The 55212-nt window shown below is 67.1% G+C and carries 60 protein-coding genes (2 of these 60 only partly in view); 36 read left to right on the plus strand and 24 right to left on the minus strand.

Annotated features, from left to right (window positions below; genetic code table 11):
* From SB751_RS15940 to SB751_RS15965, 6 genes are all read right to left on the minus strand, one after another.
* A protein-coding gene (locus tag SB751_RS15940; RefSeq protein WP_144199030.1) for an NAD(P)H-dependent flavin oxidoreductase crosses the window boundary here: on the minus strand, positions 1 to 513 show its 5' portion. 465 nt of this gene lie to the left of the window's left edge; only the first 513 of its 978 coding nucleotides appear in the window; its start codon is at positions 511 to 513; its stop codon lies off the left edge, out of view.
* Between the two features lie 313 nt (positions 514 to 826).
* Positions 827 to 2020, minus strand: coding sequence for a class I SAM-dependent rRNA methyltransferase (locus SB751_RS15945; RefSeq protein ID WP_144199028.1), 1194 nt, complete (start codon positions 2018 to 2020; stop codon positions 827 to 829).
* A gap of 4 nt (positions 2021 to 2024) precedes the next feature.
* Positions 2025 to 2330 carry a YbeD family protein gene (locus SB751_RS15950; protein ID WP_211944080.1) on the minus strand — a complete coding sequence of 102 codons (306 nt, stop codon included), beginning with the start codon at positions 2328 to 2330 and terminating at the stop codon, positions 2025 to 2027.
* 25 nt (positions 2331 to 2355) lie between these two features.
* Positions 2356 to 3549: a D-alanyl-D-alanine carboxypeptidase family protein gene (locus SB751_RS15955; RefSeq protein WP_144199024.1), complete on the minus strand. Its 1194-nt coding sequence runs from the start codon at positions 3547 to 3549 to the stop codon at positions 2356 to 2358.
* A gap of 43 nt (positions 3550 to 3592) precedes the next feature.
* Positions 3593 to 4237 carry an alpha/beta hydrolase gene (locus tag SB751_RS15960; RefSeq protein ID WP_144199022.1) on the minus strand — a complete coding sequence of 215 codons (645 nt, stop codon included), beginning with the start codon at positions 4235 to 4237 and terminating at the stop codon, positions 3593 to 3595.
* A gap of 98 nt (positions 4238 to 4335) precedes the next feature.
* Entirely contained in the window at positions 4336 to 4656 is a 321-nt protein-coding gene (locus SB751_RS15965) for a (2Fe-2S) ferredoxin domain-containing protein (RefSeq protein WP_144199020.1), read from the minus strand.
* 422 nt (positions 4657 to 5078) lie between these two features.
* Here SB751_RS15965 and SB751_RS15970 point away from each other — a divergent pair, with 422 nt between their 5' ends.
* The 4 genes from SB751_RS15970 to cmdF are packed head-to-tail and all read left to right on the plus strand — an operon-like array spanning position 5079 to position 11442.
* A complete protein-coding gene (locus tag SB751_RS15970; RefSeq protein ID WP_250025017.1) occupies positions 5079 to 6365 on the plus strand; it encodes a dicarboxylate/amino acid:cation symporter in 1287 nt (428 codons plus the stop codon).
* Between the two features lie 49 nt (positions 6366 to 6414).
* Positions 6415 to 8418, plus strand: a complete 2004-nt coding sequence (locus SB751_RS15975) for a sensor histidine kinase (RefSeq protein ID WP_144199016.1) — start codon at positions 6415 to 6417, stop codon at positions 8416 to 8418.
* A gap of 27 nt (positions 8419 to 8445) precedes the next feature.
* Positions 8446 to 9765 carry a sigma-54-dependent transcriptional regulator gene (locus tag SB751_RS15980; protein WP_186296883.1) on the plus strand — a complete coding sequence of 440 codons (1320 nt, stop codon included), beginning with the start codon at positions 8446 to 8448 and terminating at the stop codon, positions 9763 to 9765.
* Between the two features lie 60 nt (positions 9766 to 9825).
* Entirely contained in the window at positions 9826 to 11442 is a 1617-nt protein-coding gene (gene cmdF, locus SB751_RS15985) for a tyrosine 2,3-aminomutase (protein ID WP_144199012.1), read from the plus strand.
* A gap of 25 nt (positions 11443 to 11467) precedes the next feature.
* On the opposite strand, the gene SB751_RS15990 is transcribed toward cmdF, so the two are convergent.
* The 5 genes from SB751_RS15990 to SB751_RS16010 form a co-directional block, all read right to left on the minus strand.
* Positions 11468 to 13564, minus strand: coding sequence for an ATP-dependent helicase (locus SB751_RS15990; RefSeq protein WP_186296877.1), 2097 nt, complete (start codon positions 13562 to 13564; stop codon positions 11468 to 11470).
* 135 nt (positions 13565 to 13699) lie between these two features.
* Positions 13700 to 14020, minus strand: coding sequence for a helix-turn-helix domain-containing protein (locus SB751_RS15995; protein WP_092291574.1), 321 nt, complete (start codon positions 14018 to 14020; stop codon positions 13700 to 13702).
* Entirely contained in the window at positions 14017 to 14262 is a 246-nt protein-coding gene (locus SB751_RS16000; protein WP_244845075.1) for a type II toxin-antitoxin system RelE/ParE family toxin, read from the minus strand. The genes SB751_RS15995 and SB751_RS16000 overlap by 4 nt, the downstream gene beginning before the upstream one ends.
* A 283-nt stretch (positions 14263 to 14545) precedes the next feature.
* On the minus strand, positions 14546 to 15085 hold the full coding sequence (locus SB751_RS16005; protein ID WP_144199008.1) for a TlpA disulfide reductase family protein: 540 nt from the start codon (positions 15083 to 15085) through the stop codon (positions 14546 to 14548).
* A gap of 66 nt (positions 15086 to 15151) precedes the next feature.
* Positions 15152 to 15625, minus strand: coding sequence for a thioredoxin fold domain-containing protein (locus tag SB751_RS16010; RefSeq protein ID WP_144199006.1), 474 nt, complete (start codon positions 15623 to 15625; stop codon positions 15152 to 15154).
* A gap of 156 nt (positions 15626 to 15781) precedes the next feature.
* Here SB751_RS16010 and SB751_RS16015 point away from each other — a divergent pair, with 156 nt between their 5' ends.
* The 3 genes from SB751_RS16015 to SB751_RS16025 all read left to right on the plus strand — a co-directional run bounded on the left by SB751_RS16015 (position 15782) and on the right by SB751_RS16025 (position 17325).
* Positions 15782 to 16384, plus strand: a complete 603-nt coding sequence (locus tag SB751_RS16015; RefSeq protein ID WP_149136824.1) for a hypothetical protein — start codon at positions 15782 to 15784, stop codon at positions 16382 to 16384.
* A gap of 40 nt (positions 16385 to 16424) precedes the next feature.
* Entirely contained in the window at positions 16425 to 17084 is a 660-nt protein-coding gene (locus tag SB751_RS16020; RefSeq protein ID WP_144199002.1) for a LysE family transporter, read from the plus strand.
* A gap of 88 nt (positions 17085 to 17172) precedes the next feature.
* Positions 17173 to 17325 carry a hypothetical protein gene (locus SB751_RS16025; RefSeq protein ID WP_186296876.1) on the plus strand — a complete coding sequence of 51 codons (153 nt, stop codon included), beginning with the start codon at positions 17173 to 17175 and terminating at the stop codon, positions 17323 to 17325.
* On the opposite strand, the gene SB751_RS16030 is transcribed toward SB751_RS16025, so the two are convergent.
* Together SB751_RS16030 and SB751_RS16035 are read right to left on the minus strand one after the other, a co-directional pair.
* A complete protein-coding gene (locus SB751_RS16030; RefSeq protein ID WP_144198999.1) occupies positions 17322 to 18869 on the minus strand; it encodes a YifB family Mg chelatase-like AAA ATPase in 1548 nt (515 codons plus the stop codon). The two genes, SB751_RS16025 and SB751_RS16030, sit on opposite strands and share 4 nt — an antisense overlap.
* 103 nt (positions 18870 to 18972) lie before the next feature.
* Positions 18973 to 19251: an accessory factor UbiK family protein gene (locus tag SB751_RS16035; protein ID WP_144198997.1), complete on the minus strand. Its 279-nt coding sequence runs from the start codon at positions 19249 to 19251 to the stop codon at positions 18973 to 18975.
* Between the two features lie 545 nt (positions 19252 to 19796).
* Between SB751_RS16035 and SB751_RS16040 the strand changes: the two genes are divergently transcribed.
* From SB751_RS16040 to bfr, 10 genes are all read left to right on the plus strand, one after another.
* Complete coding sequence (locus SB751_RS16040; protein WP_144198995.1) at positions 19797 to 20594, plus strand: TorF family putative porin; 798 nt, start codon at positions 19797 to 19799, stop codon at positions 20592 to 20594.
* A 55-nt stretch (positions 20595 to 20649) separates the two neighbouring features.
* Complete coding sequence (locus SB751_RS16045) at positions 20650 to 20988, plus strand: P-II family nitrogen regulator (protein WP_092291590.1); 339 nt, start codon at positions 20650 to 20652, stop codon at positions 20986 to 20988.
* 36 nt (positions 20989 to 21024) lie between these two features.
* Positions 21025 to 22563 (plus strand): ammonium transporter, encoded by a 1539-nt coding sequence (locus SB751_RS16050; RefSeq protein ID WP_144198993.1) that lies wholly within the window; start codon positions 21025 to 21027, stop codon positions 22561 to 22563.
* A 423-nt stretch (positions 22564 to 22986) separates the two neighbouring features.
* Positions 22987 to 24282: a glutamate--cysteine ligase gene (gene gshA / locus SB751_RS16055; RefSeq protein ID WP_144198991.1), complete on the plus strand. Its 1296-nt coding sequence runs from the start codon at positions 22987 to 22989 to the stop codon at positions 24280 to 24282.
* Between the two features lie 21 nt (positions 24283 to 24303).
* Positions 24304 to 25251, plus strand: a complete 948-nt coding sequence (gene gshB, locus SB751_RS16060; RefSeq protein WP_144198989.1) for a glutathione synthase — start codon at positions 24304 to 24306, stop codon at positions 25249 to 25251.
* Positions 25252 to 25360: 109 nt separating this feature from the next.
* Positions 25361 to 25816 carry a PTS sugar transporter subunit IIA gene (locus tag SB751_RS16065; protein ID WP_144198987.1) on the plus strand — a complete coding sequence of 152 codons (456 nt, stop codon included), beginning with the start codon at positions 25361 to 25363 and terminating at the stop codon, positions 25814 to 25816.
* Positions 25785 to 26054, plus strand: a complete 270-nt coding sequence (locus SB751_RS16070) for an HPr family phosphocarrier protein (RefSeq protein ID WP_144198985.1) — start codon at positions 25785 to 25787, stop codon at positions 26052 to 26054. The genes SB751_RS16065 and SB751_RS16070 overlap by 32 nt, the downstream gene beginning before the upstream one ends.
* A gap of 49 nt (positions 26055 to 26103) precedes the next feature.
* A complete protein-coding gene (gene ptsP, locus SB751_RS16075) occupies positions 26104 to 27861 on the plus strand; it encodes a phosphoenolpyruvate--protein phosphotransferase (protein ID WP_144198983.1) in 1758 nt (585 codons plus the stop codon).
* A gap of 239 nt (positions 27862 to 28100) precedes the next feature.
* Positions 28101 to 28406 (plus strand): bacterioferritin-associated ferredoxin, encoded by a 306-nt coding sequence (locus SB751_RS16080; RefSeq protein WP_144198981.1) that lies wholly within the window; start codon positions 28101 to 28103, stop codon positions 28404 to 28406.
* A gap of 98 nt (positions 28407 to 28504) precedes the next feature.
* Positions 28505 to 28984, plus strand: a complete 480-nt coding sequence (bfr, locus tag SB751_RS16085; RefSeq protein ID WP_011296489.1) for a bacterioferritin — start codon at positions 28505 to 28507, stop codon at positions 28982 to 28984.
* Between the two features lie 186 nt (positions 28985 to 29170).
* On the opposite strand, the gene SB751_RS16090 is transcribed toward bfr, so the two are convergent.
* From SB751_RS16090 to gpmA, 3 genes are all read right to left on the minus strand, one after another.
* Complete coding sequence (locus tag SB751_RS16090) at positions 29171 to 29923, minus strand: HesA/MoeB/ThiF family protein (RefSeq protein WP_144198979.1); 753 nt, start codon at positions 29921 to 29923, stop codon at positions 29171 to 29173.
* A gap of 106 nt (positions 29924 to 30029) precedes the next feature.
* The gene (locus SB751_RS16095) at positions 30030 to 31658 is read right to left on the minus strand and encodes a S41 family peptidase (RefSeq protein ID WP_144198977.1); all 1629 of its coding nucleotides are present in this window, start codon (positions 31656 to 31658) and stop codon (positions 30030 to 30032) included.
* 219 nt (positions 31659 to 31877) lie between these two features.
* Positions 31878 to 32624, minus strand: coding sequence for a 2,3-diphosphoglycerate-dependent phosphoglycerate mutase (gene gpmA / locus SB751_RS16100; protein ID WP_144198975.1), 747 nt, complete (start codon positions 32622 to 32624; stop codon positions 31878 to 31880).
* A gap of 109 nt (positions 32625 to 32733) precedes the next feature.
* Here gpmA and SB751_RS16105 point away from each other — a divergent pair, with 109 nt between their 5' ends.
* From SB751_RS16105 to SB751_RS16125, 5 genes are all read left to right on the plus strand, one after another.
* The gene (locus SB751_RS16105; protein WP_144198973.1) at positions 32734 to 33147 is read left to right on the plus strand and encodes a rhodanese-like domain-containing protein; all 414 of its coding nucleotides are present in this window, start codon (positions 32734 to 32736) and stop codon (positions 33145 to 33147) included.
* A gap of 90 nt (positions 33148 to 33237) precedes the next feature.
* Positions 33238 to 33495 (plus strand): glutaredoxin 3, encoded by a 258-nt coding sequence (gene grxC, locus SB751_RS16110; RefSeq protein WP_144198971.1) that lies wholly within the window; start codon positions 33238 to 33240, stop codon positions 33493 to 33495.
* A gap of 174 nt (positions 33496 to 33669) precedes the next feature.
* Positions 33670 to 34188: a protein-export chaperone SecB gene (gene secB / locus SB751_RS16115; protein WP_092291614.1), complete on the plus strand. Its 519-nt coding sequence runs from the start codon at positions 33670 to 33672 to the stop codon at positions 34186 to 34188.
* Positions 34189 to 34397: 209 nt separating this feature from the next.
* Positions 34398 to 35426: an NAD(P)H-dependent glycerol-3-phosphate dehydrogenase gene (locus tag SB751_RS16120; protein WP_144198969.1), complete on the plus strand. Its 1029-nt coding sequence runs from the start codon at positions 34398 to 34400 to the stop codon at positions 35424 to 35426.
* An 11-nt stretch (positions 35427 to 35437) separates the two neighbouring features.
* On the plus strand, positions 35438 to 36424 hold the full coding sequence (locus tag SB751_RS16125) for a Bug family tripartite tricarboxylate transporter substrate binding protein (RefSeq protein WP_144198967.1): 987 nt from the start codon (positions 35438 to 35440) through the stop codon (positions 36422 to 36424).
* Between the two features lie 34 nt (positions 36425 to 36458).
* On the opposite strand, the gene trmL is transcribed toward SB751_RS16125, so the two are convergent.
* Complete coding sequence (gene trmL / locus SB751_RS16130) at positions 36459 to 36929, minus strand: tRNA (uridine(34)/cytosine(34)/5-carboxymethylaminomethyluridine(34)-2'-O)-methyltransferase TrmL (RefSeq protein ID WP_149136802.1); 471 nt, start codon at positions 36927 to 36929, stop codon at positions 36459 to 36461.
* A gap of 67 nt (positions 36930 to 36996) precedes the next feature.
* Positions 36997 to 37611, minus strand: a complete 615-nt coding sequence (locus SB751_RS16135) for a ComF family protein (RefSeq protein ID WP_244844952.1) — start codon at positions 37609 to 37611, stop codon at positions 36997 to 36999.
* 141 nt (positions 37612 to 37752) lie between these two features.
* Here SB751_RS16135 and SB751_RS16140 point away from each other — a divergent pair, with 141 nt between their 5' ends.
* From SB751_RS16140 to SB751_RS16175, 8 genes are all read left to right on the plus strand, one after another.
* Positions 37753 to 38691, plus strand: coding sequence for a methyltransferase domain-containing protein (locus SB751_RS16140; RefSeq protein ID WP_144198963.1), 939 nt, complete (start codon positions 37753 to 37755; stop codon positions 38689 to 38691).
* A gap of 273 nt (positions 38692 to 38964) precedes the next feature.
* Entirely contained in the window at positions 38965 to 39480 is a 516-nt protein-coding gene (locus tag SB751_RS16145; protein WP_092291622.1) for a DUF2244 domain-containing protein, read from the plus strand.
* A gap of 61 nt (positions 39481 to 39541) precedes the next feature.
* Positions 39542 to 40822 carry a cytochrome c oxidase subunit II gene (coxB, locus tag SB751_RS16150; RefSeq protein ID WP_144198961.1) on the plus strand — a complete coding sequence of 427 codons (1281 nt, stop codon included), beginning with the start codon at positions 39542 to 39544 and terminating at the stop codon, positions 40820 to 40822.
* Positions 40823 to 40863: 41 nt separating this feature from the next.
* A complete protein-coding gene (gene ctaD, locus SB751_RS16155) occupies positions 40864 to 42498 on the plus strand; it encodes a cytochrome c oxidase subunit I (RefSeq protein WP_144198959.1) in 1635 nt (544 codons plus the stop codon).
* A gap of 12 nt (positions 42499 to 42510) precedes the next feature.
* A complete protein-coding gene (locus tag SB751_RS16160; RefSeq protein ID WP_211943794.1) occupies positions 42511 to 42660 on the plus strand; it encodes a cytochrome oxidase small assembly protein in 150 nt (49 codons plus the stop codon).
* A 12-nt stretch (positions 42661 to 42672) separates the two neighbouring features.
* A complete protein-coding gene (locus SB751_RS16165; RefSeq protein ID WP_313818211.1) occupies positions 42673 to 43269 on the plus strand; it encodes a cytochrome c oxidase assembly protein in 597 nt (198 codons plus the stop codon).
* 1 nt (position 43270) lies between these two features.
* Positions 43271 to 43492 carry a DUF2970 domain-containing protein gene (locus SB751_RS16170; protein WP_144198955.1) on the plus strand — a complete coding sequence of 74 codons (222 nt, stop codon included), beginning with the start codon at positions 43271 to 43273 and terminating at the stop codon, positions 43490 to 43492.
* A 108-nt stretch (positions 43493 to 43600) separates the two neighbouring features.
* Complete coding sequence (locus SB751_RS16175; RefSeq protein ID WP_144198953.1) at positions 43601 to 44461, plus strand: cytochrome c oxidase subunit 3; 861 nt, start codon at positions 43601 to 43603, stop codon at positions 44459 to 44461.
* 100 nt (positions 44462 to 44561) lie between these two features.
* On the opposite strand, the gene SB751_RS16180 is transcribed toward SB751_RS16175, so the two are convergent.
* Entirely contained in the window at positions 44562 to 44771 is a 210-nt protein-coding gene (locus tag SB751_RS16180) for a twin transmembrane helix small protein (protein WP_144198951.1), read from the minus strand.
* A gap of 69 nt (positions 44772 to 44840) precedes the next feature.
* Here SB751_RS16180 and SB751_RS16185 point away from each other — a divergent pair, with 69 nt between their 5' ends.
* The 5 genes from SB751_RS16185 (at position 44841) to SB751_RS16205 (ending at position 49042) form a co-directional block, all read left to right on the plus strand.
* Entirely contained in the window at positions 44841 to 45611 is a 771-nt protein-coding gene (locus SB751_RS16185; protein WP_144198949.1) for an SURF1 family protein, read from the plus strand.
* A gap of 7 nt (positions 45612 to 45618) precedes the next feature.
* Positions 45619 to 46275 (plus strand): SCO family protein, encoded by a 657-nt coding sequence (locus SB751_RS16190; RefSeq protein ID WP_144198947.1) that lies wholly within the window; start codon positions 45619 to 45621, stop codon positions 46273 to 46275.
* Between the two features lie 6 nt (positions 46276 to 46281).
* Complete coding sequence (locus SB751_RS16195; protein WP_144198945.1) at positions 46282 to 47394, plus strand: COX15/CtaA family protein; 1113 nt, start codon at positions 46282 to 46284, stop codon at positions 47392 to 47394.
* Complete coding sequence (cyoE, locus tag SB751_RS16200) at positions 47391 to 48329, plus strand: heme o synthase (protein ID WP_410748223.1); 939 nt, start codon at positions 47391 to 47393, stop codon at positions 48327 to 48329. Before SB751_RS16195 ends, cyoE begins: the two co-directional genes overlap by 4 nt.
* Before the next feature lie 95 nt (positions 48330 to 48424).
* On the plus strand, positions 48425 to 49042 hold the full coding sequence (locus SB751_RS16205) for an SCO family protein (protein ID WP_144198941.1): 618 nt from the start codon (positions 48425 to 48427) through the stop codon (positions 49040 to 49042).
* A 68-nt stretch (positions 49043 to 49110) separates the two neighbouring features.
* On the opposite strand, the gene rpoH is transcribed toward SB751_RS16205, so the two are convergent.
* Positions 49111 to 50013: an RNA polymerase sigma factor RpoH gene (gene rpoH / locus SB751_RS16210; protein ID WP_244844960.1), complete on the minus strand. Its 903-nt coding sequence runs from the start codon at positions 50011 to 50013 to the stop codon at positions 49111 to 49113.
* A gap of 410 nt (positions 50014 to 50423) precedes the next feature.
* Here rpoH and SB751_RS16215 point away from each other — a divergent pair, with 410 nt between their 5' ends.
* The gene (locus SB751_RS16215; protein ID WP_144198937.1) at positions 50424 to 51299 is read left to right on the plus strand and encodes a pirin family protein; all 876 of its coding nucleotides are present in this window, start codon (positions 50424 to 50426) and stop codon (positions 51297 to 51299) included.
* A 16-nt stretch (positions 51300 to 51315) separates the two neighbouring features.
* On the opposite strand, the gene ybiB is transcribed toward SB751_RS16215, so the two are convergent.
* The 4 genes from ybiB to SB751_RS16235 form a co-directional block, all read right to left on the minus strand.
* Complete coding sequence (ybiB, locus tag SB751_RS16220) at positions 51316 to 52311, minus strand: DNA-binding protein YbiB (protein ID WP_144198935.1); 996 nt, start codon at positions 52309 to 52311, stop codon at positions 51316 to 51318.
* 95 nt (positions 52312 to 52406) lie between these two features.
* Positions 52407 to 53210, minus strand: coding sequence for an ABC transporter ATP-binding protein (locus tag SB751_RS16225; protein WP_250025023.1), 804 nt, complete (start codon positions 53208 to 53210; stop codon positions 52407 to 52409).
* Positions 53211 to 53234: 24 nt separating this feature from the next.
* Positions 53235 to 54146: a nitrate ABC transporter permease gene (gene ntrB, locus SB751_RS16230; protein ID WP_244844953.1), complete on the minus strand. Its 912-nt coding sequence runs from the start codon at positions 54144 to 54146 to the stop codon at positions 53235 to 53237.
* A gap of 48 nt (positions 54147 to 54194) precedes the next feature.
* Positions 54195 to 55212: the 3' portion of a CmpA/NrtA family ABC transporter substrate-binding protein gene (locus SB751_RS16235; protein WP_144198931.1), read on the minus strand. 290 nt of this gene lie beyond the right edge of the window; the window shows 1018 of its 1308 coding nt (coding positions 291–1308); its start codon lies beyond the right edge, outside the window; it ends in the stop codon at positions 54195 to 54197.

Raw genomic sequence — 55212 nt, forward strand, 5'->3', positions numbered from 1 at the left:
CAGCGCGAACGGCGACAGCATGCCGGCATGGCCGCCGGCGCCGGCCGCCACGAGGATCAGGCCGTCCACGCCCGCCTCGATGGCTTTCTCGGCGTGGCGCAGGCTGATCACGTCATGCAGCACGATGCCGCCATAGCTGTGCACGGCATCGATCATTTCCTTGACCGGCGCGCGCAGCGACGTGATGAAGATGGGCACCTTGTGGTCCACGCAGACCTTCACGTCGTGCTCCAGCCGCGCGTTGGAGGCATGGACGATCTGGTTCACGGCGATCGGGCCCACCCGCTTGCCCGGGTTCGCCGCCTGGAACGCGGCCAGGTCCTCCTGCATCTGCGTGAGCCACTCGTCGAGCAGCTCCGCCGGGCGCGCGTTCAGCGCGGGGAAGGAGCCGACGATGCCGGCCTTGCACTGCGCCAGCACCAGTTCCGGATAGCTGACGATGAACATCGGCGAGGCGATGACGGGCAGGGCCAGGTTCTGCAGGATGGGCGGCAAGGTCTTGGCGGCGGGCATGAGATCTCCTCTGATCGGGTCGCGAATTGAACGATCGTTCGATTATAGGGACTTTCAGTCCGGATGCGATCCCCGGCGCCGCCGCCGGCCTAGAGGCACGCTTCGATTCCGATCAGGCATCCATCGGGCGTCCATCGGACAAAAAAATGCCCCGCCGGGTAGGCGGGGCAATTACCACGAAGACTGATAAGAAGAGGCAGTGAGACACCTGCCAATGCCCCACCGCGAGACGAAGCATAGACGGTGAATATGACCGTCAGAAGTCAAAACCGAGGGTTTATACCGGGGTGTCCCGGCGTCCCTCAGACCTTCCTTACACCTTCTCCAGCAGCAGGCCCTTCAGGTATTCCCCTTCCGGGAACGCCGCCGACATTGGATGGTCGGTGCCCGCCGAAAGCCGGCGCAGGATGCGCGCGTCGCTGCGGGCATCGGTGACGGCGCCGGCCACGATCTTCTGGAACAGTTCCATGCTGATGGCGCCCGAGCACGAGTACGTGAACAGCAGGCCGCCCGGCCGCAGCAACTGCATGCCGACCAGGTTGATTTCCTTGTAGGCACGCGCCGCGCGGTCGATGTGCTGCGCCGACGGGGCGAACTTGGGCGGGTCCAGCACGATCAGGTCGAACTGGCGGCCCTCGGCGCGGAATTCGCGCAGCGTCTTGAACACGTCGGCGTCGAGCCAGGTGGCCCGTTCGGCGTCGAAGCCGTTCAGCGTGACGTTGTTCGCGGCGATCTTGAGCGCATCGCCCGACGAATCGATCGACGTGACCGCCGTGGCGCCGCCCCGCAGCGCGGCCAGCGAGAAGCCGCCCGTGTAGCAGAAGCAGTTCAGCACCTCGCGGCCTGCGGCCAGGTCGCCCACCAGCTTGCGGTTGTCGCGCTGGTCGACGTAGAAGCCGGTCTTGTGGCCGTGGCGCACGTCCACGTAGTAGCGCACGCCGTGCTCGGTCACTGACAGTTCGGGGTCTGGCTCGGCCCCGGCCAGCACGCCGGTCACCAGCGGCAGGCCCTCGCGCTGGCGCACGGCGGCGTCGGAGCGTTCGTAGACGTTCGGGCAGCCGGTCTCCTTGACCAGCGCCTGCACCAGCGCGTCCTTCCACTGCTCCACGCCGGCCGAATTGAACTGGCAGACCAGTTGGCCCTTGTCGCCGTTGCCGTAATAGTCGACCACCAGCCCGGGCAGGCGGTCCGCCTCGCCGAAGATCAGCCGTACCGCGTCGGTATCGCGCACCCACTGGCGCCGATGGGCCAGCGCGGCGGCCACGCGGCGCTTGAACAGCGCGTGATCGACCGGCTCGTTCTCGTCGAAGGTCCACACCCGTGCGCGGATCTGCGACTCGGGGCTGTAGGCGCCGCGCGCCAGGAAACGGCCGTCCGCGGCGCGGATGACCACCGTGGCGCCGGCCTCCAGCCGGCCCTCGGTGGAGGCGATGCCGGTGGCGTACACCCAGGGGTGGCGGCGGAGCAGGGACTTTTCCTTGCCCGGTTTGAGCGTGATGACGTTCATGCGCTTACAGCACCACCTTCACCATCGGATGCGACGTCAGCGCGCGGTACAAATCGTCCAGCTGCTCGCGGCTGGTCACCCAGACCGTCACGGTCAGGCCCAGGTAGTTGCCGTTGCGCGACGGACGCATCTCCATCTTGCCGGCATGGAAGTTCGGGTCGAAGTCCTGCACCAGGGTCACGATCGCCTCGGCAAAGCCGTCCTGCATCGCGCCCATGACCTTGATGGGGAAGTCGCTCGGATACTCGATCAGCGAGGCCTGCGGCGGAATGCCGCCGGGCTGCTGACCATCGTTCGATTCGGTCGTCATGTTCGTGCTTTCGCGTGTGTGCGGATTACTTGCGCTTGAACCAGAGGCGGATGGTGTCCCACAGGCGGCCGAAGAAGCCGGCCTCGGGCACGTCCTCGAGTGCCACCACCGGGAACTCGCCCACCTTGGTGGTGCCGTCCATCAGCTTGACCGTGCCGACCTGCTGGCCGGCCGTGATCGGGGCCAGCAGCAGTTCCTGGCGCTCCAGCACCGGCTTCAGGCGGCTGCCCGTGCCCTTGGGCACCGTGACGAAGGTCTCGTTGGACACGCCGATCTTGACCGTGCCGGCGGCGCCCTTGTAGATCTCGGGCGTGGCCAGGACCTGGCCCTTGTCGTACAGTCGCAGGGTGTCGAAGAACTGGAAGCCGTAGTTCAGGATCTTCAGGCTTTCCTGCGTGCGCACCTGCTCGCTGGTGGTGCCGATCACGATCGACACCAGGCGGCGGTTGCCGTTCGGCACGTTGGTCAGCGGGCGCTGCGCCGACGAGATCAGGCAGTAGCCGGCCGACTTGGTGTGGCCCGTCTTCACGCCGTCCACGGTGGGGTCGATGTACAGCAGGCGGTTGCGGTTCGGCTGCTTGATCTTGTTATAGGTGAACTCCTTTTGCGAGTACATGCCGTAGTACTCGGGGAAGTCCTTGATCAGGCGCGTGGTCAGCGTGGCCAGGTCCACCGCCGTGGTGTAGTGCTCCGGGTCGGGAATGCCGTCCGTGTTCGTGAAGTGCGTGCCCTTGAGGCCCATGCGCTGGGCCTCGCGGTTCATCATCGCCACGAAGCCTTCCTCGGAACCGCCCACGGCCTCGGCCAGCGCCAGCGCGGCGTCGTTGCCGGACTGGACGATCAGGCCCATCAGCAGGTCCTGCACGCTGACCGGCTTGTTCGGCTCGATGAACATGCGCGATTCGTCGCTTTTCACCTTCAGCACGACGTTGGTCGGCACCACGGTCTGGTCCAGCGTCAGGCGCTTTTCCTTGATCGCCTGGAAGGCCAGGTAGGCCGTCATGATCTTGGTCAGCGAGGCCGGCTCGATGCGCAGGTCCGCGTTCTGCGAGGCCAGCGCCTGGCCGCTCGTCACGTCGTACAGCATCCAGGACTTGGCGGCGACCTGCGGGGTCGGCACGCCCTGCGCCAGCACGGCGGCAGGAGCGGCGAGCGCGACAGTAACGGCAATAGCGACGGGGGCAAGGGCGGACGCGAAGCGCGGCGTGGCTCTGTTCATAGGTGCGAATTCCAACGGATGAGGGTTGCGCGGACGGGACGGATCACCGGTCCCACGCGTTGACGACAAGCTGCTTGATCAGGTGCAGCTTGCGATGAAAAAAATGGTCGGCGCCGGGAATGACGATGACCGGGAGCTCCTGCGGGCGGACCCAGTCCAGCACGCTGGCCAGCGGCACGGTCTCGTCCTGCTCGCCATGGATGACGATGGTGTCGGCCGGCACCGGCGCCACGTCCCAGCGGCTGGTGGCGGTTCCCACCAGCACCAGGCGCTGCGCCGGCGTGCCGGCTTCGGCCAGCCGCCGCGCCACGTGCGTCTGCACGAAGCTGCCGAACGAGAACCCGCCCAGCGCCAGCGGCAGCGTGGCGACGTCCGGTGACCACGCGGTCTGGGTGCGCATCCAGTCCACCACGGCCAGCAGGTCGTCCTGCTCGCCAATGCCCTTGTCATGCTCGCCCGCCGAGTTGCCCACGCCGCGGAAGTTCGGCCGCACCGTGGCGTAGCCGAGGGCGACGAAGGTGCGCGCCAGCGTCTGTGCCACCTTGTTGTCCTTGGTGCCGGAGAACAGCGGGTGCGGGTGGGCCACCAGCGCCAGGCCGCGCACGGGCACGCCCTGCGGCAGGTCGATTGAGATATCGATGGCGCCGACGGGGCCGGGAATCGTGGTGACCTGGGTATGCGCGTTCATGGTGGCAGGGGCAGGGGTGCGGAGCGGGACGAAGACAGCAGACGAAGACAGCGGGCAACAAAAAAACCGGGCGGACCCGGCGGGCACGGCGAGGCGGATCAGCGGTCGAGCATCAGGCGTTCGACCGGCTTGCCGTTCACCAGATGGCTGTCGATGATCTCGTCGATGTCCTGCTCGTCGACGAAGGTGTACCAGACGGCCTCGGGGTAGACCACCAGCACCGGCCCGAGTTCACACCGGTTCAGGCAGCCCGCCTTGTTGATCCGGACGCGGCCCTCGCCACCGGCAATGCCAAGCTGCTTGCAACGCTTCTTCGCGTATTCCTGCATGGCCTGGGCGTTGTGGTCGGTGCAGCAGGCTTTGCCGTCGTCGCGCGTGTTCAGGCAAAAGAAGACGTGGTGTTGGTAGTAGCTGCTCATGCTCGGGCGCGCTCGCGCGGGGCGCGATGCGTCGATGGCGTTGGGGAAGCACGGAATTATACGTTGTCAGACTCCGCGTTCCGCCATGCGGGGCTGCCCGGATATCCGGAATCTGGCGGGCGATGGGGCGGTGCCGGGCCGCACCATTCGGCTAAATGTGATGTGATATGCGCTTATAAAGCGCTCCTTTCGCCGCATCGCCTTCCGGAAACCCGGAGCGGGTCAGTCCGGATTTCTGGAAAGCCAGACGGAGCTATCGTCCGAAAAATCAAAAATCCTTCCAAATCAACGATTTGAAGGTGACTGCCTCGGTGGCATGCCTGTTGCAAATAGTTACCTTCAGACGCGCCGCAATCCGCCAGGCGTGCAAAGCGGGCGCCCCGAGCGCCCGGCACCGGTCAAAAAACACCGAGGAAGACATCATGAGGAAACCCTTCTACAAGATCCTGTACGTGCAGGTGCTGTTCGCGATTGCCGTGGGCATCCTGCTGGGCCATGTCTGGCCCGACACAGGCGTGGAGATGAAGCCGCTGGGCGACGCCTTCATCAAGCTGATCAAGATGATCATCGGCCCGATCATCTTCTGTACCGTGGTGTCCGGCATCGCCGGCATGCGCGACATGAAGAAGGTGGGCCGGGTGGGCGGCAAGGCGCTGCTGTATTTCGAGATCGTCTCGACCTTCGCGCTGCTGATCGGCCTGGTGGCCTCGCACGTGCTCAAGCCGGGCGTGGGCTTCAACATCGATCCGGCCACGCTGGATACCAAGTCGATCTCGCAATACGTGTCCAAGGCCCACGGCCAGAGCACGACCGAGTTCTTCATGCACATCATCCCGGACACGGTCTTCAGCGCGTTCGCCAATGGCGACATCCTGCAGATCCTGCTGGTCTCGCTGTTCTTCGGCTCGGCCCTGGCCGTGCTGGGCGACCGCGCCAAGATCGTGCATGACATGGTGGACCAGGTCTCGAAGGTGTTCTTCCACATCGTCCACGTGATCACCAAGGTGGCCCCGATCGGCGCCTTCGGCGCCATGGCGTTCACCATCGGCAAGTACGGCCTGGGCTCGCTGGTGCCGCTGCTGAAGCTGATCGGCACGTTCTACTTCACGGCCATCGTGTTCGTGCTGGTGGTGCTGGGCACCGTGGCCAAGTTCACGGGCTTCTCGATCATCCGCTTCGTCGCCTATATCAAGGAAGAACTGCTGATCGTGCTGGGCACCAGCTCCTCCGAGGCCGCGCTGCCGCACCTGATGGAGAAGATGGAGCGCCTGGGCTGCTCGAAGTCGGTGGTGGGGCTGGTGGTGCCCACGGGCTACTCGTTCAACCTGGACGGCACCAATATCTATATGACGATGGCGGTGATCTTCATCGCCCAGGCTACCGGCATCGAACTGACGCTGCTCCAGCAGCTGACGATCCTGGCTGTGGCCATGGTGACGTCCAAGGGGGCCAGCGGCGTGACCGGCTCGGGCTTCATCACGCTGGCGGCCACGCTGGCCGTGGTGCCGACCATCCCGGTGGCCGGCATGGTACTGATCCTTGGCATCGACCGCTTCATGAGCGAATGCCGCGCGCTGACCAACATCATCGGCAACGGCGTGGCCACCGTGGTGGTCTCGGCCTGGGAAAAGGAACTGGACCGTGCCCGCCTGAACCGCGTGCTGCGTGGCGACGATGACGCCGTCGGACTGGCCGACGCGGCCCGCTGACATTTCCCGGCAACGGGTATCATCGGCGCGAGACCCTTCGTGCGCGCCGATGCCTCATTCCGACGATTTTCTAGCCGTACATGACCCCGCGGCGCCGGGTTCCGTGCATGCGCCCGGGCCCGGCCCGCGCTGGTATGGCTTTGCCGGCGCCCTGCTGGCCGGCCTGCTGCTGCTCTGCGGGCTGACCTGGCTGCTGTCGGTGCAGCGCGGGCTGGCCGCGCTGCAGCAATCCACGGCCATGCGCGCCGAGCGCTACGCCGCCACGCTCGAGTCCACGCTCGACCGCTACGAATTCCTCCCCGCGCTGGTTTCCCTGCACCCCTCGGTGCGCGGGCTGCTGGCCGCTCCCCAGGACCCGGCACGGATTGCCGCGGTCAATGACTATCTTGTCGATGTGAACCGGCGCGCGCGCGCCTCCGCCACCTATGTCATTGCCGCCAACGGCATGGCGCTGGCCGCCAGCAACCATGGCGAGCCGGGCAGCTTCGTCGGCACCGACTACCGTTTCCGGCCGTACTTCCAGCGCGCGGCGCGGGGCGAGGTGGGCCGTTTCTACGCCATCGGCATCACCAGCGACGAACCGGGCTACTACATCGCCCAGCCGATCGAGTCGGGCGGCAAGGTCATCGGCGTGACCGTGGTCAAGCTGAACCTGGAGTGGTTCCAGCGCGCCGGCGCGGGCCGGGCGGAGCCGCTGATGGTGGCCGATGACCACGGCGTGATCTTCCTCTCGTCCGTGCCGGCCTGGCAGTACCGCACGCTGCGCCCGCTGCCGCCCGAACTCCAGGCGGAGTTGCACAACACCCGCCAGTACCACGACCAGGCGGTCACGCCGCTGCCGCTGCTGGCGCTGGATTCGCCGGTCACGCGCTGGCTCGGCGACACCGTGCTGGGCGAGAACACCCGGCTGGTGCGCGTGGGCGCCGATGGCGAGCCCGGCAGCCCGGGCGGCGGCATCGGGCTCACGGCAGACCGGGGCGACCGCTACCTGGAGATCAGCCGCCCGGTCGGTCCGGCCGGCTGGACCATGCAGGTCATGGCGCCGCTGGACCCCGTGCTGGCCAGCGCGCGCGGCGCCACCGTGGGGGCGGCGCTGGCCTATGCCTGCATCGGCCTGCTGCTGGTGAACCTGCGCCAGCGCCGCCAGCGCGCGCGCGACATGCAATACAGCCGCCGCATGCTCGAAGCCGCCTATGACGAACTCGAGCGCCGCGTGGAGGCCCGCACGGCCGACCTGATGGCGATCAACGAACAACTCGAGGCCGAGGTGGCCGAGCGCACCCGCACCGAGGGCGAGCTGCGCGCCACGCAGGACGAACTCGTGCAGGCCAGCAAGCTCGCCGCGCTGGGGCAGATGGCCGCCGGCATCACGCACGAGCTGAACCAGCCGCTGGCCGCACTGCGCACGTTCTCGGACAACACGCGCGTGCTGCTGGAACGCGGCCAGCTGGACGCCGCCACGGGCAATCTCAGCGCCATCGCCGACCTCACCGCCCGCATGGGCAAGATCACCGGCCAGCTCAAGCTGTTCGCCGGCAAGGCGCGGCCCCGGCGCCACGCGGTGCGCGTGCGCGCCGCCATCGACCATGTGCTGCAACTGATGGCGCCGCGCCTGGCCGGCGTGGCGTTGACGGTGCGCGGGCTGGATAGCGAGGAGGTGGAAGGCGCCGAAATCGCGGTCTGGGCGGACGAACTGAAGCTGGAGCAGGTGCTGCTGAACCTGGTCGGCAACGCGCTGGACGCGATTGCCGGGGAGGGGCGGGAGGCACGCCAGGCCGGCCACATCGACATCACCGTGCACGTCGCCCCCGAGGCGGTGAGCGTGTCCGTGCGCGACAATGGCCCCGGGATTCCGCCCGATGTGCTGCCGCGCCTGTTCGAGCCGTTCTTCACCACCAAGGAGATCGGCCAGGGGCTCGGGCTGGGGCTGGCGATTTCCACGTCGATCGTGCGCGAGTTCGGCGGCCAGCTGACGGCGCAGAACGCGGAAGGCGGCGGCGCCGAATTCGTGGTGACTTTGCGGCGGGCGCACCAGCCCGCCACTACGGCCTGACAAGGCAAGCAGGAATAAGGGATGGCGATACAAGACGGATTGCGCGTGCTGTTTGTGGAGGATGAGCCGCTGGTGCGGCAGGCCACGGCGCAGAGCCTGGAACTGGCCGGGTTCGCGGTGCTGGCGCTGCCCTCGGCGGAGGCGGCCATGCCGCACCTGTCCGCCGACTTCCCCGGCGTGCTGGTCACCGATGTGCGGCTGGGCGGCGCGAGCGGGCTCGATCTGCTCCACCACTGCCGCAACGCCGCGCCCGGCGTGCCGGTGATCCTGGTCACCGGCCACGGCGACATCACGATGGCCGTGCAGGCCATGCGCGAAGGCGCCTATGACTTCATCGAGAAGCCGTTCGGGGCGGACCGCCTGACCGACACGGTGCGCCGCGCCCTGGAGCGCCGCGCGCTGGAGCTGGAGAACGTGGCCCTGCGGCGCGAGCTGGCGGGCCCGGCGGCGGGCACGCGCATCATCGGCCGCTCGGCGGCGATGGCGCGCGTGCGCGACCTGATCGCCAACGTGGCGCCCACCGATGTGCCGGTGATGATCAACGGCGAAACCGGCACAGGCAAGGAACTGGTGGCGCGCAGCCTTCACGCGCTGTCCACCCGGCGCGACGCGCCCTTCATCGCCCTGAACTGCGGCGCGGTGCCCGAGGCGATCTTCGAGAGCGAGATGTTCGGCCACGAGGCCGGCGCCTTCACCGGCGCGGGCAAGCGCCGCGTGGGCAAGCTGGAGCACGCGTCGGGCGGCACGCTGTTCCTCGACGAGATCGAGAGCATGCCGCTGGCGCTCCAGGTGAAGCTGCTCCGGGTGTTGCAGGAAGGTACGCTGGAGCGGCTGGGGTCGAATACCTCGGTGCCGATCGACGTGCGCATCGTGGCGGCGGCCAAGGGCGACATGGAGGGGCTGGTGGCGCAGGGCGCCTTCCGCCAGGATCTGCTCTACCGGCTCAACGTGGTGACGATTCCGCTGCCGCCGCTGCGCGACCGCCGCGAGGACATCGTGCCGCTGTTCGAGCACTTCATGCTGGTGGCGGCCGTGCGCTACCAGCGCCCCGCGCCGATCCTCTCGGAGATGCAGCGCCAGTCACTGATGCAGCGCCCGTGGCCCGGCAATGTGCGCGAGCTGCGCAACGCGGCGGACCGGCTGGTGCTGGGCGTGCCCGAGGGCGTGAGCGGCAAGCCGGACGTCGCGGACGACTCCACCCCGCTGCGCGAGCGCATGGAGCACTACGAGCGCGCCGTCATCGCCGATACGCTGGCGCGCACCGGCGGCGCGGTGAGCCAGGCGGCGGATCTGCTGCAGGTCGGCAAGGCCACGTTGTACGACAAGATCAAGCGCTACGGACTGTAACGGGCTTGGTACACTCGGGGCCCTTCGCCTCGTGCGCCCCTGTGATTGCTGATCCGCCCCATGTCCGAAGTCACCCGCTCCGCCTTGCCTGCCGCCGACATCGACGGCCATCAACTTACCGCGCCTGCTGTTGTCGATGTGGCGCGTGGCCGCCGCGCCGCGCGGGTGCCGGGCGCCGTGCTCGACAAGGTGGGCGAAGCCCGCGCGCGCTTCGAGCAGGTGGCCTCGGCCAATGTGCCGATCTACGGCGTCTCCACCGGCTTCGGCGAGCTGGTTCATAACTGGGTCGATATCGAACACGGCCGCGCGCTCCAGGAGAATCTGCTGCGCAGCCACTGCGCCGGCGTCGGCCCGCTGTTCTCGCGCGACGAAGTGCGGGCGATGATGGTGGCGCGCGCCAACGCGCTCTCGCGCGGCTACTCGGCCGTGCGCCCGCTGGTCATCGAACAGTTGTTGAAGTATCTGGACGCCGGCATCACGCCGGCCGTGCCGCAGGTGGGCTCGCTGGGTGCCAGCGGCGACCTCGCGCCGCTCTCCCACGTGGCCATCACGCTGATCGGCGAAGGCAAGGTCCTGACCGCCGATGGCGGCACCGCGCCCACCGCCGGGGTGCTGCGCGAGCACGGCATCGCCCCCATCGCGCTGGCCTACAAGGAGGGGCTGGCGCTGATCAACGGCACCTCGGCCATGACGGGCGTGTCCTGCCTGCTGCTGGAGACGCTGCGCGCCCAGATCACGCAGGCCGAGATCATCGCCGCGCTGGCGCTGGAGGGGCTGTCCGCCTCCGCCGATGCCTTCATGGCCCACGGCCACGACATCGCCAAGCCGCACCCGGGCCAGATCCGCTCCGCCGCCAACCTGCGCGCGCTGCTGGCCGATTCCGACCGCCTGGCCGGTCATGGCGAGCTGTCCGCCGAGATGAAGACGCGCGCCGGCGACGAGAAGAACACCGGCACCGGCGTCTTTATCCAGAAGGCCTACACGCTGCGCTGCATCCCGCAGGTGCTGGGCGCCGTGCGTGACACGCTGGACCATTGCGCCACGGTGGTCGAGCGCGAACTCAATTCGTCGAACGACAACCCGCTGTTCTTCGATGATGGCGCGCTGTTCCACGGCGGCAACTTCCACGGCCAGCAGGTGGCGTTTGCGATGGACTTCCTCGCCATCGCCGCGACGCAGCTTGGCGTGGTGTCCGAGCGCCGCCTGAACCGGCTGCTGAGCCCGCACCTGAACAACCGCCTGCCGGCCTTCCTGGCGGCCGCCAACGAGGGGCTGTCGTGCGGGTTTGCCGGCGCGCAGTACCCGGCCACGGCGCTGATCGCCGAGAACCGGACGATCTGCAGCCCGGCCAGCATCCAGAGCGTGCCGTCCAACGGCGACAACCAGGACGTGGTGAGCATGGGGCTGATTGCGGCCCGCAACGCGCGCCGCATCCTCGACAACAACCAGTACATCCTGGCCATCGAACTGCTGGCTGCCTGCCAGGCCGCCGAACTGGCCGGCGCGGTGGAGCAGCTGGCGCCGGCGGGCCGCGCCGTGTTCCACTTCGTGCGCGCACGCGTGCCGTTCCTGGCGATGGATCGCTACATGACCGATGACATCGAGGCCGTGGCCGCGCTGCTGCGCGACGGCGCCTTGCTGGATGTGGTGCGGCAGGCCGGCGTCGAACTCCTCTGATTGGATTTTCAGCCGGCTTCCCGGCCTACTTCCACATATCGCGCATGCGGCTGGCCAGGTCCACCTGGGGCAGGGGAGCCTTGGCCGGCGCGTCGCCGGGCATCGGCGGGGGCGGCCAGGACCGGCTGTAGAAGTTCGGCATCACCCGGTTCGGCAGGAAGCGCGTGCGCGACGCGTACACGTGGCGGTCGCCAAATCCCACCTGCTGATGGACGTAGAAGCGCTGCGGCACCACGATGTCGAGGTGGTCCTTGGCGCGCGTCATCGCCACATAGAGCAGCCGGCGTTCTTCCTCGATCTCTTCCGTGGTGCCCGTGGCGAGGTCGGACGGCATGCAGCCATCCACCGCATTGAGCACGTAGACCGCCTTCCACTCCTGGCCCTTGGCCGAATGGATCGTAGACAGGATCAGGTAGTCCTCGTCGCGCGAGGGCACGCCGGATTCATCGCTGGACGCGCTCGGCGGATCGAGCGTCAGTTCGGTCAGGAAGCGCTCGCGCGAGGCATAGGTGGCCGCGATCCGCTCGATCTGCTGGAGATCGGCCTGCCGCGCGGCGGCATCGTCGTGAATGCGCTCCAGATGCGGCAGGTACCACGCCACCACCTGCTCGAACTCCGACGGCCACGGCGAGGTGGGCGCCATCAGCCCGCGCGCCAGGGCGATCAGCTCGGCCCAGGCCGGCGCGGCGGCGGGCGGGGGCTCGAAGGCTTCCAGCGCCAGCAGCGGTTCGGTGGCCGCTTCCAGCCCCTCCAGCACGCGCGCGGCGGTCTTCGGGCCCACGCCGGGCAGCAGTTGCAGGGTGCGGAAGCCGGCCATGCGGTCGCGCGGATTCTCCAGCCAGCGCACCACGGCCATCACGTCCTTGACGTGGGTTGATTCCAAAAATTTCAGGCCGCCGAACTTCACGAACGGGATGTTGCGGCGGGCCAGTTCGATCTCGACCTGCGCGCTGTGGTCGGCGGCGCGGAACAGCACGGCCTGCGCCATCAGCGTCAGCCCGGCCTCGCGCCGCGCCAGCACCTGCTCCACCACGAAGCGCGCCTGATCGGCTTCATCGTTGACCACCACCACGCCCGGCTTCTCGGCCGACTCGCGCAGCGACCACAAATCCTTGGTGAATCGCTCGGCAGCCAGCCCGATCACCGCGTTGGCGGCGGCCAGGATCGGCTGGGTGGAACGATAGTTCTGCGCCAGCGTCACCTGATGGGCGGGCGGCGAGAAGTGCTGCGGAAAATCGAGGATGTTGCGGACCGTGGCGCCCCGGAACGCGTAGATCGACTGGGCGTCGTCGCCCACCACGGTCAGGCCGCGCCCGTCCGGCTTCAGCGCGAGCAGGATCGATGCCTGCAAGGCATTGGTGTCCTGGTATTCGTCCACCAGCACGTGGTCGAAGCGCGCGCCCATGTCCTGCGCCAGCGACGGCTCGGTCAGCGCCTGCGCCCAGTAGAGCAGCAGGTCGTCGTAGTCGAGCACCTGCTGCTTCTGCTTGGCGGCCACGTAGCCGGCGAACAGGGCCTTGAGCGCGTCCGCCCACATCGCATAGCGTGGAAATTGTGTTTTTAGGATCACTTCCAGCGGGAGCTGGGTGTTGACCACGCGCGAATAGATGGCGAGGCAGGTTTCCTTGCGCGGGAAGCGCGAGGTCTGCTCGGAGAGGCCGAGGTCGTGCCGCACCACGTGCATCAGGTCGGCCGAATCGCCCCGGTCGCTGATGGTGAAGGTGGGCGCCAGCCCCAGCGTTTCGGCGTACTCGCGCAGCAGCCGTGCGCCAATGGCGTGGAAGGTGCCCGACCATTGCAGCGCCGCCCGGCCCGCGCCGGTGCTGGTGCCCAGCGCCTGATCGACGATGCGCTCCACGCGGCGGCCCATCTCGGCGGCGGCGCGGCGCGAGAATGTGAGCAGCAGGATGCGGCGCGGATCGGCCCCACCCAGCACGAGGTGCGCCACGCGGTGCGCCAGCGTGTTGGTCTTGCCCGAACCGGCGCCGGCAATGATCAGCAGCGGCGCATCCCCGGCGTGCGACGCCGCCGCGCGCTGCTCCGGGTTCAGGCGGGACAGGTAGGCAGGGACGTCAGCAGGGACGTCGGGGGCGTCGGCTTCGAGAACAGGATCCGGGGACACGGGCAGGGGCAGGGGCGGCTGAGAAAATTCTGGCGCTCACTGTATATCCATACAGCCTGGGGAGGCAAGCGGGTCGTGAGGGCCCCACAACACAAGAGTGCGGTGCTGGGCGCAATTCGCCGGCGCCCTGGGGAATCAGCCCTTGATCGCCTTGCGTTGCCGCTTGAATGCCTTCAGATCCGCTACGGAAAATAACTGGCTACGGCCGACCGTTGCATGCGAAGTCAGCTTCCCATCGCGCACGAAGCGGCGGAAGGTGGCCATCGAGATCTCAAGATATTCCGCCGCTTCGGCTGCCGTGAAGTCGTCCTCTGCCAGGTGGCCGAAGACCTCCTCGTGGCTCAGATTCTCGTCGCGGAACGCACGTTGACCGACCATGGCGAAAAACTTCAGCCGCTCCTGCGCAGGCATCTCGCCAAGATGCCTCATCAGTTCTTCTGCGGTTGCAATATTCACGATTTCCTCTCTGCTTTCAGATACATCTTCAACTCGGCGTAGAAATTCTCGTGCGAGCCCACTTGGTAAAAATCAATCAGCAACAGTTCAATGTCGATGCCGGCAGCTTTCTGCGCTTCAGTGGGCGGCCGGTAGGCCATCAAGTATTCCTGGCGGTTGAACTTGAACTTATGGACCCAGATCCCCGCCAGATCCGCCACTTTCGCTTGGCCGACTTCCGGGTTGTTGCAAACGACTTCCACTTCATCCTCGAATGGTCAGTTGAAGTGGCTTATGCGCCTTTTTTACAAACTGGCTGAAAGGCTTCTTGTAGTTCGGCGTCATGACCCTTTATTTGATCAGAATTGATTCTATAACGAATCAACCGTGGTTGGTGACCGCCCGCGACGGCGAGGGCATCAGCTTGACCAAACTGGAGTGAATCCGACTTGAGCGGGCGCAGCCGATCGCAAAAAAAGAAAGGCACCCACATGGGGTGCCTTCTGTCAGTCAGCGATGTCCGCCGACGGCGGACGTTTGGGCGCTTCAGGCCGCGCTGGCCAGCGCACCGTCGAGCAGCTTGTGGAGCGATTCCCATTCGGGCTCGCCGACGTAGCGCTTGAGAATCTTCCCGTTCTTGTCGACCACGAAGGTCGTCGGGGTGAGTTGCACGTCACCGAAGGCCTTGGCGGCGGTGCCGTCGGAGTCCATCGCCACCTTGAACGGCAGTTCGCGGGTCTTGGCGAAGTTGGCCACGTACATCGGCGGGTCGTAGTGCATCGCCACGGCCACGAAGTCCAGGCCCTTGTCCTTGAACTGCTGGTAGGTCTTGATCATGTCGGGCATTTCCTTGACGCACGTGGTGCAGCTGGTGGCCCAGAAATTGATCAGGTAGACCTTGCCCTTGAGGTCGGCGGTGCTGACCTTCTCGCCCGAGAGCAGTGTGAAGGTGGCGGCGGGAACGGTGCCGGACGGCGCCAGCGCGCGGTAGCCGAAGACGCCAAGCAAGGCGAGGATGACCACGGCGACGGCGATCGGCACGATCGGGCGGCGCTTCGGGGCGGTGGAGACGGTGGAATCAGACATGGGAGGCAGTCCCGTGAGATGGATCGGCGGAAAATCGTCGAGAAATCGACCAAACGCGTCGCTATTCTACTTCCGGGCGATCTTGGCGCGCGCGGTGTCCAGCGCCTGCTCCAGGTAGGCGCCGTAGAAATCGCCCTGCAAGCCCAGCAGCGCGTTGGCCACCGGCTGGCCGTTGGCGTCGAGGAACAGCACGGTCGGCGCCACGGATACATTGTGGGCGCGCGCCCACTTCTTGGCGGTGGTCATGGTGCCGTCGATGTCGCGGATCGGCGTGTCGGCGGTCATGTCCACTTCCCGTGCGGCGATCTCGCCGGCGGCCACCTGCGGCGCCAGGTAGTTGCGGCGCACGGTCTCGCAGTAGCTGCAACCGGGCAGGCTGACCAGCACCACCAGCGGCTCGCCGGCCTTGGTGGCGGCGGCGGTCTGGGCGGCCACGTCGGTCACGGCGGGCAGGTGGCCCGCCGCGTGGGCGGCGCCGCTGGCCAGCAGCAGGGCCGCGAGCCAGGGCAGGGCACGAAGGGTGGACAGGCGTGGACGCATGGCGGGGGGCAAGACTCGGGTGCGAAACTCGCAGAAAATCGATGCGGCGACGAGCGGTCGCGCGCGGCTTCCCGGATAATACCGGCTTGCGCCAGCGGGCGTGCGAGTGGCCGAAGGCGCACCCGCCACCGCGGTTGCCTAATAAGAATGCTCTCCATGCTCCGCCAACCCCGCCGACCGCTCCGTTCGCTTCCCCACGCCATCCTGCCGTCGCTGGTCCTCGTGCTGCTGGCGGCGCTGGCCGGCTGCTCGCCGCGCTATGACTGGCGCACCATCCTGTCTGACGAAGGCCAGTACGCCGCGCTCTACCCCGGCAAGCCGACCAGCGCCGCGCGCGACGTGGCGATTGCCGGGCGCAAGCTGCCGATGACCATGGAGGCGTCCCGCATCGACGACACGCTGTTCGCCGTGGGCGTGGTCACGCTGCCCGCCGACGACGCGGCGCTGCGCCGCGAGGCGCTGGCGTCGATGCAGGCCGGCCTCGTGGCCAACCTCGGCGCCCATCCCGAGGCCCCGGCGCGCACGCGCGCGATCACGGTGACATCGGCGGCCAAGCCGCCCGTGGCGCTGGAGGGCGTGGAATTGACGGTGACCGGCGTCTCGCCGCAGGACAAATCGCCGCGCCGGCTCACCGCGCGGCTGGTGGCGTCCGGCACGCGCGCGTACCAGGCCGTGGTGCTGGAGGCGGGCGACGCCGCCCGCGATGCGCGGCAGGCCGAGCAGGTAGAGCAGTTCCTGACCGGATTCCATCCGTTCTAACAGATTTTTGTGATGTAACTGACGTTCCAGGGAGAACAAGATGCGTTGGGAAGTGTGGCTGGCGTATTTCGCCGCGTGCTGGGTGATCGCGATTTCGCCGGGGTCGGGCGCCGTGCTGTCGATGAGCCACGGGCTCTCGTACGGGCTGAAGAAGACCACGACGACGATCATGGGCCTGCAACTGGGCCTGGTGATCATCCTGCTGATCGCCGGCGGCGGGCTGGGCGCGCTGCTGCTGGCCTCCGAGGAGGCCTTCGTGGTGGTCAAGACCATCGGCGCGGCCTACCTGATCTACCTAGGCATCCAGCAATGGCGGGCGAAGGTCGAGTCGCAGGGGGATGGGGAGGGCGATGCCGAAGGCGCCCCGGGCCGCGTGCGGGTGGCCGTGATGAGCCGCCGCCGCCGGTTTGCCACCGGCCTGCTGACCAATGTGACGAACCCCAAGGGCATCATCTTCATGGTGGCCGTGCTGCCGCAGTTCATCGATCCAACCCATCCGCTCGGGCCGCAGCTCGCCATCCTGGCCGCGACGATGTGCGGCGTGGATCTGGTCGTCATGCACGGCTACGCGCTGCTGGCGTCGCGCATGCAGGGGCTGTTCCGCAACGCCCGCGCCGTGCGCTGGCAGAACCGCTTCTTCGGCGGTGTGCTGGTGGCCGTGGGCACCGCGCTGTTCTTCGTACGCCGGCATCCGGCCTGAACCTCCGGGCAGAAGATAGTCACGATCCGGCTGGCGCCTGCCGGCCGGGTTTGCTTCAATGGGGAGAGACCGTTGCCGGAGACTCCCCATGCCTGCTGTACTGCGCTCTGCCCTGACCGCCCCGACTGTCCTGACCGCCGCGCACCGGGAGCCGCCTCCCGAGCCCCCGCCGCCCGGCCACCCGCCTGACCTCCCGCCGATCGAGGAGCCGCCGCCCCCGCCGGTGGAACCCCCGGTCTAACCCGCCCGCAACGCGCGCCGGTACTGGATGGCCTCCGCCACATGCGCGGCGGTCAGTACGGCCGCATCCTCCAGATCCGCAATCGTCCGGGCCACCTTCAGCACCCGGAAGTACGCCCGCGCCGACCAGCCCAGCTTCTGCATCGCCCCGCGCAGCAACGCCTGCGCGTCGGCCGCCAGCGGGCAGTGATCGTCGATGGCACGCCCGGACAACTCCCCATTCGGCATGCCCTGCCGGCCCAGTTGCCGCGCCCGCGCCGCCACGGCTCGCGCGCGTACCGCCGCGCTGGCCTCGCCGGGCGGCCCATCGAAAATCTCCTGCTGGCTTTGCGCCGGCACCTCGATCTGCAGGTCCACGCGGTCCAGCAGGGGCCCGGACACCTTCGACTGATAGCGCTGGATCTGGTCCGGCGTGCAGCGGCACGGCCGCGACGGGTGGCCGAGGTAGCCGCACGGGCACGGGTTCATCGCCGCCACGAACTGGAAGCGCGCGGGGAAGTCCGACTGGCCTGCCGCGCGGGAGATGGTGATGTGTCCGGTCTCCAGCGGCTCGCGCAGGACCTCGAGCACGCGGCGCTCGAACTCTGGCAATTCGTCGAGAAACAGCACGCCGTGATGGGCCAGCGAGATCTCTCCAGGGCGCGGATTGCCGCCGCCGCCGACCAGCGCCGGCGCGCTGGCCGTGTGGTGCGGGCTGCGGAACGGGCGCCGGCCCCATTGCGCCGGCTGGAAGCCCCCTGGCGTCAGGCTCAGCACGGCGGCGGCCTCGAGCGCCTCGGCAGCCGTCATCGGCGGTAGCAACCCGGCGAATCGTTGCGCGAGCATCGACTTGCCGGTGCCGGGCGGCCCCACCAGCAGGGCGGAATGCTGGCCCGCCGCCGCGATCTCCATCGCACGCCGCGCCTGTAGCTGGCCGCGCACGTCGCACATGTCCGGGCCGACGTTGGCGCTATCCGGCCAGGTAGCCAGTCCCGGCGGCTCGGCGCGCGGCAGGCGCCGGTCGGGCAGGGGGCCGAGGTGGTCGCAGACATCGCGCAGCGTGGCGCCGGCGTGGACGGTCAGGCCATCGACCAGCGCGGCCTCCGGGCCGTTGCCGTCGGCCACGATAAAGGCGCGCGCCGGCTGGCCCTGGGCGGTGCGGCGGGCGTTGTCGCGGGCCAGCCCCATCGCCATGACCAGCGCGCCGCGCACCGGGCGCAGGTCGCCGGCCAGCGACAGCTCGCCGGCAAACTCGAAGGCATCGAGCCCATCCCCTGGCAACTGGCCACTCGCCACGAGGATGCCAAGCGCGATGGCCAGGTCGAAGCGGCCGGACTCCTTGGGCAGGTCCGCCGGGGCGAGGTTGACGGTGATGCGCCGGGCCGGGAACTCGTAGGCGCTGTTGAGCAGGGCGGCACGCACGCGCTCGCGGCTCTCGCGCACCTCGGTGTCGGCCAGCCCGACGATATTGAACGCGGGCAGGCCGTTGGCGATGTGGATCTCCACGGCCACCGGCGGGGCCTCCACCCCGGTCAGCGCCCGGCTGCGCAGCACGGCGAGACTCATGGTGCGGGCCGCTCCAGATTTGCGAAAGTGTTAACGAAAAAGGCCGCCGGAGTCCGGCGGCCTTCCTGGCCTTCAGGTGTGGCGCGGGGTCGGCGCCTGGGCGTCATACCCCTGCCGTCGGCGCGCCGCCCTGGGGCGCTGCCCCCGGCGTGGCGCGGCGCTCAAGCTCGGCCACGCGGGCTTCCAGTTCCTCGAGCCGGGCGCGCGTGCGGGCCAGCACCTGCGACTGCACGTCGAATTCCTCGCGCGTGACCAGGTCCAGGCGCGCAAAGCCCTGCGTCATCATGCTGCGCACGTTTTTCTCGATGTCCTTGGCCGGCGAGTTGCGCAGCGCTTCACTGACCTTCTGCTGCAGGTCGTTGAACAGATCGGTCGGTTTCATGGTGGAACTCCTCGTGGTGACCAATGCAATGGATTCGGGGTCCGCTGCGCTGCTATCCGCACTCCCGCACCGGAATGGTGCCGGCCGGCCCGGCGGGCGCCGGGATCGACGCATGCCGGTGCACCTGACTGGGGCGCGGTGCGCCATGGCACCCGTCTTGTGTCCGTCATGCGTCCGCCGGCGCCTTCGCGCCCGGGGGATCGCGCCAAGCGCGCAGCACTTGACCCTGCATGGGCGGATTATGACCCCTCGGCGCCCGCCATGAAAGCGCCGGCAAGGCTCGGACACATCTTTTAACGGATTTGGCGAGTGGGAAATGCCGCGTTCGATCGTCGGCAAAGTGGTGCGTCGGGCGCCCACGGGCGATTCGCAGGCCCTCTTGGCGGACGCATCGCCGGCGGGGAATCGGGCTGGCACGGCTGTTGCAGTAATCGGCTCAGGAGCGTCAATGCCCGAGGCAGCGGAAAAAGCCGCCCGGGCACCAACAAAGGTAGCAAACACCTCAATCGAGCCCGCGAAGACCACAAGGAAAAGGAGAAACCCCGATGAAGACGTTCAGCCTCGCAGTCAGCGCCAGCGCCGCCGCACTTCTGCTGGCGGCAGCCCCGGTCATGGCGCAGACCGCCCCGGCCGAGCCGGCCCCGGCCGCAGCCCCCGCCGAGGAAGCATCGCCGCATACCTTCACGGCGAACGTCTCGCTGGTCAGCGACTACCGCTATCGCGGTATCAGCCAGACCAATCGCCGCCCGGCCATTCAGGGTGGGTTCGACTACGCGCATTCGAGCGGCTTCTACGTCGGCAACTGGAACTCAAGCATCAGCTGGCTCGAGGACGCCGACTCGTCGGTCTCGGCGCCGGTGGAAATGGACTTCTACGGTGGCTTCAAGAACACCTTCAGCGCCGGCGGCGCCGAGTTCAACTATGACGTGGGCGTGCTCGAGTACTACTACCCGGGCGGCTACACCACCACGCGTCCCTACACGACCGAGCTGTATGCCGGCATCGGCTGGGGCCCGGTGTTCCTGAAGTACTCGCACTCGCTGACCAACCTGTTCGGGTTCGACGATTCGAAGAACAGCTACTACATCGACCTGACGGCCAACGTGCCGCTGAACTTCTGGGACCTGACCTTCAACGCCCATGTGGGCTACCAGGGCGTAAAGAACTTCAGCGATGCGTCGTACACCGACTGGAAGGTCGGCCTGACCAAGGACCTGGGCAAGGGCTTCTCGCTGGCGATTGCGTACGTGGACACCAATGCCGACAAGGCCGTCTACACCAATACGCGCGGCCGCTACCTGGGCAAGTCGACGTTCTGGGCGTCGCTCACCAAGACTTTCTAATTTGTGCATCGAGGTGGGCGGCCTGCCAGACCGGGTCGCCCCGAGGAGAAATGGGATGAAACTCATCATTGCAGTCATCAAGCCGTTCAAGCTGGACGAGGTGCGCGAGGCGCTCTCGGACGTCGGCGTGTCCGGTATCACCGTGACCGAAGTCAAGGGGTTTGGCCGCCAGAAGGGCCATACCGAGCTGTACCGGGGCGCCGAGTACATCGTGGACTTCCTGCCCAAGGTGAAGATCGAGGTGGCGGTGCCGGACGACGTGGTGGAACGCGCCATCGAGGCCATCGAGAAGTCGGCCCGCACCGGCAAGATTGGCGACGGCAAGATCTTTATCGCGCCGATCGAACAAGTCATTCGCATCCGCACCGGCGAGACCGGCGGCGACGCGCTCTGACACGAGACAAAAGACACGAGACAAGAGGTTAAGCTCATGACAACCTGGTTCAAGCGAATCCTGACCGCCGGCGCGATGTCGCTGGCGCTCGGCACGGCCGGCCTCGGCCTGTCCACCCATGCCGTGGCGCAGGACAAGCCCGCCGCCGAGGCTTCGGCCCCGGCAGCGGCCACCGCCGCCGCCCCCGCTGCGGCCGCGCCGGCTGCCGCGGCCCCTGCCGCCGCCGCTGCTGCGCCGGCCGAAGCTGCCCCCGCCGCCGCACCCGTGCCGAACAAGGGCGATACCGCCTGGCTGCTGGTCTGCACGGCCTTCGTCATCCTGATGACGCTGCCCGGCCTGGCCCTGTTCTACGGCGGCCTGGTCCGCTCCAAGAACATGCTCTCGGTGCTGATGCAGTGTCTGGTGATCTTCTCGGTGGTGTCGATCCTGTGGGCCATCTACGGCTACAGCTTCGCCTTCACTGAAGGCAACGCCTTCTTCGGCGGCACTGACCGGCTGTTCATGAAGGGCCTGACGGTGGACGCCGTGGCCGCCACGTTCAGCAAGGGCGTGGTCGTGCCGGAACTGGTGTTCTTCGCCTTCCAGTGCGCCTTCGCCGCCATCACCTGCAGCCTGATCATCGGCGCCTTCGCCGAGCGCGCCAAGTTCTCGGCCGTGCTGGTGTTCGTGGTGCTCTGGTTCACCTTCGCCTACATCCCGATGGCCCACATGGTCTGGTTCTGGCCGGGTCCGGACGCCTACACCGACGCCGCTGCCGGCACCGCCGCCACGGCCAAGTCGGGCTGGCTGTTCCAGAAGGGCGCGCTGGACTACGCCGGCGGTACCGTGGTGCACATCAACGCCGCTGTGGCGGGCCTGGTGGGTGCCTTCATGTACGGCAAGCGCATCGGCTTCGGCCGCGAGGCGATCCGTCCGCACAGCCTGACCTTCACCATGGTCGGTGCCTCGCTGCTGTGGTTCGGCTGGTTCGGCTTCAACGCCGGCTCGGGCCTGGAAGCCAACGGCGGCGCCGCCCTGGCCTTCGTCAACACGCTGCTGGCTACCGCCGCCGCCGTGCTGTCGTGGACCTTCGGCGAGTGGATCGGCAAGGGCAAGCCGTCGATGCTGGGTGGTGCCTCGGGCGCCGTGGCCGGCCTCGTGGCGATCACCCCGGCAGCCGGCTTCGTCGGCCCGATGGGCGCCATCGTGATCGGCCTGCTGGCTGGCCTGCTGTGCCTGTGGGGTGTGACCGGCCTGAAGCGCCTGCTTGGCATGGACGACTCGCTGGACGTCTTCGGCGTGCACGGCGTGGGCGGCATCCTGGGTGCGCTGCTGACCGGCGTGTTCGCCGCACCGAGCCTGGGCGGCACGGGCATCTATGACTACGTGGCCAACAAGGTGGCGGACGATTATTCGATCGCCGGCCAGGTCTGGATCCAGTTCGAAGGCGTGCTGACCACCATCGTGTGGTCGGGCATCGTGGCCCTGGTGGCCTACAAGCTGGTCGACATGCTGATTGGCCTGCGCGTTCCGGAAGAGGAAGAGCGCGAAGGCCTGGACATCACCTCCCACGGCGAAACCGCCTACGAGGTCTGATATCCGCGACAGAGTTGTGCTGGAGAGCTGATTGGGAATCTTCTCTCAGGAGTTTCGCCCGGCCTCGTGCCGGGCTTTTTTCTGCCCGAAAGCCGCCCGAGCGGGCGCGGGGCCAGTACCGGCAAGGCCCCGCGGGGTATTCGCAGAGTGCTTAAATCGGATCTTAAAAAGTCTCAATTGTCTTTAAGGGGAGCCGCACATACAGTGCGAGTGAGGCAGTTTCCTCCACCTGCAGAACGCTCCCCGTATCTGTCAGGCCATTTGAAAGCGCGGCACACGCCGCGCTTTTTTTTTGCCCGGCCGCCCCCACATCCCAGATTATTATGCTGGCCGCTGCATATGGTTATGCGGCGGGCGCCAGCAGCCTATTGGCCGTTCCTCTACAATCGGGGCGGACAATAAAGACGATCAATTAGGATGGATATGGTCCCGCATCTCATCACCGCGCTGAACGGTCCGCTGCTCGAACTCGAAAAGAAGATCCTGGACGCGACCCCGTCCATCGAGCGCTGGTTCAGGCTGGAATGGCAGGAGCATACCCCGCCGTTCTACTGCTCCGTGGACCTGCGCAATGCCGGGTTCAAGCTGGCGCCGGTGGATACCAACCTGTTCCCGGGTGGGTTCAACAACCTCGCCCCTGAAATGCTGCCGCTGGCCGTCCAGGCCGCCATGGCCGCGATCGAGAAGATCTGCCCGGACGCCAAGAACCTGCTGCTGATCCCCGAGCGGCACACCCGCAACATGTTCTATCTGCAGAACGTGGCGCGGCTGTCGCTGATCATGCGCCAGGCCGGCCTCAATGTGCGGCTCGGGTCGCTGTCCGAAGACATTACCGAACCCACCCCGATCGAGCTGCCCGACGGCCAGACGCTGGTGGTGGAGCCGCTCGCGCGGCTGGGCACCAAGGGCCGCCGGCTGGGGCTGAAGGATTTCGACCCCTGTTCGATCCTGCTCAACAACGACCTCTCGGCCGGCATCCCGCCCATCCTCGAGAACATCAACGAACAGTACCTGCTGCCGCCGCTGCATGCGGGCTGGTCCACGCGCCGCAAGAGCAGCCACTTCGCTGCCTATGACGAGGTGGCGAAGAAGTTCGCCAAGCTGATCGATATCGACCCGTGGATGGTCAATCCCTACTTCGCCCGCACCACTGGCGTGGATTTCCACGAGCGCGTGGGCGAGGAAGAACTGGCCGATGCCGTGGAAGGCGTGCTGAAGAAGATCGCCAAGAAATACCGCGAGTACGGCATCAAGGAAACGCCGTACGTGGTGGTGAAGGCCGATGCTGGTACCTATGGCATGGGTATCATGACCGTGCGCGACCCGTCCGAGGTCAAGGGCCTGAACCGCAAGGAACGCAACAAGATGAGCGTGGTGAAGGAGGGGCTGGAAGTCTCCGACGTCATCATCCAGGAAGGCGTGCACACCTTCGAGAAGGTGAACGAGGCAGTGGCCGAGCCGGTGGTCTATATGATCGACCGCTACGTGGTGGGCGGCTTCTACCGCGTGCACACGGGCCGCGGCAACGACGAGAACCTGAACGCGCCGGGCATGCATTTCGTGCCGCTGGCGTTTGCCCCGAACGGCATTCCGGACAGCCACGCCAAGCCCGGCGCGGCCGTGCCGAACCGCTTCTATATGTATGGCGTGGTGGCGCGGCTGGCGCTGCTGGCGGCCTCGCTGGAACTCGAGAAGACCGATCCGAACCCGATCATCTGAGCCAGGAACCCAGATCCCACCATGCGCATCCTGTTCATTACCGATCCGCTGGAGACCTTCAAGACGTACAAGGACTCCACCTACGCCATGATGAAGGAAGCGGCGGCGCGCGGGCACGAACTGTCGTTCTGCCTTCAGTCGCGACTGTCGCTGGACAATAACGTGGTGGAGGCGGTGACGCAGCCGCTGCGCGTCACAGACGATGCGACCGACTGGTTCCGCCTCGGCGACCCGGTGCTGGCGCCGCTGGCCACGTTCGACGCGGTGCTGATGCGCAAGGACCCGCCGTTCGACATGGAATATGTGACGAGTACGTGGCTTCTGGAGCTGGCCGAGGCGCAGGGCGCCCGCATCTTCAACAAGCCGCAGGCGATTCGCGACCACTCGGAGAAGCTGGCCATCGCCCGCTATCCGCAGTTCGTCACGCCGACCCTGGTCACGCGCGATGCGGACCGCATCCGCGCCTTCCATGCCGAGCACCAGGACATCATCGTCAAGCCGCTGGACGGCATGGGTGGCATGGGCATCTTCCGCGTGGGGCCCGATGCGATGAATCTTGGCGCGATCGTCGAGACGCTGGGCGACAACGGCGCCCGCACGCTGATGATCCAGCGCTACATTCCGGCCATCAAGCAAGGCGACAAACGCATCCTGCTGATCGGCGGCAAGGCGGTGCCGTACTCGCTGGCGCGGATTCCGCAGGGCACCGAGATCCGGGGCAACCTGGCCGCTGGCGGGCTGGGGCGCGCCCAGGAACTGAGCGCGCGCGACCGCGAGATTGCCGAGACGCTGGCGCCGGGCCTGTTCAGTCAGGGCCTGCTGCTGGTGGGGCTCGACGTGATCGGCGACTGCCTGACAGAAGTCAATGTGACGAGCCCGACCTGTTTCCAGGAAATCACGCAGCAGACCGGCTTCAACGTGGCCGCGATGTTCGTCGATGCACTGGAAGCCGCCGTCAACAACAAATAAGACAGTCGGGCGACGCTAGGGCACCACACTCCGGGGACGGGGGCGGTATCGCGGGATTTGGCCGCGAGGCCGCCTGCTACAATTCGGGCAGTCCAACGGATTCACCATCATGGCAGGAATTCTGATCATCGCGCACGCGCCGCTGGCTTCGGCGCTGCGGGATTGCGCTGCCCACGTCTATTGCGGCCAACCGCCGCGCGTGGAGGCCATCGACGTCGTTCCCGACGCCGACCCCGCCGTGGTGCTCGCCGAAGCCCGGCGCCGCCTGGCCGCGGTCTCCGAGGCCAACGGCGCCCTGGTGCTGACCGATATTTTCGGGGCCACGCCGGCCAATATCGCCGCGCGCCTGGCCGATCCCGGCAAGGTCAAGGTGCTTGCCGGCGTCAATCTTCCCATGCTCGTGCGGGCGATCTGCTACCGCACCGAGGTGCTCGACCAGCTTGCCACCAAGGCGCTGGCCGGCGGCGCGCAGGGCGTGCTGCAGGTCGGCAACACCACCGTCCAGAACCAAACCGCCAATCATCCCGACAAATATGCTGCTGAGGGACACAACCATCATCAATAAGCTCGGGCTCCATGCCCGCGCCTCCGCCAAACTGACGCAACTGGCGGGGAGTTTCGCCAGCCAGGTCAAAATGTCCCGCAACGGTCGCCAGGTTGATGCCAAGAGCATCATGGGCGTCATGATGCTTGCGGCGGGCATTGGTTCGACGGTCACGATCGAGACCGATGGCCCCGACGAGACCGAGGCGATGGACGCGCTGCTGGCGCTGATCGCCAACCGGTTCGGCGAGGGCGAGTGAGTATCGACGCACAATACCGAATTCCTAAACGTTCCTGACGGAGCGGTTCATGCCTTTTGCCTTGCACGGCATTCCGGTTTCGCGAGGGGTCGCCATCGGGCGGGCCCACATCCTCGCGCCGGCTGCGCTCGACGTTTCGCACTATCTGGTCGATGAAGACCGGCTCGATGCGGAGGTGGAGCGATTACGCTCGGCGCGCGCCGCCGTGCGCGCGGAGCTGGTGACGCTCAAGCGTGACCTGCCGCGCGACGCGCCCGAGGAAATGGGCGCGTTCCTGGACGTGCACGCGATGATCCTCGACGACGAGGCGCTCTCGCGCGAGCCCGAGGCCCTGATCCGCCAGCGCCGCTACAACGCCGAGTGGGCGCTCACCACCCGCCTCGAGGAACTGATGCGTCAGTTCGACGAGATCGAGGACGAGTACCTGCGCGAGCGCAAGGCCGACATCCAGCAGGTAGTGGAGCGGATCCTGAAGGTGTTGGCCGGCGCACCGGTGCTGGCGCCGGCGCCCGTGCCGGCCCTGGCCCCGGACGGCGAGCCCGCGCCAGGCGTGATCGTCGTGGCGCATGACATCGGCCCGGCGGACATGCTGCAGTTCCGCCAGACCGTGTTCCATGGCTTTGTGACCGACCTGGGCGGGCGCACCTCGCACACGGCCATCGTCGCGCGCAGCCTGGACATCCCGGCCGCCGTGGGCGTGAAAAGCGCCAGCGAGCTGATCCGCCAGGACGACTGGATCATCATCGATGGCGACGCGGGGCTGGTCATCGTCGATCCGTCGGCAATCATCCTCGAGGAATACCGCCACCGCCAGAGCGAACGCGCGCTGGAAAAGAAGCGCCTGCAACGGCTGCGCCACACGCCTTCCGTGACGCTGGACGGGCTCGAGATCGAGCTGCTGGCCAATATCGAACTGGCCGAGGACGCCACCGCCGCGCTGGCCGCCGGCGCGGTCGGGGTGGGGCTGTTCCGCTCCGAATTCCTGTTCATGAACCGGCGCGATGCCATGCCCGACGAGGAGGAGCAGTTTGCCGCCTACCGTCGCGCGGTGGAGGCGATGCACGGCCTGCCCGTGACCATCCGCACCATCGACGTCGGCGCCGACAAGCCGCTGGACCTGCGTGGCGACGACTTCGAGACCGCGCTGAACCCGGCGCTCGGGCTGCGCGCGATCCGCTGGTCGCTGTCCGAGCCGGGGATGTTCCTGACCCAGCTCCGCGCGCTGCTGCGCGCCTCGGCGTTCGGCCCGGTGCGGCTGCTGATTCCGATGCTGGCGCACGCGAGCGAGATCGACCAGACGCTGGACCTGATCGCCCAGGCCCGGCGCCAGCTGGACGAGCGCGGCCAGCCGTACGACCCGAGCATGAAGGTCGGGGCGATGATCGAGATCCCGGCCGCCGTGCTGCTGCTGCCGTTGTTCCTCAAGCGCATGGATTTCCTGTCGATCGGCACGAACGACCTGATCCAGTACACGCTGGCCATCGACCGCGCCGACAACGCCGTGGCCCACCTCTACGACCCGCTCCACCCGGCCGTGCTGCAACTGATCGCCCGCACCATCCGGGAAGCCAACCGGGCTGGCGTGCCCGTGGCCGTGTGCGGCGAGATGGCGGGCGACCCGGCCATGACGCGTCTGCTGCTGGGCATGGGCCTGCGCGAGTTCTCGATGCACCCGGCGCAGTTGCTGCGCGTGAAGCAGGAAGTGATTCACGCTGACTGCGAGAGCCTCGGCCCGCTGGTGGACCGCGTGCTCAACTGCTACGAGCCCGAGGAACTGGCGGCGGCGCTGAAGCAGTTGGCGCCCTGAGTCCGACCCTCTCCGGTCTCACACAACCCTTGATTCCTTAGGGTTTTTGTCTGCGATGCTGGCGAACGCGGGGTCACTTTTTCATGCGAAAAGTGGCCCCGGAAAAGCATCCGTACCGCCTGTGTGGCGCCATACCCCCAAGGCGATTAATGGGAATTGTTATCATTCTGGTTCTCTGATATTCTGGTCTCCATCGCTGTTCGGCATGCCGGTGCCGACACCGCCCCCAGGAGGTATTTGTGTACGTCTGCATCTGCAACCAGGTTACCGACCACGAGATTCATGGCGCCGCCCATCTTGGCGTCTCGACCATGGACGAACTCGCCGAGACCCTCGGCGTGGGCACCTGCTGCGGCCGTTGCCGCGACTGCGCGAAGCAAGTGCTGTGCGAAGGCGTGGCCGCTGTGCAGACGATGCGTGCCTCCTCGGTATCGACCATCCAGGTCGTAGAGATTTCTTCCTGTTCCACGGCTACGTCACGTGCGATAATGGACACTCGTGACCCGGCAGTCGCGAACGATCAGCGTACCGCGCTGGTGGCCTGATCCGTTCGGGCTGTACCGCGGTTCCGACTGCAATGGGGCGCCACTTGGCGCCCCTTCGTGCTTTTGCGCGGGTCCGGTTGTCATGACAGGAGCCCCCTATGAAAGGTGACAAGAAAGTCATCCAGCATCTGAACGCCCAGCTCAAGAACGAGCTGACCGCGATCAACCAGTATTTCCTCCACGCCCGCATGTATCGGCACTGGGGCCTGAAGAAGCTCGGTGATGTCGAGTACAAGGAATCGATCGGCGAAATGAAGCACGCCGACCGCCTGATCGACCGCATCCTGATGCTTGACGGCCTGCCGAACCTCCAGGACCTGCACAAGCTGCTGCTCGGCGAAGACACCCCCGAGATGCTCAAGTGCGACCTGAAGCTCGAGCAGACCGCGCACGCCACCGTAAAGGAAGGCATTGCGTACTGCGAGTCGGTGGGCGATTACGTGAGCCGCGAGATCCTCGTGGACATCCTCACGGACACCGAGGAACACATCGAATACCTGGAGACGCAGCTCGACCTGATCGACAAGGTTGGCCTGCAGAACTACCTGCAGTCGCAGATGGAGCCGGGCGAGCAATAAGCCGCCGGCACACCGCGCGGTGCCTGGCGGCATCGCGCATCCGTGTGGAACGGGTTATTAACCGTTCTCATTCGGATTCTTTTCTTCATCCAGCATTCTCGGCAGCACATCGCGCAATCAGGCGAACCGGCGGGGAGGGGGCTCCACCGCCGGGATCGCCGGGCCGATGGCTCGCTAACGCTTCCGTTAGTGATGCCCGCCGCAGACCTCGCAGGCCGGCGTGCGCGCCAGCCGCATCGTGGTCCACTCCATCGACATCGCATTGACCATCAGCAGCCGGCCGGCCAGTGTCTGGCCGACGCCGGTCAGCAGCTTGAGCGCCTCCGCCGCCTGCACCGTGCCGACCATGCCGACCAGCGGGGCAAACACGCCCATCGTTGCGCAGGCGGCTTCGGGCGCCGGTTCCGAGGGCGGGAACAGGCAGCCGTAGCACGGGGCATCGGCATCGCGCAGGTCGAACACGCTGACCTGGCCGTCGAAACGCAGCGCGGCGCCCGAGACCAGCGGCTTGCGATGGGCGAGGCAGGCGCGGTTCACCGCGTGGCGTGTGGCGAAATTGTCACAACAATCGAGCACGACATCGGCGGCCGCCACCAGCGCGTCCAGTTCCGCATCGCCCACGCGCTGGGCGACCATCCGCACATCGACATCGGGATTGATCCGCAACAGCCCTTCCCGGGCCGACTCCACCTTGGGCCGCCCCACGTTGGCCGTGGTGTGCAGGATCTGGCGCTGCAGGTTGGTCAGGTCCACATCGTCATCGTCGACGATGGTGATGCGCCCCACGCCGGCCGAGGCCAGGTAGGGCAGCGCGGCCGCCCCGAGCCCGCCCGCGCCGATCACCAGCGCATGGCCCGCCAGCAGCCGCTCCTGGCCCTCGATGCCGAGTTCGTCCAGCAGGATATGGCGCGAGTAGCGCAGCAGTTGGTCGTCGTTCATGGTGCGGGGGTGCGAAAGTGCGGTCGTGCGATATCGTGCGCTGGAAACAACAACGGCCCGTCGGTGAGCACCGCGGGCCGTCGTCGGACTACCTGGATTCAGCGCGTCAGCGCGCCTTGCCAGTCGGCGTGCCCAGCGGCTCGCCAATCGGCGCGCTGGCGGGCGGCTGGCTGGCGGGCTTGGCCGGGGTCTTGTCAGCCGGCTTGGCGGCGGGTTTCGCCGGGGCCTTGTCGGCGGTCGGCGTGGCCTTGGCCTTGCCCGTGTCGGTGTCCGGCTTGCCGGCGGCCTGCGACGCCTCGAGCCGCGACTTCGACCGCTGTACCGGCTTGCCATTGAGTTGGGCGATGGCCTGCTGGAGCATGAAGTCGTCGGCCGAGCCGAATTCCACCGGCTTCTTGCGGCGATCCTTCTCGCGTTCCTCCGGCGTCTTCTTGGCGTTCTCTTCCTCGAGACGGCGCAGTTCGTCCACCCGGCGCTGCTCGCGCGCGTTCATTTCCGGCTCTTCCGACTCCTGCTTGTTGTGCAGGTGGCGCTCGGTGTCGATTTCGCGCGTGATCAGCGCGTCGTCCGGATCGCCCTCGGGATTCTGGTCGACCGGGATGTCCGGGCGGATGCCCTTGGCCTGGATCGACTTGCCCGTCGGCGTGTAGTAGTACGCGATGGTCAGCTTGATGCCGGTGTCATTGGTCAGCGGGCGCACGGTCTGCACCGAACCCTTGCCGAACGTGGTCTTGCCCATCAGCGTGGCGCGATGGTGGTCCTGGAGCGCGCCGGCCACGATTTCCGATGCCGAGGCCGAGTAGGCGTTGGTCAGCACGATCATCGGAATCTTCTTGAACAGCGGCGGGAGGTCCTTGAGCGGATCGTCCTCGAGCGACGAGAGGCGGTAGTTGTTGAAGGTGGCCTTGTAGACGCGCTTGGCATCGGGCACCTGGCCGTTGGTCGAGACCACGGTGGCATCTTCGGGCAGGAACGCCGCGGCCACGCCGACCGCGCCCTGCAGCACGCCGCCGCCGTTGTTGCGCAGGTCCAGGATCACGCCCTTGAGGCCCGGGTTCTTCTCGGCCATCTCGCGCAGGCGGCGGCCCAGGTCGGACACCGTGCGCTCCTGGAAGCTCGTCAGGCGGATCCACCCGATGGTGTTGTTGTCCAGCATCTTGGTCTTGACCGACTGCACGCGGATCTCCGCGCGCGTGATCGAGACCGGGAACGTGCGTTCCTCGCTCTTGCGGTAGATCGTCAGCGTGACCTTGGTGCCGGGCTCGCCGCGCATGCGCTTGACCGCCTGCTCCAGCGGCAGGCCGCGCACGGGCTTGTCGTCGATGCGGGTGATCAGGTCGCCCGGCTGGATGCCGGCGCGGAAGGCGGGGGTGTCCTCGATCGGGTTGATGACCTTGACCAGGCCTTCCTCCTGCGAGATCTCGATCCCCAGGCCGGCAAAGCGGCCGCGCGTGCCTTCCTGCAGTTCCTTGAAGTCCTTCTCGTCCAGGTAGGCCGAGTGCGGGTCGAGGCTGGCGACCATGCCCTTGATGGCTTCGGTCAGCAGCTTCTTGTCATCCACCGGCTCCACGTACTCGCGCTTGATCTGGCCGAAGATGTCGGACATCAGCCGGAGCTGGTCGAGCGGCAGGGGGCCGGACGAGTTCTGGGCCGTCGCCGAGATCTGCAGCGTGGCCAGCACGCCGGCAACGACGCCGACCGAGACTAGGCTAATGTTCTTGAGCGTCTTACGCATGTGGGGCAGCCTGAACAGTATGAGGATTGGCTAGGGGGGCGATCCGGGTGCCTGGCCTTCAGGCCGGCGGCGCCGGATTTGTCCGACAGTATAAGAGGGTGCGCAGAAAAAGGCCTGCGGGGGCTTGCGCGCCGGGTGGGCGCGGTCACACATGGCCATCGGCAACCCGCCCGCGCCTACCCGGACCAGACCGGGGCGGGCGCGGGCTGCGGCCTGTCGTCAGCGGGCCTTGCCCTGGTTGGCCACGGCCGCCAGCGAGGCGGCCAGGGCTTCCTGGTCGCCCAGGTAGTAATGGCGCAGCGGGCGCAGGTTGGCGTCCAGTTCGTAGACGAGCGGGATGCCATTGGGAATGTTGAGGCCGACGATGTCGTCATCCGAAATCTGGTCGAGGTACTTCACCAGCGCGCGGATGCTGTTGCCATGGGCGGCAATCACCACGCGCTTGCCCGATTGGATGTCCGGAGCGATCGATTCGTTCCACAGCGGCAGCACACGGGCCACGGTGTCCTTGAGGCATTCGGTCAGCGGCACCTGGTTGCGCGGCACGTTGGCATAACGCGGGTCGTTGAACGCGGCGCGTTCATCGTCCGGTTGCAGCGCGGGCGGCGGGGTGTCGTAGCTGCGGCGCCAGACCAGGACCTGCTCGTCGCCGTACTTGGCGGCGGTCTCGGCCTTGTTCAGGCCCGACAGCGCGCCGTAGTGGCGTTCGTTCAGGCGCCATTCGTTGCGCACCGGAATCCACATTTCGTCCATTTCGTCCTGCACGTACCAGAGCGTGCGGATGGCGCGCTTGAGCACCGAGGTGTAGGCGATGTCGAAGCCATAGCCCGCTTCCTTGAGCAGCTTGCCGGCCTGCCTGGCCTGGGCGGCGCCGGTTTCGGTCAGGTCGACATCGACCCAGCCGGTGAAGCGGTTTTCGAGATTCCACGTGGATTCGCCGTGGCGGATGAGAACGAGCTTGTACATGCTGCTTCCAGGGTAGTAAGTGACCTGCGGCGCCCGCCCGCAAATAATGACGGGGGCGCGAAACCGCGTATTTTATAATGCCGCCGACCCAACCCAACGGAATGCCATTGTGAATTTCTTCGCCGATTACAACAACCTGGCCCTGATCGCCATCGCCGTGGTCTCCGGCGGCCTGCTGGCCTGGCCCCAGATCAAGAGCGGCACGGGCGGCAAGCGCCTCAATACGGCGGCCGCCACGCAGCTGATCAACCGGCGCAATGCGGTGGTCGTGGACATCCGCGACGCCGCCGAGTTCGCCAAGGGCCACATGCCGCAAGCGAAGAGTGCGCCACTTGCCGACCTGCCGTCGCGTGCCAGCGGCCTGGCCCGCGACAAATCCGTCCCCATCATCGTGATCTGCCAGACCGGCCAGCGCTCGGGCAAGGCCCAAGCAGCGTTGAAGGAAGCCGGGTACAGTGAGGTCTACGCGCTCGAAGGCGGCATGACGGCCTGGCAACAGGCCGGCCTGCCGGTCGTCAAGTAAGCGCGACAGCCCCATTTCACAGCAGCGAAGCGGCGCGGTACCGCCCGGGGCGGACCGCGCCGCCGCATTTTGAAGACAAGGAGAATCCGCATGGCCCGCGTCGTCATGTACAGCACGGTGGTGTGCCCCTATTGCCAGATGGCCGAACGGCTGCTGAAGCAACGGGGCGTTGAAGCGATCGAAAAGATCCTGATCGACCGCGAACCGGGCAAGCGCGAGGAAATGATGTCGCGCACCGGCCGCCGCACCGTGCCACAGATCTATATCGACGAGACCCATGTGGGTGGCTTCGACGACCTCTCGGCGCTGGACCGCCAGGGCGGCCTGATGCCGCTGCTGGCCGCCTGACCTGCAGGCTGTCCGCCCGCCCGCCGCCCATCGGATATCTGAGACGATTCTGATTCGGCGGCGAGCGGGTGAATTCGCCATCGGCGTCATGTACCATATGCGCTTTCCAGCCGGGCCCCGCGCCCGGCAGAGACCAAAAATCGATTCCAAACCGATTCAACCGGGAAGCCTTTCATGAGCGACGAGCAACAAGCCACCCAGCAGGACGATCAGCCCTTCTTCAACATCCAGCGCGTGTACCTGAAGGACATGTCGCTGGAGCAGCCGAACTCGCCGGCCATCTTCCTCGAGTCGGAAGCGCCGGCCGTGGAAGTGCAGGTCAACGTGGCCGCCGCGCAACTGCAGGAAGGCATTTTCGAAGTGGTGGTGACCGGCACGGTGACCACCAAGGTGCAGGACAAGGTAGCGTTCCTGGTGGAAGCCCACCAGGCCGGCATTTTCGACATCCGCAACGTGCCGGTGGAGCAGCTGGACCCGCTGCTGGGCATCGCCTGCCCGACCATCCTGTACCCGTACCTGCGCGGCAACGTGGCCGACGTGATCACGCGCGCCGGCTTCCAGGCGATTCACCTGTCGGAAATCAACTTCCAGGCGCTGTACGAGCAACGCCTGCAGCAGGCCATGGAAGAAGCTGGCCAGCAGGGCGGCGAGTCGGGCATCGTGATGCCTGATGGTTCGCAGGCACGCCACTGAGGCACCGGCAAAAACGATTCTGGCGTCGTTGCGCGGCCTTGCCGTACCACTTGTACTGTCTGCGGCCGCGCGCCTAGCCAGAACCGCTTCGCTTCGTTTTGCCGGCGCCTCAGGGTGCCAGGCAGAACGGGCGACTTAAAACGGGGCTTCGGCCCCGTTTTGATTTCCCCCGCCATACTGACGTTATCCGCCATTCCGCCAGAATCGCCATGAAACTGACCTTCCTCGGCGCCGGGGCCTGGGGCACCGCCCTGGCCAGCCACGCGGCCACCGTGCACGACGTGGTGCTCTGGGGCCGCGATGCCGCGCAACTGGCCGATATCGCGCAAACCGGCATGAACGCGGCCTACCTGCCCGGGGTGGCGCTATCCCCCCGCCTGGCCTGCGAAGCCGATTTCGATACCGCCGTGGATCACGCACTGGCAGACCCGGACGGGCTGCTGGTGGTGGCCACGCCGGTTTCCGGCCTGCGCGAGATGACGCGCCGGCTGGCCGCGCGCCATGCCGGCCGGCCGGCGCCGTTGGCCATGCTCTGGCTCTGCAAGGGCTTCGAGGCTGACACCCACGCCATGCCGCACCAGATGGTGCGCGAGGAGCTCGATGCGCTCGGCGTGGCGCCGGGCCAGATCGAATATGGCGTCCTCACCGGGCCGAGCTTCGCCAAGGAGGTAGCCCAGGGGCTGCCGTGTGCGCTGACGGTGGCGGGCACGTCCCATGCGCTGGCGGACCGGGCCCAGGCGGCGTTCCATCACCACGCCATGCGGATCTACGGCAGCGACGACCTGATTGGCGTGGAGGTGGGCGGCGCGGTCAAGAACGTGCTGGCGATTGCCACCGGCGCCAGCGATGGCCTGGGCCTGGGGCTCAACGCGCGTGCCGCGCTGGTCACGCGCGGGCTGGCCGAAATGACGCGGCTCGGGCTGGCGCTTGGCGGCCGCGTGGAGACCTTCATGGGCCTCGCCGGCATGGGCGACCTGATCCTGACCGCCACCGGCGACCTCTCGCGCAACCGCAAGGTGGGCCAGCAACTGGCGGGCGGCAAGACACTCGAGCAGGTGCTCGCCGACCTCGGCCACGTGGCCGAAGGGGTGCGCTGCGCCCAGGCGGTGGCGGCGCTGGCTGCCCGGCACGGCGTGGAAATGCCGATTACGCGCGCGGTCTGCGCGGTGCTGTTCGAGGGCCTGTCCGCCGCCGACGCCGTGGCGCAACTGCTCCAGCGCGACGCGCGGGACGAATAACGCAAGTAACGATGCCTAGCCGCCGCCAAGCCCTCGGGGCGATGATCGCCACGCTTTCCACGCTGTGCCTGGGCGCCGCGCCCGCGCTGGCCGAGACCTGGCCGTCGCGCCCCATCCGCATGATTGTGCCGTTCCCGGCGGGCTCCTCGCCGGACCTGATCGCCCGGATCGTCACCGAGAAGCTGGCCGTGGCGCTGGGTCAGCCGGTGGTGGTGGAAAACCGGCCCGGTGCGGGCGGCAATATCGGCACCGGCATGGTCGCCAAAGCCGCGCCGGACGGCAATACGCTGCTGTTTACGATCAACGGCCCGCTTGTCACGGCGCCGGCGCTCTATCGCCATCTTGGCTACGACCCGGTGCGGCAACTGGCGCCGGTGACGCTGGTGGCTACGTCGCCGAATGTGCTGGTCGTGGATGCGCGATTGCCTGTGCACACGCTGGCCGACTTCGTCGCGCTGGCCAAGGCCCGGCCGGGCGCGCTGAACTACGGGTCGGTGGGCAACGGGAGTGCGGCGCATCTGGCCATGGAGCAGCTCAAGACCATGGCCGGCATCGATCTCCAGCACGTGCCGTATCAGGGGTTTCCGCAGATTACTACCGCGATCGTCGGCGGGCAGGTGCAGGCCGGCTTCATGGTGCCCGCAATTGCCATGCCGATGGTGACCGCCGGCAAGCTGCGCCTGCTCGCCGTAACCTCCACCGGGCGTACCGGGCTGCTGCCGCAGGTGCCGACCGTGGCCGAATCGGGCTATCCGGGCTTCGAGGCCATCTCGTGGCAGGCCGTGCTGGCGCCGGCCGGGACGCCGGCGCCGGTGATCGACCGGCTGTACCGGGAACTCGTAACGATCATCGGCAGCGCCGACGTGCGCGAGAAGATGCGCGCCCAGTATTTCGTGCCGGCCGGTACCGCGCCGGCCTCGCTGCGCCAGACCATGGCCACCGAGACGGCCCGCTGGGCCAAGGTGATCCGCGCGGCGGGCGTGCAGCCCGAGGGCTAGGCGCCGCCCCAAGCCGCCAGGCGTTCTTCTGCCGTCAGGCGCCGCCTGCGAAGCCGTTCTGGCGCCAGGCCTCGAACACCACCACGGCCACGGTATTGGAGAGGTTCAGGCTGCGGTTGTCCGGCCGCATCGGCAGCCGGATGCGCTGGGTGGCCGGAAACCACTCGCGCCGCTCGGGCGCCAGGCCACGGGTCTCCGATCCGAACACAAACCAGTCCCCGGGACGGAAGCTGACCTGCCCGAACGGCGTGGAGCCGTGCGTGGTCAGGGCGAACATGCGGGCCGGATCGGGCTGCTCGGCCGCCATCAGGGCGTCCCAGTTTTCGTGCACGCGCATCGTCGCGTATTCGTGATAGTCCAGGCCCGCGCGGCGCATGCGGGCGTCCTCGAGCGGAAATCCGAGCGGCTTGACGAGGTGCAGCTGCGCCCCCGTGTTGGCGCACAGGCGGATCACATTGCCGGTATTCGGCGGAATTTCGGGCTCGACGAGGACGACGTTGAACATGGCGCAATGGCTGGAAAATCGGCCCCGAGCTTACCGCGCCAGGGGGTGGCTGTCATCCCGTGACTTTTTACGGGGTCCGCAGCGCAGGCAGGGCGGTCACGCGCCGGGCGCCGTGGGCCTTGAGGACGGCGGCGGCGGCACGCAAAGTGGCGCCTGTCGTCATCACATCATCGATCAGGGCGATGTGGAGCCCGTCGAGCCGCATCGGGCGGGCCAGGGCGAAGGCATCGCGCAGGTTGGCCTGGCGGGCGGGCAGGTCCAGCGTCAGCTGCGCGGCGGTGTCGCGGCGGCGGGTGAGCAGCGTGGCATCGGCGCGTACGCCGAGCCGCCGGGCCAGTGGGCGGGCAATCTCCCACGCCTGGTTGAAGCCGCGCGAGGCCAGCCGTTGCGGCGCAAGCGGCACGGGGACGATGAGATCGGGCAGGTCGGGCAGGGCGCGCAGGCGTTCGGCAAGCTGCGCGGCGATCCATCCCGCCACGGGCAATGCGGCGCCGAACTTCAGCCGCAGGATCAGGCGATCGAGCGGCTCGGCATAGTCGGCCAGCGTCACGGTGGCATCGAGCGGATCGTCAGGCACGCAGGCCGGGCAATGGCCGGTGGCCGGACTGGCGCACCGCTGGCAGCGGGGCCGCGCCGCCAGCAGCGATCCGGCGCAGGCGGCACAGACCACATCGCGCTGCATATCGGCGCAAATGGCGCAGGCGGAGGGGAGCAGGGACGGCAGCAGCCCGCCGAGCCAGCGCCCGGCAGCCCCGGCGGCGCGCGCGTATACTTGCGATCCTCGCGGTCCTGTCCGACCGCTCCCCACTGGTTCCGATTGTCCGTGTCCTTGCATGCCGCTGATTCTCCCGATGCCTGGTTGCCGCCCGCGCGGCTGACCCGGCTTGCCTTCGACCGCCGCAGCACCGCCTTCGGCCAGCTGGATTTCCTGCTCGGCGAGATCGGCCGGCGCATGCAGGAGCGCATGGAGGTGATCCGGCTCGCGCCCCGGCGCGCGCTCGATATCGGCTGCGGCCACGGGCAGGGCCTGGCGGGTTTGCGCGCGCGGTTTCCCGATGCGCAGATCGCGGGCCTCGATATTTCCGGCGCGATGCTGCGCGAAGCCGGCCAGCGCGATCCGCAGCGCCGCCCGGGCTGGATCGGCCGCATGCTCGGCAAGCGTCCGATGTTCGACCTGGTGCAGGGCGATCTTGCCACACTGCCGTTTGGCGGCGCCAGCTTCGATCTGCTCTGGTCCAACCTCGCGCTGCACTGGCATCCCGAGCCGCACCGCGTGTTCCCGGAGTGGCATCGCGTGACGGCCGACGAGGGCCTGGTGCTGTTCTCGCTGTTCGGCCCGGACACGCTGCGCGAGTTGCGCACGGCCTTCGGCGAGGTGGACCTCGATGCGCACACGCTCCGCTTCGTCGACATGCATGACATCGGCGACATGCTGGTGCACAGCGGCTGGTCCACGCCCGTGATGGACATGGAGACGCTGACCATCACCTACGAGTCCCCCGAGACGCTGCTGCGCGAGGTGCAGGCCTTCGGCGGCTTCCGGCGCCCGGGCCCGGCGGGGCTGCGCGGGCGCCGCTGGCATCGCGCCGTGCTGGACGCGCTGGAGCGCCAGCGCAACAGCGATGGCGTGATTCCGCTGACCTTCGAGATTGTCTACGGCCATGCGTGGAAGCTGGCGCCGCGCGGCCGGCAGGCTACCGACGATCAGGGCCGCGCGGTGGTGCCGATCGACAAGATCGGGCGGGCTTCGCCACGCCGCTGACACACCGCGCGGAAGGGCGCTCGGACCGTCGCGCAACAATGCGCGCGCACCGATTGTGTTGACTATCGGGGCTGTTGCAGCCATGCACAAAAACTTGAACTAGGCAAGCCCTCCGGTCAAATCCTCCCTTGTTCGAGTATGCGAAGCGCCATATAATGCGCCAGTTTGTCGCAGTGGTCCCCTGGCACAAGAACGCCCCCGGAATGCACTCCGCACGTGTGCCCGGGCGCGCCATTCGTCCCGGGTGTGCATCCGATGCAGAGTGGTTGGGCGATGCAAGACTTGGGTATCGCATTCCAGACGGCAGGAGTTGACTCCGGCGGAAATCACGACGGACGTCCCCCCTTGCCGAGCAACGACTGGCTGATGAAGCGGAATTGCTCGCTCTCCCCACGCCAGGTCGGCTGGTTCTACTTCTCCATCGTATGTATTTCCACTGCCATCGCGGTGTTCCTTGCCGCGTGGCATGGGGCCTGGCTCGTGCTGCCTTTCGCGGGGCTCGAGCTGCTCGGGCTGGGGATTGCCCTGCTGGCGTACGCACGCCATGCGACGGATTATGAACGCGTGAGTGTGACCGACGGCATGCTGGTCGTGGAGACAGCCAGCGCCAGTCGGGTCACGCGTGAGGTATTCAACCCGCGATGGGTGCGGGTGGAACTGGGTGAATCGTTCCGGGCGCTCGTGGTTCTGCGGTCGGACAAGCGCGTCGTGCGGGTGGGGTGTCATCTGGACCCGATACGGCGGCGCAAGTTCGCGCAGGAACTCGCAGCGGTCCTGCATTGCTTCTGAGAGGAAGGGAGGCAGGGCACGGCGGGGACAGATTTGAATCTGTAAATTGGGTAGATAAACAATGAAAATGTGGAAGAAGGCATCCGCAGCATGTCTGGCAGGTGCGTCCCTGCTTGCCAGCCAGGCGGCCTCCGCGGTCAGTGATATGCCAGGCGGCCCGGCCGTCCGACAGCTGAACCTGACCGAACCCGTTACAAAGATCGCCGAACAGATTCACTGGCTGAACTGGATGATGCTCATCATCTGCACGGTGATTTTCATCGCCGTGTTCGGCGTGATGTTCTATTCCATCTTCACGCACCGCAAGAGCCGCGGCGCCAAGTCGGCCGCGTTCCACGAAAGCATTACCGTGGAAGTGGTGTGGACCATCGTCCCATTCCTGATCGTGATCGCGATGGCGCTTCCCGCCACCAAGACCGTGGTCGCGATGAAGGACACCACCAACTCCGACATCACCATCAAGGCCACCGGCTACCAGTGGAAGTGGGGCTACGACTACCTGAAGGGGCAGGGCGAAGGCATCTCGTTCGTCTCCACCCTGACCACGCCGCGCGAGCAGATCAACAACGAGCAGCCGAAGTCGAACACCTACCTGATGGAGGTGGACAACGAGCTGGTGGTGCCGGTCAACAAGAAGATCCGCATCGTCACGACGGCCAACGACGTCATCCACGCGTGGATGATCCCGGCCTTCGGCGTGAAGCAGGATGCGATTCCCGGCTTCGTGCGCGACACCTGGTTCCGCGCCGAGAAGATCGGCGTCTACCGTGGCCAGTGCGCCGAGCTGTGCGGCAAGGAACACGCGTTCATGCCGATCGTCGTGCGCGTGGTCTCGGACGCCGACTACACCAAGTGGGTCGACGAGAAGAAGAAGGCGCTGGCCGCTGCGGCGGACGATCCCAACAAGACCTGGACCCTCGATGAGATGAAGGTGCGCGGGGAGAAGGTCTACGCGTCGAACTGCGCGGTCTGCCACCAGCCGAACGGCAAGGGCGCCGGCGCGTTCCCGGCGCTGGACGGCTCCAAGGTGGTGACCGGCCCGAAGGCCGGCCAGATGCACATCCTGCTGGAAGGACGCGGCGGCATGCCGTCCTGGAAGCAGCTGTCCGATACGGAACTGGCCGCGGCCATGACCTACACCCGGAATGCGTGGGGTAACCGGACTGGCGAGGTGATCCAGCCGGCCGACTTCGTGAACGCCCGCGCGGGCAAGTTCCCCGAAGGCGGTGGCGCACCGACGGCGGGCACCGCCGAGGCGGCGCCGAAGGCCAAGGCCGATCCGGCCCCGGCCACCTCCCCCGACAAGCAGGCCAGCCTCGCGGGCAACCGCGTCGCAGGCTGACCCGCAGCCGCACCGCATACAGGAATTCAGGAGTCAACGCGATGAGTACCGCTACCCCGGAGACGCTGGGTCATCCGCACGACCACGCCCATGATCACGGCCACGGCGATCACAGCCATGGCGATCATGCGCACGATCACCCGCATGGCTGGCGCCGCTGGCTGTTCGCCACCAACCACAAGGACATCGGTACGCTGTACCTGCTGTTCTCGTTCACGATGCTGCTGTCCGGCGGCGTGCTGGCGCTGCTGATCCGCCTGGAGCTGTTCGAGCCGGGCCTGCAGTTCTTCCGCCCCGAGCTGTTCAACCAGTTCACCACGATGCACGGCCTGATCATGGTGTTCGGCGCGATCATGCCGGCGTTCGTCGGCTTCGCGAACTGGATGATCCCGCTCCAGATCGGCGCCTCGGACATGGCCTTCGCGCGGATGAACAACTTCAGCTTCTGGCTGATGCCCCCGGCGGCGCTGCTGCTGGCCGGCTCGTTCTTCGCCCCGGGCGGCGCCACCGCCGCCGGCTGGACGCTCTACGCGCCGCTTTCGGTGCAGATGGGCCCCGGCATGGACATGGCCATCTTCGCCATGCACATCATGGGCGCCTCGTCGATCATGGGCTCGATCAACATCATCGTGACCATCCTCAACATGCGCGCCCCCGGCATGACGCTGATGAAGATGCCGATGTTCTGCTGGACCTGGCTGATCACCGCCTACCTGCTGATCGCCGTGATGCCGGTGCTGGCTGGCGCCATCACCATGGTGCTGACCGACCGCCACTTCGGCACGAGCTTCTTCTCCGCCGCCGGCGGCGGTGACCCGGTGATGTACCAGCACATCTTCTGGTTCTTCGGCCACCCCGAGGTGTACATCATGATCCTGCCCGCGTTCGGGATCATCTCGCACGTGGTGCCGGCGTTCGCGCGCAAGCGCCTGTTCGGCTACAGCTCGATGGTGTACGCCACGGCGTCCATCGCCATCCTGTCGTTCATCGTCTGGGCGCACCACATGTTCACCACCGGCATGCCGGTGACCGGCCAGCTGTTCTTCATGTACGCGACGATGCTGATCGCGGTGCCGACGGCCGTGAAGATCTTCAACTGGATCGCCACGATGTGGCGCGGCTCGATGACCTTCGAGACGCCGATGCTGTTCGCCATCGGCTTCATCTTCGTGTTCACGATCGGCGGCTTCACCGGCCTGATCCCGGCCGTGGCCCCGATCGACATCCAGATCCAGGACACCTACTTCATCGTGGCGCACTTCCACTATGTGCTGGTGGCCGGTTCGCTGTTCGCGCTGTTCGCCGGCTTCTACTACTGGGGGCCGAAGTGGAGCGGGTTCATGTACAACGAGACGCGCGGCCAGATTCACTTCTGGGGCTCGCTGATCTTCTTCAACGTGACCTTCTTCCCGATGCACTTCCTGGGGCTGGCCGGCATGCCGCGTCGCTATGCGGACTATGCGGTCCAGTTCACGGACTTCAACGCGATTGCCTCGATCGGCGCGCTGGGCTTCGGCCTGATGCAGGTGTATTTCTTCTTCTTCGTGGTGCTGCCGTCCTACCGTGGCGGCCAGGCCGCCGGCGACAAGCCGTGGGATGGCGCCGAGGGCCTGGAGTGGACCGTGCCGTCGCCGGCGCCGTTCCACACCTTCGAAGAGCCGCCGCAGGTGCGCTGAGTGATTGACGCCATGAAGCCGGAAACCCCGTCGCGCCTGGACAGCCAGGGTCGCCAGGCAACACAACGGGCCGCCAACCGGCGGCTGGGCCTGATCCTGCTGTCCATCGTGGTGGTGTTCTTCCTGGGATTCTTCGCCAAGATGGTTTTCCTTGGCGGTTGAGTGGAGATAGACGTGGACGCGCAGCAGAAGGCGGAAGACCGGGCAATCGAGCGGCGCTTCAACCGCGGCATGCTGCTGCGGCTGCTGGTGGTGGTGGGCCTGATGTTCAGCTTCGGCTACGCGCTGGTGCCGCTGTACAAGAAAATCTGCGAGGTCACCGGCATCAATGTGGTGACCACGCGCGACCTGTACGGCGCATCGCTGAAGAAGAACACCCAGGTGGACAAGAGCCGCACGGTCACGGTGGAGTTCGACTCCAACGCGCGCGGGCCGTTCGCGTTCCGCCCGGTGAAGTCCTCGATGGAAGTGCATCCGGGCGAGCTGACGACCATCGTCTACGAAGTGGCCAACGGGCAGTCGCGCGATATTTCCGCGCAGGCGATCCCCAGCTACGCGCCCAAGCAGGCCACCGAGTACTTCAAGAAGGTGGAGTGCTTCTGCTTCAAGCAGCAGACGCTCAAGGCCAGCGAGGCGCGCGAGATGCCGGTGGTGTTCGTGATCGATCCGAACCTGCCCAAGGATGTGAAGACGATCACGCTGTCGTACACCTTCTTCGAGATCGGCACGCCGGTAGCGCAGACGGCGGCGCCGGCGGGGCAGGGGAGCTGAGATGGGCGTGACGCCAGAGCCGCATGACCCGCTTCAGCGCAAGGCGTCGTTCGCGCAGACGGTGCGCGCGGTGCTGTGGTCGTTCATCGGCCTGCGCAAGGGCTCGGAGCACGAGACCGACATGGCGCGGCTGAACCCGGTGCACGTGATCATCGCCGGCCTGATTGCTGCGGCGCTGTTCGTGGCGATCTTGATCGGCATCGTGAAGACCGTGGTGGGATGAAGCTGTCCCCAAAAAAATAAGAGAAGTACGAGCACACCGCCGGCGGGGAGGTTGGCCGAAGGTGCTGGAACTACAACGAATCAGAGACACTGAGCTGGAGATAGAAGAATGAGTGCGAATCGCGCAAATGCTCCGTACTACTTCGTACCGGGCCCGTCGCGCCACCCCATCACGGCAGCCTTCGGCCTGCTGCTGACCGGCGCCGGCGCCGCGGGTTGGGTCAACGGCCAGTCGTGGGCCCCGTTCCTGTGCGGCTTCGGCCTGCTGTGGTTCCTGTTCGTGCTCAAGAGCTGGTTCGGCGACGCCATCCGCGAGTCGGAAGGCGGCCTGTACGGCAAGAACATCGACGTCTCGTTCCGCTGGTCGATGGGGTGGTTCATCTTCTCCGAGGTGATGTTCTTCGCGGCCTTCTTCGGCGCGCTGTTCTACGCCCGCACCATCGCCATGCCGTGGCTGGGCGACCTGAACAACAAGATCATCTGGCCGGACTTCGCGGCCGTGTGGCCCAACCTCGGCCCGGCGGGCACGGTGGAGAGCTTCCAGACCATGGGTCCGTGGCCAATCCCCACGATCAACACGGCGCTGCTGCTGATGTCCGGCGTCACGCTGACCTGGGCGCACCACGCGCTGCTGGCCGGCAAGCGCAGCCAGCTGATCCAGGGCCTGGTGCTGACCATCCTGCTCGGCGCCATCTTCATGTGCCTGCAGGTCTACGAGTACATGCACGCCTACTCGGACCTGAACCTGAAGCTGACTTCGGGGGTCTATGGTTCGACGTTCTTCCTGCTGACCGGCTTCCACGGCTTCCACGTGACCATGGGCGCGATCATGCTGGCGGTGGTGCTGGGCCGCGTGCTGCGCGGCCACTTCACGCCGGAGCACCACTTCGCGTTCGAAGGCGCCGCCTGGTACTGGCACTTCGTGGACGTGGTCTGGCTCGGCCTCTACGTGGTGGTGTACTGGCTGTAACGGCTGGAACGGGCCGCTGCGGCGGTCCTGCGGTACAAGACGAAGCGCCGCGGAGGACGATCCTCGCGCGGCGCTTTTTGTTTTGGGGTCTGGCGGCCGTTCAGGGCGACATGTGGATGCCGGTGCTGTGGATCCATCCCATCCAGTTGGCGAACAGGATGAACAGGAACAGCGCCACCGAGAAGCCGACGCGCAGCATCAGCGAGCGCATCATGTTGGGCGTGCGGCCACGGTCGCGCATCATGAAGAACAGCGCGGAGGCCAGGCTGCCGATGATCAGAATGAAGGCGACGATGATGATGAAGCGCATGCTGGGGCGAAGGGGGGCCGCGGGTCATGAAAGTGGCCATTATGGCACCGTGGCCTCGCGGGGCCATTCGTGACGACCCGCAATCGGGGGAGCCTGTGGCGCTCGCCGGGGGCGGTGCCGCTGGTGGCGGCGCTGGCCGTGGTGGCGGTGACCTGCGCGCTCGGCAACTGGCAGCTGCGCCGGGCCCACGAGAAGGTGGACCGCGCCGCGCGGCTGGCCACGCTGGCGGCGCAGGCGCCGGTGGACCTGAACACGGCCCGCATCGACGCCACGCAGGTGGTGGACCGCCGCGTGCGCGCCCGGGGCCGCTTCGACGCCGCGCGCACCGTGCTGCTGGACAACCGCCCGCACGGCAACGGCTCCGACGGCCGCGCCGGCTTCCTGGTGCTGACGCCGCTGAAGCTGGCCGATGGCGGCGCCAGCGTGCTGGTGCTGCGCGGCTGGCTGCCGCGCGATGCCCAGGACCGCACGCGGATCGCTCCGTTCCCGACGCCCGATGGCGATGTGACGCTGGACGGCACGGCGCTGGCCACGGCCCCGCGCGTCTACAGCCTTGGGCACGACGCGGCGGCCGAAGCGGGGCAGAAGATCCGCCAGAATGTAGACTTGGCGGCGTTCGCCCGGGAAACCGGGGCGCCGCTGCTGCCGTTGGTGATGCAGCAGGCCACCGATACCGGCGATGGCCTCGCGCGCGACTGGGCGCCCGCCGACCTCGGCGCGGACCGCCACTACGGCTACGCCGCCCAGTGGTTCGGCTTGGCCGCGCTGACCGTGGTGCTGGTGGCCGTACTGGGCTGGCGCCGCGCGCGCCGGGATACCGCCGCCCTGCCGAACCGATAACCGAACGATGAACGTACAGACGAACTCCATGCCATCGCAAGACCCCACGGCCACGCCGGATACCCGCATCGATGCGCGCACGCGCCGTGGCCGCCTGCAGATGCTGATGCTGCTGCTGGTCTGCGCGTCGCCGGTCATCTTCTCGTATTTCACTTATTACGTGGTCAAGCCGAGCGGCGCCAGCACCAACTACGGCACGCTGGTCGACCCGCTGCGCCCGATGCCGCCGGAGAACGTGACCAACGAGCGCGGCGAGGCCGTGCCGCTGGCGTCCTTCCGCGGCAAATGGCTGATGGTGATGACCGCCCCGTCCGCCTGCGACGAGGCGTGCGCCAAACGGCTGTTCACGATGCGCCAGATCCGCGCGGGGCAGGGCCAGGACCGCGAGCGCATTACCCCGGTCTGGCTGATTTCCGATACCGGCGCCGTGGACGAACGGCTGTCCAGCGCCTACAACGAACCCTATGCGGGCGTGCGCTTCCTGCGCATGGACGCCGTCGCGCTGCGCCAGTGGCTGCCGGCCGAGCCGGGCGCCGGGGCCGAAGACACCGTGTACCTGGTCGATCCGCTCGGCAACCTGATGCTGCGCTGGCCGAAGGAGCCCGACCCGAAACAGATCAGCAGCGACCTGAAGAAGCTGCTCAAATTTTCCCGAATTGGCTGATTTGCGATGCTGCTCCAACTCGCCATCATTGGCATCCTGATTGCCCTGCTGCCGCTCTCGTACGTGCTGGTGCGGGGCAGCCGCGACAAGTACCGCAAGCTGGTCTGGGTCACCGCCTTCCTCACGCTGGACCTGATCATGTTCGGCAGCTTCACCCGGCTGACCGATTCCGGCCTGGGCTGCCCGGACTGGCCCGGCTGCTACGGCCATTCGAACCCGCACGCGGCCATGGAGCCGATCCGCGCCGCCGAGACCGCGCTGCCAAGCGGCCCGGTCACGCTGGCCAAGGCGTGGATCGAGATGATCCATCGCTATTTCGCCATGGCGGTGGGCGTGCTGATCATCTCGCTGATGGTGCTGGCATGGGTCAAGCGACGCGAGCTGAAGCAGTCGCCGTGGTTCGCCACGGGGGTGTTCGTGCTGGTCTGCGTGCAGGGCTTGTTCGGCGCGCTGACCGTGACGATGAAGCTCCAGCCAATCATCGTGGTGACCCACCTGCTGCTGGCGATGGCGCTGCTGTCGTCGCTGATCGTGCTCGGCTCGCGCAATGACCCGCCGCACCCGGTGACCCCGCAGGCGGCCTCGCTGCGCTGGGCGGCGTGGGTGGCGCTGGCGCTGCTGGTGACCCAGATCTTCCTCGGCGGCTGGGTCAGCACGAACTACGCGGTGCTGGCCTGCACCGACTTCCCGCTCTGCAACGGCCAGCTGGTGCCGGAGATGGACTTCCGCCACGGCTTCACGCTCTGGCGCCAGCTCGGCATGACAGCCGATGGCGACTACATCCCGCACGCGGCGCTGGTGGCCATCCACTGGGTGCATCGCGGCTTTGCCTTCGTGGTGCTCGGCTTCCTGGCCTGGTTCGGCCTGCGCGCGCGCCGGCTGGAGGGCCTGACGCGCCACGCCACGTGGCTGCTGGCCGTGCTGGCGCTGCAACTGGCCACCGGTTTGTCCAACATCGTGTTCGACTGGCCGCTCGGCGCGGCGGTGGCGCACAACGGCGGCGCGGCCCTGTTGCTGATGCTGTTACTCCGTCTCCACTACAATATCGGCCTCGCGACCCTCGCGACACGTTATGCCGGCGCCGCCGCTCAATCCGCCTCAGCCGCGCGCGCCACATGAAGGACAAGATGCCTCCCGTGGTCTCCGCTACCCAAACTCATTCCTCCGTGAGCCGTATTCGGCACCTGGCTCGCCAATATGCCGCGCTGACCAAGCCGCGCGTCACGCAACTGGCCGTGTTCTGTGCCGTCATCGGCATGTTCCTGGCCACGCCCGGCATGGTGCCGTGGCCGGTGCTGCTGGGCGGCGCCGCCGGTATCTGGCTGCTGGCCGGTGCGGCGTTCGCCATCAACTGCCTGGTCGAACAGAAAATCGATGCGATGATGCGCCGCACCGCGTGGCGGCCTTCCGCCACGGGCGAGATCACCAGCGCGCAGACGCTGGTCTTCTCGGCCATCCTCGGTGGCGCCGGCATGTGGCTGCTGCACGTGTTCGCCAATGACCTGACGATGTGGCTGACCTTCGCCACCTTCCTCGGCTATGCGGTGGTCTACACGATCCTGCTCAAGCCGGCCACGCCGCAGAACATCGTCATCGGCGGGCTGTCGGGCGCCATGCCGCCCGCGCTGGGCTGGGCCGCCGTGGCCGGCACCGTGCCGGCCGAAGCGTGGTTCCTGGTGCTGATCATCTTCACGTGGACGCCGCCGCACTTCTGGGCGCTGGCCCTGTACCGTCGGGCAGACTACGCCAAGTCCGGCCTGCCGATGCTGCCGATCACCCATGGCGAAAAGTACACGTTGCTGCATATATTGCTCTACACGCTGGTGATGATCGCCGCCACGCTGCTGCCGTTCGTCTACGGCATGTGCGGCTATATCTACCTCGCCGCCGCGCTGGGCCTGGGGCTGGTGTTCCTCGGCTACGCCTGGAAGCTGTTCCGCAACTACTCGGACGCGCTCGCGCAACGCACCTTCCGCTATTCGATCCTGTACCTCTCGCTGCTGTTCGCGGCGCTGCTGGTGGATCACTACTTCAAGTTCGTGCCGCAGGTCTGATGGCCCGCCTGCGGCATCTTGCCGCGCCCGGAGGCCAGCGCCGATGTGATCGGCGATACTTCCGGGCACTCTCTCCCGACCACCGCGCTCCCCTGATGACTCTTCCCGGCTCACCGTCCCTCCTTGCCCAGTTCCGCCGATTCTGCCTGCTGGCGCTCTGCGCGACCCTGCTGGCCGCTTGCGGGCAGCCCAAGCCCTCGTTCAAGAACGTGGATATCTCGGGCGCTACCGAGTTCGGCAAGGACTTCGCGCTGCTGGACCCGAGCGGCAAGACCCGCACGCTGGCCGACTTCAAGGGCAAGGCCGTGGTGATGTTCTTTGGCTACACGCACTGCCCGGACGTCTGCCCGACCACCATGGCCGAGCTGAAAGCGGTGATGGACAAGCTCGGCCCGGACGCCGACAAGGTGCAGGTGCTGTTCGTCACCGTGGACCCGGAGCGCGACACCGGCGCGTTGCTGGGCCAGTATGTACCGGCCTTCGACGCCCGCTTCCTGGGCCTGCGTCCGGCCGACGAGGTGGGGCTGAAGAAGGTGACCAAGGACTTCAAGGTCTTCTACGCCAAGGTGCCGGGCACCTCGCCCAACAACTACACCGTGGATCACTCGGCCGGCAGCTATGTGTTCGATACCAACGGCCAGCTGCGCCTGTTCCTGCGCCACGGCCAGGGGCCGGACCCGATCGCGCATGATCTGAAGCTGCTGCTGTCGTAAGCTGCGCGCAGGACGAAAAAAGGGCCGGTCAACATGACCGGCCCTCTTGCATTGCGGGGAGCGGAGGATCAGGCGAAAGCCGCCAGCGCACCCTTCATCTTCTTCATCGCGGCCGCCTCGATCTGACGGATGCGCTCGGCGGAGACGCCAAACTCGTCGGCCAGCTCATGCAGCGTGGCGCCGCCCGAGCCGTCGTCGTTCACGTCCAGCCAGCGCGCCTCGATAATGCGGCGGCTGCGGGCGTCCAGACGCTCCAGCGCCTCGCCCAGCCCTTCCACCTGCATGCGGTCCTGGCGCTTGGCCTCGAGCACGCGGGTCGGCTCGTTGTGGTTGTCCGCCAGATACGCGATGGGGGCGAATTCCTCCTCGCCGTCGTCGATCTGGCCTTCCAGCGCCAGGTCGCCGCCCGACAGGCGGGTCTCCATCTCCATCACTTCTTCTGGCTTCACGTTCAGCTCGCGCGCCACGGCTTCCACCTGCTCGGGCGTGAACGTGTGCGCGCCGGTCTTGTGGCTGCGCAGGTTGAAGAACAGCTTGCGCTGGGCCTTGGTGGTGGCCACCTTGACCATGCGCCAGTTCTTCAGCACGTATTCATGGATCTCGGCCTTGATCCAGTGCATCGCGTACGACACCAGACGCACGCCCTGATCGGGGTCGAAGCGCTTCACGGCCTTCATCAGGCCGATGTTGCCTTCCTGGATCAGGTCCGCATGCGGCAGGCCATAGCCCAGGTACTGGCGGGCGATGGACACCACCAGACGCAGGTGGGACATCACCAGCCGGCGGGCGGCATCGACGGATTCATGGTCGCGCAGGTCGCGCGCGAGGCGCTGCTCTTCCTCGGCGGTCAGCAGCGGAATACGGTGGATAGCCTGGATGTAGCTATCCAGATTGCCCACTGCGGCCGGGAAGGCGAGCGCGAGGCTGCCAGCGGCGGCATTCTGGGGGGCCATCGGCAGACGGCCAGTCATCTTGGTTTGGTCGGCAGACAGAACTGCGGTCACGCTTATTGCTCCTTTCGCTTCCGGCGGTAGGTTGCCGGCGTGCCTCGATTCCAGAATCGGAAGAGACACCGCACTGCAACGCATATTAGCACTCAGGTTCGGCGAGTGCTAAGTTAGAGCTTCTATAGGGTTGATAGTTCCGGCCAATGGATATTGTTATTGGGATAGCGTAACCGGCCTTGGTGCGACGTCCGCGCCTTGTCTGGCAAGGGCTGGCGGGCCGCCAGCGTCGCGTACCATGATTAGAGGGAACTTGCCCCAATCGGTTTCATCGTGATTTCGGGATGCTGTATTGCGCATTTCGCTACACTGGAGCCCCGCTTTCCGCTGTTATCTCCATGTTGTCTCGCTGTTATCCCATTGCCAGGAGTCCTGTCATGTCTGCCATCGAACACTTGCTCAAGCCCCATGTGCGGGACATCGGCGAGTTCACGGTCCGCCGCCTGCTGCCCGCCGCCGCCACGCAGACCGTGGGCCCCTTTATCTTCTTCGATCACCTCGGTCCCGTGTCCATGCCGCCGGGGAGCGGCATGGATGTGCGCCCACATCCACATATCGGCCTGGCGACCGTGACGTATCTGTTCGAGGGCGAGATCATGCACCGTGACAGCCTGGGCAGCGAGCAGGTGATTCGCCCCGGCGACGTGAACTGGATGACAGCCGGCACCGGCATCACGCACTCGGAGCGCTCGCCAGACGCCGCGCGCCAGGCCGGCCCGCTGCTGCACGGCATCCAGACCTGGGTGGCGTTGCCGAAGGCGCATGAGAAGGATGCGCCGTCGTTCCATCACCATCCCGGCGCCACGCTGCCCAAGCTGGAGCTGCCCGGCGTGCGGATGACCGTGATTGCCGGCGATGCCTTCGGCGCGGAATCCCCGGTGCGGGTGTATAGCCGCACGCTCTACGTGGCCATCGACATGGAAGCCGGCGCGACGCTGGTGATTCCGCCCGAGCATGTGCAGCGCGGACTCTATCCGGTGGAAGGCGATGTGACGATCGATGGCGAGGCGCTGGCGGGGGAACACCTCGCCGTGCTGGTGCCGGGCGAGCCGGCCACGCTGACCGCGACCACCGCCGCACGCGTGATGCTGCTGGGCGGCGATCCGACCGACGGCCATCGCTTCATCTACTGGAATTTCGTGGCGAGCACCAAGGAAGACATCGACGACGCCGCGCGCCGCTGGGAGAACGACGAGTTCCCGCACGTGCCGGGCGAGACCGAGCGGATTCCGCTGCCCCCGCGCCGGCCCTGACCGTCCACAGGCGTCGTCAGACCGGACTGGCCCAGGCCACGCGCGTGGCCTGCTTCAGGCAGTCCTGGATGGTCGCCACCTGCGTGGCGATCGGCGCCGGCACCGGCACGTCGCCATCGAGCACCTTGCGAATCCAGGCGGCGGTCTGGCCGACGTCGGTGCCGGGCGGCAGCTCGGGCACCTCGCCAATCGACCCGCTTGCCGGATCGACCATCGTCCGCTGATGGCCATCGTGGAGCCAGTCGATGCGGCTGCTGCGGCGGGCATCCGCCACCACTTCGCCCTCGGTACCGCGCGCCAGCAGCACGTTGGCGGGCTCGTGGGAGAAGTAGTCAGTCAGCGTCTCGCGATATTCCGGATGGGTGTAGCTATAGAGCCGCAGCGCCTCGGCCGGCGTGTGGCTGCCTACCGGTTGCAGCATCTTGACGATGGTGTGCGAGGAATTGCGCAGGCCGATGATCGGGCGCTTGTCGAGCAGGCGCGAAAGCGCTGGAGACAGCACATCGATCGGCAGCACGGCCAGCGGATTGGCGACGGCGCGCAGCTGGTCCTGCGCGGCCTGCGGCGTGGCGCAGAGCGGCACGCCGAGGGCCTCGAACAGTTGCATGCTCGTCACCCGGCCGTCGAACTCGCGCGAGCCGTGGACCAGCGTGGGCACGCCCTCGCGCGCCAGCAGCAGCGCCAGCAGCGGCACCAGGTTCGGCTGCTTGCGCGCGCCGTTGTAGCTGGGGATGACGACCACGGGCTTGTCCGGCGGCGCCGCCAGCGGGGCGCAGTGGCCGTGGGCGGCTTCCAGCATGCCGGCCAGCTCGTGCGGCGCCTCGCCCTTGATCCGGTAGGCCATCAGCACGGCACCGAGCTCGATGTCGGAGACGCGGCCGGCCAGCATCGCATCGAACAGCACCTGGGCGTCCTCGCGGGGCAGCGCCCGGGCGCCATTGACCCCGCGCCCAATCTCCTTGATGTACTTGCTGGCCGAGAACGGCGGAAGGGTCGGGGTGGCAGATGTCATGGCGGGAGGGGGATATGTGGATCGTTCTGCCGTTCATGATAGCGGAGCAGGGCGGCTTCGCCCACGCCCGCTATCCCACGCACCCCCCGCCGGGGTCAGGCTGCCTCGCGCAGCGCCGGGTTGCGCTGCTTGCGGTAGAGGAAGTCCAGCACGGCGGTGCGGCAGGCGTGGTAGCCCTTGTCGTCGGCCAGCGCCACGCGGTCGCGCGGGCGGGGGAGGTCCACCTTCAGGATCTCGCCCACCGTGGCCGCCGGGCCGTTCGTCATCATCACGATGCGGTCCGCCAGCAGCACGGCTTCATCCACATCGTGCGTGACCATGACCACGGTGCTGCGGGTGCGGGCAACGATCTTGATCAGTTCGTCCTGCAGGTGGGCGCGGGTCAGCGCGTCCAGCGCGCCGAACGGCTCGTCCATCAGCAGCACCTTCGGCGACATGGCCAGCGCCCGGGCAATGCCCACGCGCTGCTTCATCCCGCCCGAGATCTCATGCGGATACTTGCTCTCGGCGTGGGTGAGGCCGACCAGCGCCAGCGTGTCCTGGGTGCGCGCCTTGAGCTGGGCGCGGCCCTCCGTGGCGGCGAACACGCGCTCCACGCCCAGGTAGACGTTCTCGAAGCACGTCATCCACGGCAGCAGCGAGTGATTCTGGAACACCACGGCGCGCTCCGGCCCCGGGCCGGCAATCTCGCGTCCGGCGCAGATCAGCGTGCCCGTGGTGGGCGTGGTCAGGCCGGCAATCAGGTTCAGTAGCGTGGACTTGCCGCAGCCAGAATGCCCGATCAGCGTGATGAACTCGCCCTCGGCAATGCCCAGGTTGATGTCGCGCAGGGCCACGAACGGCCCCTTGCGCGTCTTGAAGGTCTGGCCCACGTTCTCGATGCTGACAAACTTTTCCATGGCGATGGCTCCTTCGGGGGGCGGTCAGTTGTTGCCGTAGCTGAAGCGGCGGGCCAGCGCGAGCAGCAGGTGCTCGAGGATCAGGCCCACCACGCCGATGATGAAGATGGCGATGACGATGTGCTCCACCTTGAGGTTGTTCCACTCGTCCCAGAGCCAGAAGCCGATGCCGGTGCCGCCCGTGAGCATCTCGGCGGCCACGATCACCAGCCACGCGGTGCCGATCGAGAGCCGCACGCCGGTCAGCATGTAGGGCAGCACGGCCGGGAACAGCACGCTGCGGAACACCTTCCATTCGGAGAGGTCGAGCACGCGCGCCACGTTCAGGTAGTCCTGCGGCACGCGCGTCACGCCGACGGCCGTGTTGATGATCATCGGCCAGATCGAGCAGATGAAGATGGCCCAGATGGCGGCCGGGTTGGCGGCCTTGAACAGCAGCAGGCCGATCGGCAGCCACGCCAGCGGCGAGACCGGGCGCAGCAGGCTGATCACCGGCGCCGCCATCGCGTTCAGGAAGGCGAAGCGGCCCAGCAGGAAGCCCGCCGGAATGCCGACCACCGCCGCCAGCCCGAAGCCGGCCGCCACGCGCGCCAGCGAGGCCAGGATGTTCCAGCCGATGCCCTGGTCGTTCGGCCCGTTGCGGTAGAACGGATCGGAGAATAGCGGCACGGCGGCGTTCCAGGTGGCGCCCGGCGTGGGAAGCGCCGGAATCAGCGTGGCAATGCCGTGCCACACCAGCAGGAACAGGACGAAGCCGACCAGCGGTGGCACCGTCCGGCGCACGATGGCGCCAAGCGCCTCGCGGCGGGCGGCCACCCGCTCCTGTGCGGCCAGCTGCGCCGCCCGGCGGCGGGTTTGCTCCTTGGTGTCGGTGTCGACAATGTCCGAAGTCATGGCGGGTGTGCCTTCCGGCGCGGGGTGGGCAATGGCATTCACGTCTGGCTCCTGAAGTGAGGGCAGCGGGAAATCAAGGAAACGGCGAGGTCAGGCTTTGATCTTGAATCCATCGGCATAGGCCTTGGGGTCCTTGGTGGCATCCCAGGTCACACCGTCGATCAGCTTGGCCGTCCGGAAATCGCTCTTCGGCACGGCCACCTGCGCGGCGGCGGCGGCCTGCTTGAAGATATCGATCCGGTTCACCTGTTTGGCGACGGCCAGGTAGTCCGGGTGCTCCTTGAGCAGGCCCCAGCGCTTGTGCTGCGTGAGGAACCACATGCCATCGGACAGGAACGGGTAGTTGGCCGCGCCGTCCTGGTAGAACTTCATTGAATCGGGGTCGTCCCAGGTCTTGCCCAGGCCGTTGCTGTAGCGGCCCAGCATGCGGTCCAGGATGATGTCCATGTCGGTATTCACATAGGACTTGGCGGCGATGGTCTCGGCGGTCTTGCGGCGGTTGGAGGTCGAGGCGTCGATGAACTTCGAGGCTTCCAGGATGGCGGCGACCATCGCCCGCGCGGTGTTCGGGTGCTTCTGGACGAACTCCGCCGTGGTGCCGAGCGTCTTCTCGGGGTGATCCTTCCAGATCGCCTGGGTGGTTTCCGCGGTAAATCCGATCTTGTCGGCGATGGCGCGCGCGCCCCACGGCTCGCCCACGCAGAAGCCGTCCATATTGCCCACGCGCATGTTCGCCACCATCTGCGGCGGCGGCACGGTGATGGCCTTGGCGTCCTGCATCGGATTGATGCCGTTGGCGGCCAGCCAGTAGTAGAGCCACATGGCGTGGGTGCCGGTGGGGAAGGTCTGGGCGAACACGTAGTCGCGCCGCTCCTTCATCATCAGCGCCTTCAGGCTGGCGCCGTCCTTGGCGCCTTTTTCGGCGAGTTTCGATGACAGCGTGATGGCCTGGCCGTTGTGGTTCAGGTTCATCAGCACGGCCATGTCCTTCTTGGCGCCGCCGATGCCGAGCTGCACGCCGTAGATCAGGCCGTAGAGCACGTGCGCGGCATCGAGTTCGCCATTGACGAGCTTGTCGCGCACGCCGGCCCAGTTGGCTTCCTTGCTC

The organism is Cupriavidus sp. SIMBA_020, from assembly GCF_046535395.1.
Lineage (GTDB): Bacteria > Pseudomonadota > Gammaproteobacteria > Burkholderiales > Burkholderiaceae > Cupriavidus > Cupriavidus campinensis.

Bases quoted from the DNA above. Each gene is read 5' to 3' on its own strand.
- SB751_RS15945 (WP_144199028.1), bottom strand. From the start codon at position 2,020: ATGAACGTCATCACGCTCAAACCGGGCAAGGAAAAGTCCCTGCTCCGC.
- SB751_RS15950 (WP_211944080.1), bottom strand. From the start codon at position 2,330: ATGACGACCGAATCGAACGATGGTCAGCAGCCCGGCGGCATTCCGCCG.
- SB751_RS15955 (WP_144199024.1), bottom strand. From the start codon at position 3,549: ATGAACAGAGCCACGCCGCGCTTCGCGTCCGCCCTTGCCCCCGTCGCT.
- SB751_RS15960 (WP_144199022.1), bottom strand. From the start codon at position 4,237: ATGAACGCGCATACCCAGGTCACCACGATTCCCGGCCCCGTCGGCGCC.
- SB751_RS15965 (WP_144199020.1), bottom strand. From the start codon at position 4,656: ATGAGCAGCTACTACCAACACCACGTCTTCTTTTGCCTGAACACGCGC.
- SB751_RS15970 (WP_250025017.1), top strand. From the start codon at position 5,079: ATGAGGAAACCCTTCTACAAGATCCTGTACGTGCAGGTGCTGTTCGCG.
- SB751_RS15975 (WP_144199016.1), top strand. From the start codon at position 6,415: ATGCCTCATTCCGACGATTTTCTAGCCGTACATGACCCCGCGGCGCCG.
- cmdF (WP_144199012.1), top strand. From the start codon at position 9,826: ATGTCCGAAGTCACCCGCTCCGCCTTGCCTGCCGCCGACATCGACGGC.
- SB751_RS16005 (WP_144199008.1), bottom strand. From the start codon at position 15,085: ATGTCTGATTCCACCGTCTCCACCGCCCCGAAGCGCCGCCCGATCGTG.
- SB751_RS16010 (WP_144199006.1), bottom strand. From the start codon at position 15,625: ATGCGTCCACGCCTGTCCACCCTTCGTGCCCTGCCCTGGCTCGCGGCC.
- SB751_RS16015 (WP_149136824.1), top strand. From the start codon at position 15,782: ATGCTCCGCCAACCCCGCCGACCGCTCCGTTCGCTTCCCCACGCCATC.
- SB751_RS16020 (WP_144199002.1), top strand. From the start codon at position 16,425: ATGCGTTGGGAAGTGTGGCTGGCGTATTTCGCCGCGTGCTGGGTGATC.
- SB751_RS16025 (WP_186296876.1), top strand. From the start codon at position 17,173: ATGCCTGCTGTACTGCGCTCTGCCCTGACCGCCCCGACTGTCCTGACC.
- SB751_RS16030 (WP_144198999.1), bottom strand. From the start codon at position 18,869: ATGAGTCTCGCCGTGCTGCGCAGCCGGGCGCTGACCGGGGTGGAGGCC.
- SB751_RS16035 (WP_144198997.1), bottom strand. From the start codon at position 19,251: ATGAAACCGACCGATCTGTTCAACGACCTGCAGCAGAAGGTCAGTGAA.
- SB751_RS16040 (WP_144198995.1), top strand. From the start codon at position 19,797: ATGAAGACGTTCAGCCTCGCAGTCAGCGCCAGCGCCGCCGCACTTCTG.
- SB751_RS16045 (WP_092291590.1), top strand. From the start codon at position 20,650: ATGAAACTCATCATTGCAGTCATCAAGCCGTTCAAGCTGGACGAGGTG.
- SB751_RS16050 (WP_144198993.1), top strand. From the start codon at position 21,025: ATGACAACCTGGTTCAAGCGAATCCTGACCGCCGGCGCGATGTCGCTG.
- gshA (WP_144198991.1), top strand. From the start codon at position 22,987: ATGGTCCCGCATCTCATCACCGCGCTGAACGGTCCGCTGCTCGAACTC.
- gshB (WP_144198989.1), top strand. From the start codon at position 24,304: ATGCGCATCCTGTTCATTACCGATCCGCTGGAGACCTTCAAGACGTAC.
- SB751_RS16065 (WP_144198987.1), top strand. From the start codon at position 25,361: ATGGCAGGAATTCTGATCATCGCGCACGCGCCGCTGGCTTCGGCGCTG.
- SB751_RS16070 (WP_144198985.1), top strand. From the start codon at position 25,785: ATGCTGCTGAGGGACACAACCATCATCAATAAGCTCGGGCTCCATGCC.
- ptsP (WP_144198983.1), top strand. From the start codon at position 26,104: ATGCCTTTTGCCTTGCACGGCATTCCGGTTTCGCGAGGGGTCGCCATC.
- bfr (WP_011296489.1), top strand. From the start codon at position 28,505: ATGAAAGGTGACAAGAAAGTCATCCAGCATCTGAACGCCCAGCTCAAG.
- SB751_RS16090 (WP_144198979.1), bottom strand. From the start codon at position 29,923: ATGAACGACGACCAACTGCTGCGCTACTCGCGCCATATCCTGCTGGAC.
- SB751_RS16095 (WP_144198977.1), bottom strand. From the start codon at position 31,658: ATGCGTAAGACGCTCAAGAACATTAGCCTAGTCTCGGTCGGCGTCGTT.
- gpmA (WP_144198975.1), bottom strand. From the start codon at position 32,624: ATGTACAAGCTCGTTCTCATCCGCCACGGCGAATCCACGTGGAATCTC.
- grxC (WP_144198971.1), top strand. From the start codon at position 33,238: ATGGCCCGCGTCGTCATGTACAGCACGGTGGTGTGCCCCTATTGCCAG.
- secB (WP_092291614.1), top strand. From the start codon at position 33,670: ATGAGCGACGAGCAACAAGCCACCCAGCAGGACGATCAGCCCTTCTTC.
- SB751_RS16120 (WP_144198969.1), top strand. From the start codon at position 34,398: ATGAAACTGACCTTCCTCGGCGCCGGGGCCTGGGGCACCGCCCTGGCC.
- SB751_RS16125 (WP_144198967.1), top strand. From the start codon at position 35,438: ATGCCTAGCCGCCGCCAAGCCCTCGGGGCGATGATCGCCACGCTTTCC.
- trmL (WP_149136802.1), bottom strand. From the start codon at position 36,929: ATGTTCAACGTCGTCCTCGTCGAGCCCGAAATTCCGCCGAATACCGGC.
- SB751_RS16135 (WP_244844952.1), bottom strand. From the start codon at position 37,611: ATGCAGCGCGATGTGGTCTGTGCCGCCTGCGCCGGATCGCTGCTGGCG.
- SB751_RS16145 (WP_092291622.1), top strand. From the start codon at position 38,965: ATGCAAGACTTGGGTATCGCATTCCAGACGGCAGGAGTTGACTCCGGC.
- coxB (WP_144198961.1), top strand. From the start codon at position 39,542: ATGAAAATGTGGAAGAAGGCATCCGCAGCATGTCTGGCAGGTGCGTCC.
- ctaD (WP_144198959.1), top strand. From the start codon at position 40,864: ATGAGTACCGCTACCCCGGAGACGCTGGGTCATCCGCACGACCACGCC.
- SB751_RS16160 (WP_211943794.1), top strand. From the start codon at position 42,511: ATGAAGCCGGAAACCCCGTCGCGCCTGGACAGCCAGGGTCGCCAGGCA.
- SB751_RS16170 (WP_144198955.1), top strand. From the start codon at position 43,271: ATGGGCGTGACGCCAGAGCCGCATGACCCGCTTCAGCGCAAGGCGTCG.
- SB751_RS16175 (WP_144198953.1), top strand. From the start codon at position 43,601: ATGAGTGCGAATCGCGCAAATGCTCCGTACTACTTCGTACCGGGCCCG.
- SB751_RS16180 (WP_144198951.1), bottom strand. From the start codon at position 44,771: ATGCGCTTCATCATCATCGTCGCCTTCATTCTGATCATCGGCAGCCTG.
- SB751_RS16190 (WP_144198947.1), top strand. From the start codon at position 45,619: ATGAACGTACAGACGAACTCCATGCCATCGCAAGACCCCACGGCCACG.
- SB751_RS16195 (WP_144198945.1), top strand. From the start codon at position 46,282: ATGCTGCTCCAACTCGCCATCATTGGCATCCTGATTGCCCTGCTGCCG.
- cyoE (WP_410748223.1), top strand. From the start codon at position 47,391: ATGAAGGACAAGATGCCTCCCGTGGTCTCCGCTACCCAAACTCATTCC.
- SB751_RS16205 (WP_144198941.1), top strand. From the start codon at position 48,425: ATGACTCTTCCCGGCTCACCGTCCCTCCTTGCCCAGTTCCGCCGATTC.
- rpoH (WP_244844960.1), bottom strand. From the start codon at position 50,013: ATGACTGGCCGTCTGCCGATGGCCCCCCAGAATGCCGCCGCTGGCAGC.
- SB751_RS16215 (WP_144198937.1), top strand. From the start codon at position 50,424: ATGTCTGCCATCGAACACTTGCTCAAGCCCCATGTGCGGGACATCGGC.
- ybiB (WP_144198935.1), bottom strand. From the start codon at position 52,311: ATGACATCTGCCACCCCGACCCTTCCGCCGTTCTCGGCCAGCAAGTAC.
- SB751_RS16225 (WP_250025023.1), bottom strand. From the start codon at position 53,210: ATGGAAAAGTTTGTCAGCATCGAGAACGTGGGCCAGACCTTCAAGACG.